General features: G+C 59.1%; 51 protein-coding genes and 2 pseudogenes (2 of these 53 only partly in view). 24 read left to right on the top strand and 29 right to left on the bottom strand.

The annotated features are described in order from the left end of the window. Nucleotides 1-149, bottom strand: partial view of a LacI family DNA-binding transcriptional regulator gene (locus tag AK821_RS06880; protein ID WP_064388993.1) — the beginning only. Its footprint begins 889 nt before the window's first position; 149 of the gene's 1,038 nt are visible here — the first part of the coding sequence; its start codon is at nucleotides 147-149; the stop codon falls past the left edge of the window. Nucleotides 150-355: 206 nt separating this feature from the next. Between AK821_RS06880 and AK821_RS06875 the strand changes: the two genes are divergently transcribed. The 3 genes from AK821_RS06875 to mgrA all read left to right on the top strand — a co-directional run bounded on the left by AK821_RS06875 (nucleotide 356) and on the right by mgrA (nucleotide 5,050). Next, nucleotides 356-2,581, top strand: coding sequence for a TonB-dependent receptor (locus AK821_RS06875; RefSeq protein WP_064389088.1), 2,226 nt, complete (start codon nucleotides 356-358; stop codon nucleotides 2,579-2,581). A 2-nt stretch (nucleotides 2,582-2,583) separates the two neighbouring features. Continuing rightward, nucleotides 2,584-3,903 (top strand): LLM class flavin-dependent oxidoreductase, encoded by a 1,320-nt coding sequence (locus AK821_RS06870; RefSeq protein ID WP_064388992.1) that lies wholly within the window; start codon nucleotides 2,584-2,586, stop codon nucleotides 3,901-3,903. A gap of 109 nt (nucleotides 3,904-4,012) precedes the next feature. Further along, nucleotides 4,013-5,050 (top strand): L-glyceraldehyde 3-phosphate reductase, encoded by a 1,038-nt coding sequence (mgrA, locus tag AK821_RS06865; protein WP_064388991.1) that lies wholly within the window; start codon nucleotides 4,013-4,015, stop codon nucleotides 5,048-5,050. 214 nt (nucleotides 5,051-5,264) lie between these two features. Here mgrA and tauD read toward each other — a convergent pair whose 3' ends face one another. The 7 genes from tauD to AK821_RS06830 form a co-directional block, all read right to left on the bottom strand. Next, nucleotides 5,265-6,107 (bottom strand): taurine dioxygenase, encoded by an 843-nt coding sequence (gene tauD, locus AK821_RS06860; RefSeq protein WP_038359808.1) that lies wholly within the window; start codon nucleotides 6,105-6,107, stop codon nucleotides 5,265-5,267. A gap of 143 nt (nucleotides 6,108-6,250) precedes the next feature. After that, nucleotides 6,251-7,090, bottom strand: coding sequence for a taurine ABC transporter permease TauC (gene tauC, locus AK821_RS06855; RefSeq protein WP_064388990.1), 840 nt, complete (start codon nucleotides 7,088-7,090; stop codon nucleotides 6,251-6,253). Next, nucleotides 7,087-7,866: a taurine ABC transporter ATP-binding subunit gene (gene tauB / locus AK821_RS06850; protein ID WP_064388989.1), complete on the bottom strand. Its 780-nt coding sequence runs from the start codon at nucleotides 7,864-7,866 to the stop codon at nucleotides 7,087-7,089. The genes tauC and tauB overlap by 4 nt, the downstream gene beginning before the upstream one ends. A gap of 16 nt (nucleotides 7,867-7,882) precedes the next feature. Further along, nucleotides 7,883-8,860: a taurine ABC transporter substrate-binding protein gene (gene tauA / locus AK821_RS06845; protein WP_064388988.1), complete on the bottom strand. Its 978-nt coding sequence runs from the start codon at nucleotides 8,858-8,860 to the stop codon at nucleotides 7,883-7,885. Nucleotides 8,861-9,204: 344 nt separating this feature from the next. Then, nucleotides 9,205-10,788 (bottom strand): glutamate--cysteine ligase, encoded by a 1,584-nt coding sequence (gshA, locus tag AK821_RS06840; protein WP_064388987.1) that lies wholly within the window; start codon nucleotides 10,786-10,788, stop codon nucleotides 9,205-9,207. Between the two features lie 247 nt (nucleotides 10,789-11,035). Then, nucleotides 11,036-11,419 carry a PaaI family thioesterase gene (locus tag AK821_RS06835; protein ID WP_053116527.1) on the bottom strand — a complete coding sequence of 128 codons (384 nt, stop codon included), beginning with the start codon at nucleotides 11,417-11,419 and terminating at the stop codon, nucleotides 11,036-11,038. Continuing rightward, nucleotides 11,419-13,743 carry a Tex family protein gene (locus AK821_RS06830; RefSeq protein ID WP_064388986.1) on the bottom strand — a complete coding sequence of 775 codons (2,325 nt, stop codon included), beginning with the start codon at nucleotides 13,741-13,743 and terminating at the stop codon, nucleotides 11,419-11,421. The genes AK821_RS06835 and AK821_RS06830 overlap by 1 nt, the downstream gene beginning before the upstream one ends. A gap of 359 nt (nucleotides 13,744-14,102) precedes the next feature. Between AK821_RS06830 and ompR the strand changes: the two genes are divergently transcribed. Beyond that, nucleotides 14,103-14,843 (top strand): osmolarity response regulator transcription factor OmpR, encoded by a 741-nt coding sequence (gene ompR, locus AK821_RS06825; protein WP_064388985.1) that lies wholly within the window; start codon nucleotides 14,103-14,105, stop codon nucleotides 14,841-14,843. A gap of 113 nt (nucleotides 14,844-14,956) precedes the next feature. Further along, on the top strand, nucleotides 14,957-16,270 hold the full coding sequence (locus AK821_RS06820) for an ATP-binding protein (RefSeq protein ID WP_064388984.1): 1,314 nt from the start codon (nucleotides 14,957-14,959) through the stop codon (nucleotides 16,268-16,270). Nucleotides 16,271-16,488: 218 nt separating this feature from the next. Here the strand turns inward: AK821_RS06820 and rimK are convergent, their stop codons facing one another. The 3 genes from rimK to rimA are packed head-to-tail and all read right to left on the bottom strand — an operon-like array spanning nucleotide 16,489 to nucleotide 18,666. Beyond that, nucleotides 16,489-17,394 (bottom strand): 30S ribosomal protein S6--L-glutamate ligase, encoded by a 906-nt coding sequence (gene rimK, locus AK821_RS06815; RefSeq protein ID WP_007949201.1) that lies wholly within the window; start codon nucleotides 17,392-17,394, stop codon nucleotides 16,489-16,491. Further along, nucleotides 17,391-17,870, bottom strand: coding sequence for a retropepsin-like aspartic endopeptidase RimB (gene rimB, locus AK821_RS06810; RefSeq protein WP_007917936.1), 480 nt, complete (start codon nucleotides 17,868-17,870; stop codon nucleotides 17,391-17,393). Before rimB ends, rimK begins: the two co-directional genes overlap by 4 nt. Nucleotides 17,871-17,886: 16 nt before the next feature. Further along, nucleotides 17,887-18,666 carry a S6 modification regulatory phosphodiesterase RimA gene (gene rimA, locus AK821_RS06805; protein WP_064388983.1) on the bottom strand — a complete coding sequence of 260 codons (780 nt, stop codon included), beginning with the start codon at nucleotides 18,664-18,666 and terminating at the stop codon, nucleotides 17,887-17,889. Between the two features lie 116 nt (nucleotides 18,667-18,782). Here rimA and AK821_RS06800 point away from each other — a divergent pair, with 116 nt between their 5' ends. After that, complete coding sequence (locus AK821_RS06800) at nucleotides 18,783-19,190, top strand: RNA-binding S4 domain-containing protein (RefSeq protein WP_064388982.1); 408 nt, start codon at nucleotides 18,783-18,785, stop codon at nucleotides 19,188-19,190. A gap of 121 nt (nucleotides 19,191-19,311) precedes the next feature. On the opposite strand, the gene AK821_RS06795 is transcribed toward AK821_RS06800, so the two are convergent. Then, nucleotides 19,312-20,112 (bottom strand): phosphatase PAP2 family protein, encoded by an 801-nt coding sequence (locus AK821_RS06795; RefSeq protein WP_064388981.1) that lies wholly within the window; start codon nucleotides 20,110-20,112, stop codon nucleotides 19,312-19,314. A gap of 105 nt (nucleotides 20,113-20,217) precedes the next feature. Between AK821_RS06795 and hslO the strand changes: the two genes are divergently transcribed. Next, nucleotides 20,218-21,120 carry an Hsp33 family molecular chaperone HslO gene (gene hslO, locus AK821_RS06790; RefSeq protein ID WP_064388980.1) on the top strand — a complete coding sequence of 301 codons (903 nt, stop codon included), beginning with the start codon at nucleotides 20,218-20,220 and terminating at the stop codon, nucleotides 21,118-21,120. Nucleotides 21,121-21,301: 181 nt separating this feature from the next. Further along, nucleotides 21,302-22,843, top strand: coding sequence for a phosphoenolpyruvate carboxykinase (locus AK821_RS06785; RefSeq protein WP_064388979.1), 1,542 nt, complete (start codon nucleotides 21,302-21,304; stop codon nucleotides 22,841-22,843). Nucleotides 22,844-22,907: 64 nt separating this feature from the next. Here AK821_RS06785 and AK821_RS31350 read toward each other — a convergent pair. The 6 genes and pseudogenes from AK821_RS31350 to AK821_RS06755 all read right to left on the bottom strand — a co-directional run bounded on the left by AK821_RS31350 (nucleotide 22,908) and on the right by AK821_RS06755 (nucleotide 26,499). Then, nucleotides 22,908-23,384 (bottom strand): annotated as a pseudogene (locus tag AK821_RS31350) (helix-turn-helix domain-containing protein). A gap of 102 nt (nucleotides 23,385-23,486) precedes the next feature. Continuing rightward, complete coding sequence (locus tag AK821_RS06775) at nucleotides 23,487-23,759, bottom strand: type II toxin-antitoxin system RelE/ParE family toxin (RefSeq protein WP_064388978.1); 273 nt, start codon at nucleotides 23,757-23,759, stop codon at nucleotides 23,487-23,489. Continuing rightward, on the bottom strand, nucleotides 23,759-24,202 hold the full coding sequence (locus AK821_RS06770; protein ID WP_064388977.1) for an antitoxin PaaA2 family protein: 444 nt from the start codon (nucleotides 24,200-24,202) through the stop codon (nucleotides 23,759-23,761). The genes AK821_RS06775 and AK821_RS06770 overlap by 1 nt, the downstream gene beginning before the upstream one ends. Nucleotides 24,203-24,357: 155 nt before the next feature. Further along, nucleotides 24,358-24,656, bottom strand: a pseudogene (locus tag AK821_RS06765) (hypothetical protein). A gap of 335 nt (nucleotides 24,657-24,991) precedes the next feature. After that, a complete protein-coding gene (locus AK821_RS06760) occupies nucleotides 24,992-26,134 on the bottom strand; it encodes a hypothetical protein (protein ID WP_064388976.1) in 1,143 nt (380 codons plus the stop codon). A 104-nt stretch (nucleotides 26,135-26,238) separates the two neighbouring features. Next, nucleotides 26,239-26,499, bottom strand: a complete 261-nt coding sequence (locus tag AK821_RS06755; RefSeq protein ID WP_064388975.1) for a hypothetical protein — start codon at nucleotides 26,497-26,499, stop codon at nucleotides 26,239-26,241. Between the two features lie 301 nt (nucleotides 26,500-26,800). Between AK821_RS06755 and AK821_RS06750 the strand changes: the two genes are divergently transcribed. The 4 genes from AK821_RS06750 to AK821_RS06735 all read left to right on the top strand — a co-directional run bounded on the left by AK821_RS06750 (nucleotide 26,801) and on the right by AK821_RS06735 (nucleotide 31,495). Continuing rightward, complete coding sequence (locus tag AK821_RS06750; protein WP_064388974.1) at nucleotides 26,801-27,304, top strand: hypothetical protein; 504 nt, start codon at nucleotides 26,801-26,803, stop codon at nucleotides 27,302-27,304. Nucleotides 27,305-27,468: 164 nt separating this feature from the next. Further along, complete coding sequence (locus AK821_RS06745) at nucleotides 27,469-29,397, top strand: RecQ family ATP-dependent DNA helicase (RefSeq protein WP_064388973.1); 1,929 nt, start codon at nucleotides 27,469-27,471, stop codon at nucleotides 29,395-29,397. 213 nt (nucleotides 29,398-29,610) lie between these two features. Beyond that, a complete protein-coding gene (locus tag AK821_RS06740) occupies nucleotides 29,611-30,837 on the top strand; it encodes a 3-hydroxyacyl-CoA dehydrogenase (protein ID WP_064388972.1) in 1,227 nt (408 codons plus the stop codon). 232 nt (nucleotides 30,838-31,069) lie between these two features. Then, entirely contained in the window at nucleotides 31,070-31,495 is a 426-nt protein-coding gene (locus tag AK821_RS06735; protein ID WP_064388971.1) for an acyl-CoA thioesterase, read from the top strand. A gap of 55 nt (nucleotides 31,496-31,550) precedes the next feature. Here AK821_RS06735 and AK821_RS06730 read toward each other — a convergent pair whose 3' ends face one another. The 4 genes from AK821_RS06730 to AK821_RS06715 all read right to left on the bottom strand — a co-directional run bounded on the left by AK821_RS06730 (nucleotide 31,551) and on the right by AK821_RS06715 (nucleotide 36,540). Next, on the bottom strand, nucleotides 31,551-32,030 hold the full coding sequence (locus AK821_RS06730; protein ID WP_064388970.1) for a glycine zipper domain-containing protein: 480 nt from the start codon (nucleotides 32,028-32,030) through the stop codon (nucleotides 31,551-31,553). A 345-nt stretch (nucleotides 32,031-32,375) separates the two neighbouring features. Beyond that, the gene (locus tag AK821_RS06725) at nucleotides 32,376-34,724 is read right to left on the bottom strand and encodes an FdhF/YdeP family oxidoreductase (protein WP_064388969.1); all 2,349 of its coding nucleotides are present in this window, start codon (nucleotides 34,722-34,724) and stop codon (nucleotides 32,376-32,378) included. Continuing rightward, a complete protein-coding gene (fdhD, locus tag AK821_RS06720) occupies nucleotides 34,721-35,560 on the bottom strand; it encodes a formate dehydrogenase accessory sulfurtransferase FdhD (RefSeq protein ID WP_064388968.1) in 840 nt (279 codons plus the stop codon). The genes AK821_RS06725 and fdhD overlap by 4 nt, the downstream gene beginning before the upstream one ends. A gap of 92 nt (nucleotides 35,561-35,652) precedes the next feature. Beyond that, entirely contained in the window at nucleotides 35,653-36,540 is an 888-nt protein-coding gene (locus tag AK821_RS06715) for a LysR family transcriptional regulator (RefSeq protein ID WP_064388967.1), read from the bottom strand. A gap of 137 nt (nucleotides 36,541-36,677) precedes the next feature. On the opposite strand from AK821_RS06715, the gene lysM reads away from it, so the two are divergent. Beyond that, nucleotides 36,678-37,118, top strand: coding sequence for a peptidoglycan-binding protein LysM (gene lysM, locus AK821_RS06710; protein ID WP_064388966.1), 441 nt, complete (start codon nucleotides 36,678-36,680; stop codon nucleotides 37,116-37,118). A gap of 100 nt (nucleotides 37,119-37,218) precedes the next feature. Here lysM and yrfG read toward each other — a convergent pair whose 3' ends face one another. Beyond that, nucleotides 37,219-37,881: a GMP/IMP nucleotidase gene (gene yrfG / locus AK821_RS06705; RefSeq protein WP_064388965.1), complete on the bottom strand. Its 663-nt coding sequence runs from the start codon at nucleotides 37,879-37,881 to the stop codon at nucleotides 37,219-37,221. A gap of 88 nt (nucleotides 37,882-37,969) precedes the next feature. Here yrfG and nudE point away from each other — a divergent pair, with 88 nt between their 5' ends. Both nudE and cysQ read left to right on the top strand, forming a co-directional pair. Further along, a complete protein-coding gene (nudE, locus tag AK821_RS06700) occupies nucleotides 37,970-38,536 on the top strand; it encodes an ADP compounds hydrolase NudE (protein ID WP_064388964.1) in 567 nt (188 codons plus the stop codon). Between the two features lie 11 nt (nucleotides 38,537-38,547). Beyond that, nucleotides 38,548-39,375 (top strand): 3'(2'),5'-bisphosphate nucleotidase CysQ, encoded by an 828-nt coding sequence (gene cysQ, locus AK821_RS06695; protein WP_064389087.1) that lies wholly within the window; start codon nucleotides 38,548-38,550, stop codon nucleotides 39,373-39,375. A 206-nt stretch (nucleotides 39,376-39,581) separates the two neighbouring features. Here the strand turns inward: cysQ and AK821_RS06690 are convergent, their stop codons facing one another. From AK821_RS06690 to rfbC, 4 genes are read right to left on the bottom strand one after another with little or no spacing between them, the layout of a single operon-like run. Continuing rightward, the gene (locus AK821_RS06690; protein ID WP_064388963.1) at nucleotides 39,582-40,037 is read right to left on the bottom strand and encodes a thioesterase domain-containing protein; all 456 of its coding nucleotides are present in this window, start codon (nucleotides 40,035-40,037) and stop codon (nucleotides 39,582-39,584) included. Next, complete coding sequence (locus tag AK821_RS06685; RefSeq protein WP_064388962.1) at nucleotides 40,034-41,419, bottom strand: sigma-54-dependent transcriptional regulator; 1,386 nt, start codon at nucleotides 41,417-41,419, stop codon at nucleotides 40,034-40,036. Before AK821_RS06685 ends, AK821_RS06690 begins: the two co-directional genes overlap by 4 nt. After that, the gene (locus AK821_RS06680) at nucleotides 41,416-43,224 is read right to left on the bottom strand and encodes a sensor histidine kinase (RefSeq protein WP_064388961.1); all 1,809 of its coding nucleotides are present in this window, start codon (nucleotides 43,222-43,224) and stop codon (nucleotides 41,416-41,418) included. The genes AK821_RS06685 and AK821_RS06680 overlap by 4 nt, the downstream gene beginning before the upstream one ends. A gap of 39 nt (nucleotides 43,225-43,263) precedes the next feature. Continuing rightward, nucleotides 43,264-43,809 carry a dTDP-4-dehydrorhamnose 3,5-epimerase gene (rfbC, locus tag AK821_RS06675; RefSeq protein ID WP_064388960.1) on the bottom strand — a complete coding sequence of 182 codons (546 nt, stop codon included), beginning with the start codon at nucleotides 43,807-43,809 and terminating at the stop codon, nucleotides 43,264-43,266. A 168-nt stretch (nucleotides 43,810-43,977) separates the two neighbouring features. Between rfbC and AK821_RS06670 the strand changes: the two genes are divergently transcribed. The 3 genes from AK821_RS06670 (at nucleotide 43,978) to AK821_RS06660 (ending at nucleotide 48,713) form a co-directional block, all read left to right on the top strand. Further along, nucleotides 43,978-46,890, top strand: a complete 2,913-nt coding sequence (locus AK821_RS06670) for an aminotransferase (RefSeq protein ID WP_064388959.1) — start codon at nucleotides 43,978-43,980, stop codon at nucleotides 46,888-46,890. Between the two features lie 257 nt (nucleotides 46,891-47,147). After that, nucleotides 47,148-48,254: an agmatine deiminase gene (gene aguA / locus AK821_RS06665; RefSeq protein WP_064388958.1), complete on the top strand. Its 1,107-nt coding sequence runs from the start codon at nucleotides 47,148-47,150 to the stop codon at nucleotides 48,252-48,254. 246 nt (nucleotides 48,255-48,500) lie between these two features. Continuing rightward, nucleotides 48,501-48,713 (top strand): hypothetical protein, encoded by a 213-nt coding sequence (locus AK821_RS06660; RefSeq protein ID WP_064388957.1) that lies wholly within the window; start codon nucleotides 48,501-48,503, stop codon nucleotides 48,711-48,713. A 186-nt stretch (nucleotides 48,714-48,899) separates the two neighbouring features. Here AK821_RS06660 and AK821_RS06655 read toward each other — a convergent pair whose 3' ends face one another. Continuing rightward, nucleotides 48,900-50,993: a TonB-dependent receptor gene (locus AK821_RS06655; RefSeq protein ID WP_064388956.1), complete on the bottom strand. Its 2,094-nt coding sequence runs from the start codon at nucleotides 50,991-50,993 to the stop codon at nucleotides 48,900-48,902. 256 nt (nucleotides 50,994-51,249) lie between these two features. Here AK821_RS06655 and AK821_RS06650 point away from each other — a divergent pair, with 256 nt between their 5' ends. From AK821_RS06650 to AK821_RS29355, 6 genes are all read left to right on the top strand, one after another. After that, nucleotides 51,250-51,918 (top strand): DsbA family protein, encoded by a 669-nt coding sequence (locus AK821_RS06650; RefSeq protein ID WP_064388955.1) that lies wholly within the window; start codon nucleotides 51,250-51,252, stop codon nucleotides 51,916-51,918. 297 nt (nucleotides 51,919-52,215) lie between these two features. Further along, the gene (locus AK821_RS06645) at nucleotides 52,216-53,502 is read left to right on the top strand and encodes an OprD family porin (RefSeq protein WP_064388954.1); all 1,287 of its coding nucleotides are present in this window, start codon (nucleotides 52,216-52,218) and stop codon (nucleotides 53,500-53,502) included. Nucleotides 53,503-53,734: 232 nt separating this feature from the next. Further along, complete coding sequence (locus AK821_RS06640; protein ID WP_064388953.1) at nucleotides 53,735-54,481, top strand: 2OG-Fe dioxygenase family protein; 747 nt, start codon at nucleotides 53,735-53,737, stop codon at nucleotides 54,479-54,481. Between the two features lie 79 nt (nucleotides 54,482-54,560). Further along, nucleotides 54,561-54,938: a GNAT family N-acetyltransferase gene (locus AK821_RS06635; protein ID WP_064388952.1), complete on the top strand. Its 378-nt coding sequence runs from the start codon at nucleotides 54,561-54,563 to the stop codon at nucleotides 54,936-54,938. Continuing rightward, entirely contained in the window at nucleotides 54,935-55,651 is a 717-nt protein-coding gene (locus tag AK821_RS06630) for an AzlC family ABC transporter permease (RefSeq protein ID WP_064388951.1), read from the top strand. Before AK821_RS06635 ends, AK821_RS06630 begins: the two co-directional genes overlap by 4 nt. Continuing rightward, complete coding sequence (locus AK821_RS29355) at nucleotides 55,630-55,947, top strand: AzlD domain-containing protein (RefSeq protein ID WP_007909127.1); 318 nt, start codon at nucleotides 55,630-55,632, stop codon at nucleotides 55,945-55,947. The genes AK821_RS06630 and AK821_RS29355 overlap by 22 nt, the downstream gene beginning before the upstream one ends. Here the strand turns inward: AK821_RS29355 and AK821_RS06625 are convergent. Next, nucleotides 55,864-56,253: the 3' portion of a LysR family transcriptional regulator gene (locus tag AK821_RS06625; protein ID WP_064388950.1), read on the bottom strand. The gene runs 537 nt beyond the window's last position; the window shows 390 of its 927 coding nt (coding positions 538-927); the start codon falls outside the window, past its right edge; it ends in the stop codon at nucleotides 55,864-55,866. The two genes, AK821_RS29355 and AK821_RS06625, sit on opposite strands and share 84 nt — an antisense overlap.

Below are 56,253 nucleotides of genomic sequence, written 5' to 3'. Positions count from 1 at the left end.
GCAATCCGCTCGCGGCGTTCGGGCGAAACCTGTTCGGGCTGATTGAAATACCGCGACACGGTGATCGCTGACACCCCTGCCTCGCGGGCGACCGCATTGAGGGTCACGCGTCCGGCGCCACGGCGCTTGCGGGGCTTTTCTTCGCTCATGGTTCGATCCTTGTTAAAAACCAAATCGCATATAAAACTAATTTTTCAGTATTGGACGGTCTATGTGAGGTTGGCCAATATTAGCGATGTTAGCGCTAACAAAGCGCGTTGTCTGCTACTCGCTCGAGCGAATGCCCAAGACACCGATTCAGGCGCTGTCGTCGCAGAACGGCAGCGGATCAGGGCCAATTTCGAGCGGGCAGAACATGCACAACATTCCTGGGGCGACACATAAACTGGCGCAATCGATTCGCGCCGCTGGCTGGTTACTGACGGGGTTGGCGGCGCTGCCGTTGCCCAATGCATTCGCTGCTGAGAGCAGCGATCAGGAGCCGACGCTGAAGTCGGTAACCGTCACCGCGACCCGTCGCGAAGAGTCGCTGCAAAAAGTGCCGGTGGCGGTCTCGGTGATTGACGGCGAACAGCTTGAGCGCGACAACCGCAACGGCGTGGCGAGCATCGTCCAGCAAGTGCCATCGTTGAACTTCCGCACTGGCGCTTCGAACAAGGACACCTCGTTGTTCGTACGCGGCGTCGGTACGATTTCCACCTCGCCGGGCGTCGAGCCGACCGTGGCAACTGTGATCGACGGCGTGGTGTATGCGCGTCCGGGTCAGGCAACCATGGATCTGCTCGATCTGGAACGCGTCGAAGTATTGCGCGGCCCGCAAGGCACGTTGTTTGGCAAAAACGCCTCGGCCGGCGTGCTCAACATCACCAGCAAGGCACCCACCGCCGAGACCCACGGTTACATCGATCAGTCGTACTACAGCGGCAACGAAAGTCGCACCCGTTTCGGCATCGGCGGCAGCCTGATTCCGGACACGTTGAAAGGCTCGATCAGCACGCTGTTCGGCAGCTACGACGGCAACGTCGACAACCAACACAACGGTCAGGAGGTCAACGGTTACAACCATCGCGGCGTGCGCGGCAAACTCGAATTCACCCCGAATGACGACGTCACCTTCACCCTGATCGCCGACTACATGCAGTCCCACGACGACGGCCCCAATGGCGTGGTCAGCAAGTCGTTGACCCCGGCCTTCGCCAATGCGCTGAGCCCGGCTTACGCCTCCAGCCACAACCGCGACATCAACACCGACACCCGCTCACACGTTGAGGACACCAACAAAGGCCTGTCCGGCCAGCTCGACTGGCAACTGGGCGATTACACCCTGACGTCGATTACCGCGTGGCGTGGTTGGGACAATACTCAGTATCAGGACGGCGACCGTCTCGGCACGGTAACCGCAGCGTTCCCGGGCACGGCGGACAAGGGCGATCTTGCCTTCGATCAATACTCGCAAGAGCTGCGTCTGGCCTCGCCGAAGGGCGAATTTCTCGAATACGTCGGCGGCCTGTTCTACATGCACGGCAAGGACGAAGAGACCTATCAGCGCACGTTGACAACGACCACGCGCACCGATCGCGGCATCGCTGATTACAGCACCACCAGCGACAGTTATGCCGTGTTTGGCGAGAGCACGCTGAACTTCACGTCCGACTTTCGCGGCATCGCCGGCCTGCGCTACACCCACGATGATCTCGAATACGATCACCGCCGCGTTTCGACTTCGGCGACTACGGTCAGCGGCATTCAACCGGCCACCAGCAGCTCAGGCTCGGTCGACGAAGACGGCTGGTCCGGTCGTCTCGGTGTGCAGTACGACTTGAGCGATGCCGTCACCACTTACCTGACCTACTCGCGCGGCTACAAAGGCCCGGCCTACAACGTGTTCTTCAACATGCAGCCGCGCGACACCGAAGCGCTTAAGCCCGAGACGTCCAACACTTGGGAGGCGGGGATCAAAGCCACGTCGTGGAACAATCGCCTGACCACCAACCTCGCGGTGTTCCACAGCGAGTACGACAACTACCAGGCGAATTTCTTCGACACCGTCGCCGGCCAGGTTGTGACGCGTCTGATCAACGCCGGCAGCGTCAGCACCGAAGGCGTCGAGCTCGATTACGCCTTGCAGGCGACCCAGCAATTGAAACTGTCCGGCGCACTGGCTTACACCCGCGCCCGCATCGACGAATTCGCCTGCCCGGCGGGCGCGGCGGCGTCGTGCAACGTCAACGGCAAACCGCTGCCGTTCAGCCCGGACTGGAAAAGCTACGTGCGCGCTGACTACACCATCCCGCTGGATAACGGACTGGATATCGAACTCGGCACCGACTACAGCTGGCAGAGCGAAGTGCAGTACGACATCAGCCAGAACGTCGACACCAAACAGGGTGCTTACGGCATCTGGAACGCCAGCATCGCACTGGCCGATTACACCAACGGCTGGCGGGTCGCGCTGCTGGGCAAAAACCTGGCCGACAAATCCTATTCGCCGGTCCTCGCCAGCGGTGGCAACTACATCTACCGCGCCGTGCCACGGGATGACGAGCGCTACTTCGGCGTGCAACTGCGCAAGGATTTCTGACGATGAGCAGACAGTTGAAACTCGGCGCATTTCTCATGGCCACCGGGCACCACGTGGCGGCGTGGCGTCATCCGGATGTGCCGGCGAATGCGGGTCTGGATTTCGCCCATTACAAGCGGTTGGCGCAGATCGCCGAGGCAGCGAAGTTCGATGCGCTGTTTGTTGCCGACAGCGTCGCCGCGCCGACCCAGGACATCGCCAGCCGCATGGCGCGCTCGGATCACTTTGAACCGCTGACCTTGCTCTCGGCCCTCAGTGCCGTGACCGAGCACATCGGCCTGATCGCCACGGCGACCACCAGTTACAACGAGCCGTATCACGTGGCGCGTAAATTCGCTTCGCTCGATCATCTCTCGGGTGGTCGTGCGGGGTGGAATCTGGTGACGTCGGACAATGCTGCCGAGGCGCTGAATTTCGGCCGCGACGAGCATATAGGCCACGCCGAACGCTACAGCCGTGCGCGCGAATTTCATCAGGTAGTCACCGGGCTTTGGGACAGTTGGGAGGACGATGCCTTCATTCGCGACAAGGCCAGCGGGGCGTATTACGACCCTGCGAAGTTGCACGTACTGAATCACGTCGGCGAGCACTTTCGGGTCAAAGGCCCGCTGAACGTTGCGCGCTCGCCGCAGGGGCATCCGGTAATTGTCCAGGCCGGCTCTTCGGAAACCGGGCGCGAACTGGCGGCGCAGACGGCTGAAGTGGTGTTCACCGCTCAGACCTCCTTAGCCAATGCACAGGCGTTTTACGCCGACCTCAAAGGACGTTTGCCCAAGTACGGTCGCAGCGCCGATTCGCTGAAAATCATGCCCGGGGTTTTTGTCGTGGTCGGCGGCACCGAAGCCGAGGCGCAGGAAAAATATGAAACGTTTCAGCAATTAGTCGAACCCGAGGTTGGCGTCGCCTTGCTTGGGCGTATGCTGGGCAACTTCGATTTATCGAAGTATCCGCTGGACGGCCCGTTGCCCGAATTGCCGCTGACGGAAAGCGGCCAGCAGAGCCGGCAGAAATTGCTGACGGAATTGGCGGGGCGGGAGAGCCTGAGCCTTGCTGAACTCGGTCGCAAGATTGCTGGCGGGCGAGGGCATTACAGCCTGGTCGGTACGCCTGAGCAGATTGCTGATCGTTTGCAGGAATGGTTCGAACAGGGCGCGGCGGACGGCTTCAACGTGCTGGTGCCGCACTTGCCGGGCGGGCTCGAAGACTTCGCCAACGGCGTGGTGCCGGAACTGCAACGGCGTGGGTTGTTCAGAACGGAATACGAGGGCCGCACGTTGCGCCAGAACCTTGGCCTCGCCCGACCCGGCAATAGATTTGTGTAACACCCTTCGCGAGCAAGCTCGCTCCCACAGGAGACTGCATTCCAATGTGGGAGCGAGCTTGCTCGCGATGAAGTCGACACCCATTTCAAGACAGACAAGAGAGGATTCGATGACTTACACCGCTGCCGAAAATCGCTATGACTCCATCCCTTACCGCCGCGTCGGGCGCAGCGGTCTGGTGTTGCCGGCGCTTTCGCTCGGCCTGTGGCACAACTTCGGTGACAGCACGCCGATCGACACCCAACGCGCCTTGCTGCGCACCGCGTTCGACTTAGGCATCAACCACTTCGACCTGGCCAACAACTACGGCCCGCCGTACGGCAGCGCCGAGACCAATTTCGGTCGTCTGCTGCGCGAAGACTTCAAGCAGTACCGCGACGAACTGATCATCTCCAGCAAGGCCGGTTGGGACATGTGGCCCGGCCCTTACGGTCAGGGCGGCGGTTCGCGCAAATACGTGCTGGCCAGCCTCGACCAGAGCCTGCAACGTCTCGGCCTGGACTACGTGGATATCTTCTATTCGCACCGCTTCGACCCGGACACCCCGCTGGAAGAAACCGCCAGCGCCCTCGCCACTGCCGTACAACAGGGCAAGGCGTTGTACATCGGTATCTCGTCGTATTCCGGGGTGAAAACCCGCGAGATCGCTGCGCTGCTAAAAGAGTGGAAAGTGCCGTTGCTGATTCATCAGCCGGCCTACAACTTGCTCAATCGCTGGGTGGAAAAAGACCTGCTCGATACCACCGATGAACTCGGCACAGGCGTGATCGCGTTCACCCCGTTGGCGCAAGGTCTGCTCACTGACAAATACCTCAACGGCGTGCCGGCGGATGCGCGGGTCAATCGTCCGGGCGGTGGTTCGTTGCAGGCTTCGCACTTGTCCGAGGCCAACATTGCTCACGTGCGCGCGCTGAATGAAATCGCCAAGCGTCGGGGTCAGAGCCTGGCGCAGCTGGCGCTGGCGTGGACGCTGCGGGATCCGCGAGTGACATCGGCGCTGATTGGTGCGAGCCGGCCGGAGCAGATTATCGAGAACGTAGGGGCGTTGGAGAATTTGAGCTTCAGTGCTGAGGAGCTGGCGGAGATTGACCGGTTTGCGCAGGAAGGCGGGATCAATCTTTGGGAGAAGCCTTCGACGGCAGAATAAGCGACCCTCACCCCAGCCCTCCCGAAACGTCGGACCGCCCAGAGGGAGAGGGAGCCGACCGAGTTGTCTTGCGTCATACATCGACCTGAAATACCGAGTCGATTATGGATTCAGCAAAGCAATATCAGGTCGGCGTACCTCTAAAGCATCCCCCCATTCAGTCCCCTCTCCCTCCGGGAGAGGGTTAGGGTGAGGGGCTTTTGCTGTTCAGGGCTCAGCGAAAAAACGGCACATCTCCCAACACCGTCGCCCGCTGCATCACCCGTCGCGCCGGCCGATAGTCATCCACCGCGTAATGCTGCGTCACGCGGTTATCCCAGAACGCAATATCGTCCTGCTGCCAGCGCCAGCGAATGGTGAACTCCGGCCGTGTTGCATGGGCGAACAGAAACTTCAGAATCGCCTCGCTCTCGGTTTCCGACAGCTCATTGATCTTCGAGGTGAAGCCTTCGTTGACGAACAACGAGCGCCGGCCACTGACCGGGTGTGTACGAATCACCGGGTGCGACAGCGGTGGATTCTTGCGTCGGGCCTCTTCCCACTGCGCCAACGCTTCAGGCGTATTGCCGTAGCGCTCCAGCGGAAACGAGCGAGTGAAATCGTGAGTCGCGGTCAGCCCTTCGAGCAAGCCTTTGAGCGGCGCCGATAGCGCTTCGTACGCGGCAATGCCGCTGGCCCACAGGGTGTCGCCACCGAACTCCGGCAGCAACTTGGCGCTGAGCACCGCGCCCATCGCCGGCGTCGGCAGAAAGGTCACGTCGGTGTGCCAGATCGCGTTGTCGCGCACGTCGGTAACAGCGGTGTCGAGGATCAGCACTTCCGGTTGTTCCGGCACGTTCGGGTAGATCGGATGGATGTGCAGGTCGCCAAAGTAAGCTGCAAAACGCGCCTGTTGCGGCGGCTCGATTGGCTGGTTGCGGAAGAACAGCACCTGATATTTGAGCAGTGCCTGCTCGATCGCGTCGCGGTGTTCCAGGCTCAATGGCTGGCTGATGTCGACACCGCTGATCTGTGCGCCGAGGGCTGAGCTTAATGGGGTTATGTTGAGGCTGCTCATGGTCTTTCTCTTCAATTGCGGTCATCACCCTATGTAGGAGCTGCCGAAGGCTGCGATCTTTTGATCTTGATCTTTTTAAAAACAAGATCAAAAGATCGCAGCCTTCGGCAGCTCCTACACGGGGATTCAAAAAACGGGATGTGTCAGTGGGCCTGGCCGTGCCATGGCACCAGTTTGCGCTGCAGGGCGCGCAGGCCCATTTCCATGGCGAAGGCGATCAGAGCGATGACCAGAATCCCCAGCACCACCACGTCGGTGACCAGGAACTGCGCGGCCGACTGCACCATGAAGCCCAAGCCACTGGTGGCCGCGATCAGCTCCGCCGCGACCAATGTCGACCAACCCACCCCCAGACCAATGCGCACGCCAGTGAGAATGTCCGGCAGAGCGCTCGGCAAAATCACATGGCGAATCAGTTGTACGCGAGTCGCGCCCAACGACTGCGCCGCGCGCAATTTCGCTGGATCAACCGTACGCACGCCGGTGGCGGTAGCAATGGCAATCGGCGCGAAAATCGCCAGATAAATCAGCAGCACTTTCGACAACTCGCCGATGCCGCACCAGATCACGATCAGCGGCAAATAGGCCAGCGGTGGGATAGGGCGGTAGAACTCGATCAGCGGATCGAGCACGCCACGGGCAATGCGGTTGGCGCCGATGGCAATGCCCACCGGCACTGCGGTCAGGATCGCAAAACCGAGGCCCAGACCGATGCGACTCAGGCTTGCGCCGAGGTGCTGCCACAACGTCGAATCCATGTAGCCCGTGGTTGCCAGCAACCAGCCCTTTTGCAACACGGCGGACGGTGGCGGCAGGAACAGCGGCTCGATCAAACCGGTGGCGGTCACCGCCCACCAGATCGCCAACAATGCAAACAGCGTCAGCAAGCTGATCCAGCGTGTGCTGAGGCTGCGGCGAACGGGTATCGCCGCCGGTGCGCTGGCGGGTTTTACCGCTGCCGAGGAAACGTCGTAACTGCTCATGCGCGCTCCTGCCGTTGCGAGAACACTTTGCTCAGCACGTGTTCGCGGGTTTCGATGAAACGCGGATCGGATTTGATCGCACGGGCGGACTCGCCAGCGGCGTAACGCTGACCGAAATCCAGATGCAGGCGCTCAACGATCTGCCCCGGATTCGGCGCGAGCAGAATCAGGTCAGTGGCGAGGAACACCGCTTCTTCAATGTCATGGGTAATCAGGAAAACCGGCTTGGCGGTACGTTGCCAGACTTGCAGCAACAACTCCTGCATCTGTTCGCGGGTGAACGCGTCGAGGGCGCCGAAAGGTTCATCCATCAGCAATACACGCGGGTCAGCGGCGAGGGCGCGGGCGAGACCGACACGTTGTTTCTGGCCACCGGAGAGTTGCCAGATACGGCGACTTTCGAAACCGGATAGATCAACCAGTGCGAGCATTTCGCGGGCGATCTTTTCGCGTTTGTCCTTAGAGACACCGGCCAGCTCCAGACCGAACGCGACGTTGGCCAACACGTCCTGCCAAGGCAGCAACGCGTCGTCCTGGAACACCACGCCCCGTTCGGCGCTCGGGCCTTTGACCGGTACGCCGTCGAGGGTGATGCGCCCGGCGCTCGGTTCGACGAAACCGGCAATCAGGTTCAACAGCGAAGTCTTGCCACTGCCGGACGGGCCGAGGGCGACCAGCAATTGCTGAGGCCCGAGGGTCAGAGAAATATCCGCCAGCACCGGTGTCGGGCTGCCCGGGTACTGTGCGCTGATGCGCTCCAGCTGTAGCAAGGCCATCGCGGTTAACTCCCGATCAGTTGGTGATGTATTTGGCGCTGACGTACGGCGCGTAGTCCGGCAGAACGGCTTCGACCTTGCCCTGCTCCTTGAGGAACGCTGCGGTGTCGGTGATGGCTTTGGTGGTCGGTGCGCCGAGGGTGACAACCTGGTCAGCCGCCAGCGGGTAGACGTTGCCCTGCAGCAGCAATGGGATGTCGCTGGCCTTGGCACCGGAGAGTTTCACCAGTTTGTCGACGTTGGATTGATCGGCAAGCCAGGTTTTCGGGTCTTTGCGGTAGTCGGCGTAGGCGTCGAGGGTGACCTTGGCGAACGCGGTGACGATTTCCGGGTGCTTCTCGGCGAAGTCCTTGCGCACGATCCACGCATCAAAAGTCGGCGCGCCAAACTTGGCCAGCTCGCCGGAAGTGATCAGCACTTTGCCGTTTTCCTTGGCCACGCCCAACGCCGGATCCCACACGTAGGTGGCGTCGATGTCACCGCGTTTCCACGCGGCGATGATCGCTGGCGGCGCGAGGTTGAGCACGGTGACTTTCGATGGGTCGATGTTCCAGTGCTTGAGCGCGGCCAACAGGCTGTAGTGACCGGTCGATACGAACGGCACGGCGATTTTCTTGCCGACCAGATCCTGCGGGGTCTTGATGCCTGAGCCGTCGCGCGCAACCAGTGCTTCGGCGGCGCCGATCTGGGTGGCGATGAGGAAGGTTTCGACCGGGACTTTGCGGGTGATTGCGGCGGTCAGCGGGCTGGAACCGAGGTAGCCGATCTGCACGTCACCGGAAGCAATGGCGGCAATGATGTCGGCGCCATTGTCGAACTTGCGCCAGGCGATATCGGCCTTGGTGGCTTTTTCGTAAGCGCCGTCGGCCTGGGCGACTTTCGCCGGGTCAACGGTGGTTTGGTAGGCGACAGTGAGGTCGGCGGCCTGAGCCAGAAAACTTGCAGCAGCCAGAGAGGCCACGGCGAGCAGGCGAAGCGGGAAATTCAGTTTCATTGAAGAGCTCCATATCAGGCGACCGAGCGTCGGCGTGAAAGGAGACTAAATGATCTAAGAATCAGTAAATAAATAACTTTTTAGAATGAGCTTATGAGCGGAAAAATCTAACCGCGGGGAGGTTGTGGGCGGTTTGGATTTATTGGTTCGACTTTAGATTTTTTCCCCCTCACCCCAGCCCTCTCCCCCAAGGGGGCGAGGGGGGAAGGGGGCCGATCGGGGGATGCTTCAGACTTGAGTTCGGCTGGGTATTTCAGGTCGGTGTACTTCGCATCAACACCGCGGTCAGTCCCCTCTCCCTCTGGGCGGTCCGACGTTTCGGGAGGGCTAGGGTGAGGGGGCTTTTAGTTGCTGATCGCGAGAATGCTCGCCTGATACGACCCGACAAACACATCAAAATCCCCCACCTCGTTCTGCTCCAGCTCAGCCTGCGCTGCCAAAGAAGTACGCGCCAACTCCTCAAACTTCGCCTGCTCATCCGCCGCCAGAGGCTCGCTACGGAAAAACTCGGCATGCGCCTGGCTCTGACGCAGGGAGAACTGCGCAAAGCTTTCCTTGTGCTCGGCCATCGCTGCCAAAACTTGCGCAGACGGCGTCAGGGACGGGTCGCTGACCTTGGCCAGTTGCGCATCCAGCGCCTTGCTGTGGGCATCGCCGCCATGGCTCTGATCGAGCAGCGCTGCCAGTGGCGCGATTTGCTCCAGCAACTCGGCAGCCCAGGTCTTCATCTCGACCGATTCACCGTCACGCTGCAATTGCAGGCCCGGACGACGACCTTCCTTGACCACGCTGAGGAAGTTCGACGTCGCATTGCCGCACGAGGTGTTGGTCAGCAACGGGCTGTCGTTCAACGCGCAATACAGCAGAAACGCGTCGAGGAAGCGCGACTCGGTCAGGTCAATGCCCATCGGCAGGAACGGGTTGATGTCCAGGCAACGCACTTCAACGTACTGAATGCCACGCGCCACCAGCGCCTGAATCGGCCGTTCGCCGGTGTAGGTCACGCGTTTCGGGCGGATGTTGGAGTAGTACTCGTTTTCGATCTGCAGGATGTTGGTGTTGAGCTGCACCCACTCACCATCCTTGTGCGTGCCGACTTCAACGTACGGCGCGTACGGCGTGGCGACGGCTTTGCGCAGGCTGTCGGTGTAGCTCGCCAGATCGTTGTAGCACGGCGTCAGACCGGCCTGGGCGTTGCTCTGGTAACCGAGGTCGCTCATGCGCAGGCTGGTGGCGTACGGCAGATACAAGGTGTCCGGGTCGAGCTGTTCCAGCTGATGCGAACGACCACGCAGGAATCCGGCGTCGAGCGCTGGCGAGGCACCGAACAGGTACATCAGCAGCCAGCTGTAGCGACGGAAATTGCGGATCAGCGCGATGTAGGAAAACGACTGAAAATCGCGATCAGTGCCGACAAAGCCTTCGGTTTCGCGCAGCAACGGCCAGAGCTGTTCCGGCAGGGAGAAGTTGTAGTGAATCCCGGCAATGCACTGCATGGTTTTGCCGTAACGCAGGGCCAGGCCCTTGCGATAGACGTACTTGAGCTGACCGATGTTGGAGGTGCCGTAATAGGCGATCGGGATGTCTTCCTCGGCCGGCAACGGGCACGGCATCGATGGACTCCACAGGTACTCGTTGCCGAGTTTGCTGTAGGCAAAACGATGAATCTTGTCCAGGCTCGCCAGCGTATCGGCCGGATCCGGCAGGGCGGGCGTGATGAATTCCAGCAGCGACTCGGAGTAGTCGGTGGTGATTTGTTCGTTGGTCAGCGCGGAACCCAAGGCTTCGGGGTGCGGCGTTTGCGCCAGGCGACCTTCACTGGTCACGCGCAGGCATTCACGTTCGATACCGTGCAGGCACTGCTCGAGCAGAGAGAGGTTAGCGCGCTCGCCGAGCAGAGCCAGGCGGCGGTTGAGAAGTTCGCTCAATTTGGATTCCTTCACGCGTCAGTCGCCCCAATATGGGGGTGGGCAGGACGGTCTACAAGGGTGAAGTTGAAACTGGCGTTTTCGCCTGGTTTTTCTAGCCGGTCAGCCACACACATACCCTGTAGGAGCTGCCGAAGGCTGCGATCTTTTGATTTTGTTTTTCAATAGCAAGATCAAAAGATCGCAGCCTTCGGCAGCTCCTACAGGATTCATTGCGCCGAAATTAACTCAAAATGATGACCGGTAGCTACAGGACAGCGAACGTGCCTTGTGCTTTTGCGACCAGTTTGTCGCCCTGCATCACGTCGGCTTCAACCACCAACGTGCGGCGGCCCGGGTGGATGACCCGCGCCGTGCACATGACCTCGCCGTCGGAAACGGCGCGGATATAGTTGATCTTGCACTCGATGGTCGCGCTCTGCTGATCGAAACCGTGGGTGCTGGAACAGGCCAGCCCCATGGCGATGTCGACCAGACTGAACAGCGCGCCACCGTGCAATTTGCCGCCGCGGTTGCGCAGTTCCGGTTCCAGCACCAGGGCGACTTGCGCCACCCCGGTTTCCAGGCTGTGCAGGCGGCAGCCCAACAGCTTGAAAAACGCGCTCTCGACGAGCCCGGCCGGAATCTCCATCAGCGTTTCTTCAACTGCTTGGCGTTGGCGAACAGCGAGGCCATCGCGTTGTTCACTGGCGCGGCGGTGGCGGTTTCCTTGCGTGGCGCATTGTTCGAAGGCTGGCGTTGCGCCGAGCCCGGACGCGAGCCACGGGCGCCGTCGATCTTCTCGCCCGGGGTGTCACCCATGCGCATCGACAGACCGACGCGTTTGCGCGGGATATCGACTTCCATGACCTTCACTTTCACCACGTCACCGGCCTTTACCGCTTCACGTGGATCCTTGATGAATTTCTCCGAGAGCGCCGAGATGTGCACCAGACCGTCCTGATGCACGCCGATGTCGACGAATGCACCGAACGCGGTCACGTTGGTCACCACGCCTTCGAGGATCATCCCCAGTTGCAGGTCTTTCAGATCTTCGACGCCTTCCTGGAACTCTGCAGTCTTGAACTCCGGACGCGGGTCGCGGCCCGGTTTTTCCAGTTCCTGGATGATGTCGGTCACGGTCGGCAGACCGAAGGTCTCGTCGGTGAATTTCTTCGGATCCAGACGCTTGAGGAACCCGGCATCGCCGATCAGCGAACGGATGTCGCGATCGGTTTCAGCGGCAATGCGCTGCACCAGCGGATAGGCTTCCGGGTGAACGGCCGACGAATCCAGCGGGTTGTCGCCGTTCATCACGCGCAAGAAACCGGCAGCCTGTTCGAAGGTTTTTTCGCCCAGACGTGCGACTTTCTTCAGTGCTGCACGGGTTTTGAACGCGCCATGCTCGTCGCGGTGCGCGACGATGTTTTGCGCCAGCGTCGCGTTGAGGCCGGAGATGCGGGCCAGCAGCGCTACGGATGCGGTGTTCACATCAACGCCAACGGCGTTCACGCAGTCCTCGACCACAGCATCCAGACCACGCGCCAGTTTCAGCTGCGAAACGTCGTGCTGGTACTGGCCGACACCGATGGATTTCGGATCGATTTTCACCAGTTCAGCCAGGGGATCCTGCAAGCGGCGAGCGATGGACACCGCGCCCCGGATCGACACATCCAGATCCGGGAATTCCTTGGCCGCCAGTTCCGACGCCGAGTACACCGATGCGCCGGCTTCAGAGACCATGACTTTGGTCATCTTCATCGCTGGATATTTTTTGATCAGCTCGATTGCCAGTTTGTCGGTCTCGCGGCTGGCGGTGCCGTTGCCGATGGCGATCAGGTCAACCGAATGCTTGGCGCACAGGGCGGCCAGAATGGCGATGGTCTGATCCCACTTGTTGTGCGGCACGTGCGGGTAAACCGTGGCGTGATCGAGCAGTTTGCCGGTCGAGTCGACCACAGCAACCTTGCAGCCAGTACGCAGGCCCGGGTCGAGACCCAGGGTTGCGCGCGGGCCAGCCGGGGCGGCCAGCAGCAAGTCGTGCAGGTTGTGGGCGAACACGTTGATCGCTTCGGTTTCGGCGCCGTCGCGCAGTTCGCCGAGCAGGTCGGTTTCCAGGTGCGTGTAGAGCTTGACCTTCCACGTCCAGCGCACCACTTCGCCGAGCCATTTGTCGGCCGGGCGGTTCTGGTTCTGGATGTTGAATTGCTGGCCGATCATGCCTTCGCATGGGTGCATGGTGCCCGGCAGCTCGTCGCCGACTTTCAGCGCTGAGCTGAGAATGCCTTCGTTGCGGCCACGGAAAATGGCAAGCGCGCGGTGCGACGGCATGCTTTTCAGCGGTTCGTCGTGTTCGAAGTAGTCGCGGAACTTGGCGCCTTCTTCTTCCTTGCCAGCGATGACGCGAGCACTGAGGGTCGCTTCCTGCTTCAGGTAGTTGCGCAGTTTTTCCAGCAGGCTGGCGTCTTCGGCGAAACGTTCCATGAGGATGTATTTCGCGCCTTCCAGCGCAGCTTTCACATCGGCTACGCCTTTTTCGGCGTCAACGAAGCGTGCGGCTTCGGTTTCCGGGGCCAGGTTCGGGTCGTTGAACAGGCCGTCGGCCAAGTCGCCGAGGCCGGCTTCCAGGGCGATCTGGCCCTTGGTGCGGCGCTTCTGCTTGTACGGCAGGTACAAGTCTTCGAGGCGGGTCTTGGTATCGGCAAGCTTGATGTCGCGCTCGAGAGCCGGGGTGAGTTTGCCTTGCTCTTCGATGCTGGCGAGGATGCTGATGCGCCGTTCGTCGAGTTCTCGCAGGTAGCGCAGACGTTCTTCCAGATGACGCAACTGGGTGTCATCAAGGCTGCCGGTGACTTCTTTCCGGTAACGGGCGATGAAGGGAACGGTAGAGCCTTCATCGAGTAGCGCGACGGCCGCTTCGACCTGTTGTGGGCGTACACCGAGTTCCTCGGCAATGCGGCTGTTGATGCTGTCCATAAAACCACCTGACATATTGTGAAAGCAGGCTCTCAGGCACGCAAATAAAGGCCCGGAGTCTGGTTGGGCGGCTAGAAAATTGCCGCTGCCTGGGTCAAAAGGCAGCCCATTGACCCGTGAAATCGAACAATTACTGCAAAATTCCGGGAAAAAGTGCCGGCCATTTACGGTAACGATTCAGACGTTGCCTGGCACAAAACGCCGCGCATTATAACCAGCGTTCTGTCATTCGGGGGCGTTGCAGTCTGTAGGCATAAACCCCGGTTTTCTGGCAGTGAAGGAAAAATCTGCTAACAATGCACACGGTGCGTATAACGGCAGCTACGCCATAATGCGCGCCGAGCTAAAAGGAGCATCCAATGAGCAGCACTGCACAAACTGCTGAAGGCGAAAAAATTCTCATCGTTGACGACGATCCGGGCCTTAGCAGCCTGCTGGAACGTTTTTTCGTCAGCAAGGGCTACCGTGCCCGTACCGTACCGAACACCGAACAGATGGATCGTCTGCTGTCGCGTGAAGTTTTCAATCTGGTCGTCCTCGACCTGATGCTGCCCGGCGAAGACGGTCTGACCGCTTGCCGCCGCTTGCGTGGCGCGAACAATCAGATCCCGATCATCATGCTCACCGCCAAAGGCGATGAGTTGAGCCGTATCAAGGGCCTGGAACTGGGCGCCGACGACTATCTGGCCAAGCCGTTCAACCCGGACGAGCTGATGGCCCGGGTCAAAGCCGTCCTGCGTCGTCAGGCTGCACCGGTGCCGGGCGCGCCGGGCAGCGAAGACGAAAACGTCACCTTTGGTGATTACGTGTTGTCGCTGGCCACCCGCGAACTGAAACGCGGCGACGAAGTGCACATGCTCACCACCGGTGAGTTTGCGGTACTCAAGGCCCTGGTGATGAACGCGCGTCAGCCGCTGACCCGCGACAAACTGATGAACCTGGCCCGTGGCCGCGAGTGGGATGCCCTCGAGCGTTCCATCGATGTGCAGATTTCCCGTCTGCGCCGCATGATCGAGCCGGATCCGTCAAAACCGCGCTATATCCAGACCGTCTGGGGCGTGGGCTACGTGTTCGTACCCGATGGTGCCGCCACCAAGTGATCGGTGATTTGTAGGAGCGGGTCTGCAGGTTTTGGTCGAATGGCCATGCCCGCAGACTCGCAATCCGCAATATGCGAGCATTGCTCGCTCCTGCAAGTGTGTAGCGGTTAAAGATGAAAACCCCCGTCTGGTTCCCCCAAAGCTTTTTCTCTCGCACCCTCTGGCTGGTGCTCATCGTCGTGCTGTTTTCCAAGGCGCTGACCCTGGTTTATCTGTTGATGAACGAAGACGTGCTGGTGGACCGCCAATACAGCCACGGCGTCGCCCTGACGCTGCGTGCCTATTGGGCGGCCGACGAAGAAAACCGCGCGAAGATCGCCGATGCTGCGACCCTGATCCGGGTGGTCGGTGCCGGTGTGCCGGAAGGCGAACAGCATTGGCCGTACAGCGAAATCTACCAGCGCCAGATGCAGGCGGAGCTTGGCGCCGACACCGAAGTGCGTTTGCGCATGCACTCACCGCCGGCGTTGTGGGTTCGTGCGCCGAGCCTGGGTGATGGCTGGCTGAAAGTGCCGCTGTATCCGCATCCGTTGCGTGGCCAGAAAATCTGGAACGTACTGGGCTGGTTCCTCGCCATCGGCTTGCTGTCGACGGCGTCGGCGTGGATTTTCGTCAGTCAGCTAAACCAGCCATTGAAGCGTCTGGTCTATGCCGCCCGGCAACTCGGCCAGGGCCGCAGTGTGCGTCTGCCGATCAGCGATACGCCGAGCGAGATGACCGAGGTTTACCGTGCCTTCAACCAGATGGCCGAAGACGTCGAGCAGGCCGGACGCGAGCGTGAGTTGATGCTGGCCGGCGTGTCCCATGACTTGCGCACACCGTTGACGCGCTTGCGATTATCGCTGGAGCTGATGGGCGACCACACCGATCTGACTGACGACATGGTGCGTGACATCGAGGACATGGACGCGATTCTCGACCAGTTCCTTGCGTTCATTCGTGATGGTCGTGACGAGTCGGTGGAAGAGGTCGATCTCAGCGATCTGGTGCGTGAAGTCGCCGCGCCGTACAACCAGAACGAAGAGAAAGTGCGCTTGCGCCTTGAGCCGATCCAGCCGTTTCCGCTGCGTCGGGTATCGATGAAACGCCTGCTCAATAACCTGATTGGCAACGCCTTGAACCATGCCGGCGGTAACGTTGAAGTCGCGGCGTATGTGTCCGGTGACGTCAGCGCGCCGTATGTGGTGTTGAGCGTGATGGACCGGGGGGCGGGGATTGATCCTTCGGAGCTTGAGGCGATTTTCAACCCGTTTACACGAGGCGATCGTGCACGGGGCGGGAAGGGTACTGGCTTGGGTTTGGCGATCGTGAAGCGGATTGCTTCGATGCACGGCGGCAATGTTGAATTGCGTAACCGGTCCGGGGGAGGGCTGGAGGCGCGGGTGAGATTGCCGCTGGGGTTGATGTTACCAAGAGACGCCGTCTAACCCCCTAAAGCCCCTCATCGGAACGCCGCCCGCCCAGCCCTCTCCCGGAGGGAGAGGGAGCTGACCGAGGTGTCTGGGGTCATACGTCGACCTGAAAGACTGGGGCGATTGTGGATTCGGCACAGCAGGATCAGGTCGGCGTATCTCTTCTGCATCCCCCAATCAGTCCCCTCTCCCTTTGGGAGAGGGTTAGGGTGAGGGGTTTCTTGCTCTTCGCTCTAGCCCTTGCCTTTGGTGCGGGTCATATTCGGCCCGCCATTCTTCTCAAGATGCTCAATGATGATCCCCGCCACATTCTTCCCCGTGGTGGTCTCGATCCCTTCCAGCCCCGGCGACGAGTTCACTTCCATCACCAACGGCCCGTGATTGGAGCGCAGGATATCCACACCCGCCACCGCCAGGCCCATGACTTTGGCGGCGCGCAATGCGGTCATGCGTTCTTCCGGGGTGATCTTGATCAGGCTGGCGCTGCCGCCGCGATGCAGATTTGAACGGAACTCGCCCGGTTTGGCCTGACGTTTCATGGCGGCGATGACTTTGTCGCCGACCACGAAGCAGCGAATATCCGCGCCGCCCGCTTCCTTGATGTATTCCTGAACCATGATGTTCTGCTTCAGGCCCATGAACGCCTCGATCACCGATTCGGCTGCCGTCGCGGTTTCGCACAACACCACACCGATGCCTTGGGTGCCTTCCAGCACTTTGATCACCAGCGGTGCGCCGTTGACCATGTCGATCAGGTCGGGAATGTCGTCGGGCGAGTGGGCAAACCCGGTCACCGGCAGACCAATGCCTCGACGCGACAGCAGTTGCAGCGAGCGCAATTTGTCTCGCGAACGGGCAATCGCCACCGATTCGTTGAGCGGGAACACCCCCATCATTTCGAACTGGCGCAACACCGCGCAGCCGTAGAACGTCACCGACGCGCCGATCCGCGGAATCACCGCATCAAAGCCTTCCAGCGGTTTGCCGCGATAGTGAATCTGCGGCTTGTGGCTGGCGATGTTCATGTAGGCGCGCAAAGTGTCGATCACTACCATTTCATGCCCGCGCTCGGTTCCGGCTTCGACCAGACGGCGGGTGGAATACAGACGCGGGTTCCGCGACAGCACAGCGATCTTCATGCAACACCTGTGGAGGAGGTAGATACCGGGAACACCGGCTTGTCTTGTACATATTTGATGCCCGGATTGACCACCAACTGGCCATCGATCAGGGCTTTGGAACCGAGCAACAGGCGATAACGCATGGACTTGCGGCAGGCGAGGGTGAACTCGACCGGCCAGACCCGATCACCGAGGGCCAGGGTGGTGCTGATCACGTAGCGCACCTGCGCATGACCGTTGGAGCTTTTAATGGTTTTGCGCGTCACCAGTGGTGCTTCACAGCGGCGGTGACGCAACTGCACCACCGTGCCCAGGTGCGCGGTGAAGCGCACCCACTTCTCGCCGTCGCGTTCGAACGGTTCGATGTCGGTGGCATGCAGGCTCGAGGTGCTGGCACCGGTGTCGATTTTCGCCCGCAGGCCCGCGACTCCCAAATCCGGAAGCGCCACCCACTCGCGCAGACCGACAACGGTCAAATGGTCAAATGTCTTCAATGGAAAAAACCAACGATTAACGCTTCCAGGCTTCAGGTGAAACCTGGGCCAACGCTTTGAATGCAGGTCTGGCGAACCAGTAGCCTTGCATCAGAAATATTCCACAGTCCGCCAGGAAGTCCCGTTCACCGGCGCTCTCGATGCCTTCGGCAATGACTGTAACGTCCAACTCCGCACAGATTGTGACAATCCCCCGGACGATCGCCTGACGAACACGGTCTTGATCGACATTGCGGATCAGCGCCATGTCGAGTTTGATCAGGTCCGGTTGGAAATCAGCCAGCAGATTGAGCCCCGAATAACCGGCACCGAAATCGTCGATGGCGGTCTTGAAGCCGAATTCGCGGTATTCACGCAGAATATTGGTCAAATGGCGATAGTTATCTACGTGCTCGCTTTCCAGCGTTTCGAAAATCAGTCGATTGATCGGGAAATTGTGTTTTTTTGCCGCCTCCAACGTACTGCGAATGCATAACTCTGGACGATAGACGGCATTGGGCATGAAGTTGATCGACAAATGTGTCGGCATATTTAGATTAGCCGCGCCTTCGATGGCGCGGGTCCGGCAGAGCTGGTCGAAACGGTAGCGATTATCTTCTGTAACCTGATCCAACACGGTGAACGCGCCTTCACCGGCCACACCACGGACGAGCGCCTCGTGGGCAAAAACCGACTGATCGCGCAGATCGACGATCGGTTGGTAGGCGAAGGAAAACTCGAAGCCCAGCGGCTCGCTTTGCTGGCAGCCCTGGCAACCGGCCTTGGGTGAAGTTAATGAAGATGGGAATTTTGTCACTCGATCACTCCATGCCGATGAACCGGCCAAGATCACAGTTTATCTGGACGACCGAGTTCTTGCGCCCGACAGAATCGGTAGTACAGTTCCGACTACTGGCCGAACGAGGAATTCAAATGGCACAAAAAAGCGACGAGGACGACAAGGTCCGTCTCGACAAGTGGCTATGGGCTGCGCGTTTTTACAAAACCCGCGCGTTGGCCAAAGCGGCGATCGAGAGTGGCAAGGTGCATTGTCGAGGCGAGCGCTGCAAGCCTGGTAAAGAGCCACGTATTGGCGATGAGTTCGAAATTCGTATGGGGTTCGAAGTGCGTACGGTGAAGGTCGAGGCGTTGTCGATCGTGCGCCGCGGCGCACCGGAGGCGCAGACGTTGTACGCGGAGACTGCTGAGAGTGTTGCCAAACGTGAGGCGGCTGCAGCGATGCGCAAGGCGGGCGCTTTGGGTATGAGCACCGATGGCAAGCCGAGCAAGAAGCAGCGGCGGGATTTATTCAAGTTTCGCGGCAGCAGTAACGACGAATAATCGCGTTGTTGGTGCTGGCCTCTTCGCGAGCAGGCTCGCTCCCACAGGAGATTGCATTCCAATGTGGGAGCGAGCCTGCTCGCGAATCGAGGGCGCAGCCCTCGCCGAAGACAGCTCGGTATCAGGCGCTACGCACCACACTCATCCGCGCAACCAGCGGCAACTTGCCCAGTAACGCAAAGATCGGCGCCGTCACCTTCAGCCAGAAGTTCGAGGCGTGATAAGCAAACGGCGTGTAATAACCCCAGCCCAACGCCCACACCGCCAGCAACACGCCACCGATGTAATCGTCCTGACCCCAGTGCGCCCCCGCTACCAGCCGCGGCAACATGAACAACACTGCCAGGCCCCACACGGTCAAAAACTGTCCGACTGTGCGGCTGAACACGCCCATGAACAGTGCCCAGATCAGCAGCACCGAAGCATGGTCACCGGGAAAGCTCTGGCCGGAACGGTCCTTCAGCTCCCAGGTTTTTTCCAGATTCGGGAAGTAATCGCTGATGTGCACGGCGCCTTCCAGCACCATCGACGGACTGCTGTGCTGCCAATCCATGTAGTCGGCGAATTTGGAAAACAGTGCGCGAATCACCACCATCAACAACAGAATCGACAGAAACCCGAAAAAAGCCCGGCGCACATCAATCGCCTTGAACACCCAGTCGCCCTTGATCAGCAGCGTCAGCAGAATCAAGCCGACGACGATGTCGAACGGACGCAGACTTGCAATTGCCCAGATGTGGAGCCATATGGGGTTGCTGGCCAGTGGTGCATTGAGCGAGCGGAACAGCCACTCGTCGAAAATCACACACAGCGAGTTGCCCGTAGGCCATAACCAGAAAGCCAGTAGCGCTAATGGCACTACGTTGCACAGAACCAGCCGGCCGAGGTTCCACCTTGATTGGAACAAACCCGGATTGTTCATAAAATGCCTCCAATGGCTGAACAGTCAGCACCAAAAAGTGTGCCGAGAAGCGCAAATTTTCACGTCTTGTAACCATTTTGTCACCACATTCAGATACCCAGACCTATGACCGACCTACCGGATACCGATTTCACTCAACGCTTCATCTTCGATGACAGCGACACTCGCGGCGAACTGGTGGCGCTTGAGCGCAGCTACGCCGAGGTTCTTGCCAAGCACCCGTACCCGGAGCCGGTTGCGCAATTGCTGGGCGAGTTGATGGCGGCTGCCTCTTTGCTGGTTGGCACCCTGAAGTTCGACGGACTGCTGATTCTGCAGGCGCGTTCCGAAGGACCGATCCCGATGCTGATGATCGAGTGCTCCAGCGAGCGCGACATCCGTGGTCTGGCGCGTTATCACGCGGATCAGATCGCGCCGGACGCGACCCTCGCCGACCTTATGCCGAACGGCGTTCTGGCCTTGACCATCGACCCCACGGTTGGCCAGCGCTACCAGGGCATTGTCGATCTCGACGGCGAAACGTTGTCCGACTGTTTCACCAATTATTTCGTCATGTCGCAGCAGGTCGGCACGCGCTTCAAGCTCTACGCCGATGGCCGTCGCGCCCGTGGTCTGCTGCTCCAGCAATTGCCGGCGGACCGTTTGAAGGACGAAGAAGATCGCGCCGCCAGCTGGCAGCACATCACCGCACTGGCCAGCACGCTGACTGCCGATGAACTGCTCAGCCTGGACAACGAAACCGTCCTGCATCGCCTTTACCACGAAGAGCAGGTGCGTCTGTTCGATGTGCAGAATCTGCGCTTCCGTTGCAGTTGCTCGCGGGAACGCTCGGGCAATGCGCTGGTCAGTCTGGGTCTGGAAGATGCGCAAGCCTTGGTTGCCGAACAGGGTGGCACCGTCGAGATCGATTGCCAGTTCTGCAACGAGCGATACCTGTTCGATGCAGCCGATATCGCTCAATTATTCGCCGGTGCAGGTGTCGACACGCCATCCGATACCCGGCACTAAAACGGTTCAGCGCAGGTAAATTCACTGCTCAAACGCGCAATTACGCCGTTACGACGGGAGGGCCCTACTCTTTTTGGGCTTTTCTGGCATAATCCGGCCCACTTTTTTCGCGGTAGTAGTGCACGACTTTCTACTACAAAACGTTTGGAGCACACTCGGCCACTGGCCGACGGGGAACCTCATGACGCAAGCCAATAACGCCGTGTACACCGATCTGAGTGTTGATGATCTGGTAAAAGAAGCCCTGAATCGCGGTGAGGGCGAGCTTGCCGATACCGGCGCTCTGGTAGTCCGCACCGGTCATCGCACCGGCCGTTCGCCAGTCGATCGTTTCATCGTTGAAGAGCCTTCCACTCAGGCTGCTATCGCCTGGGGCCCGATCAACCGCAAGTTCCCGGCCGACAAGTTCGATGCCCTGTGGGACCGCGTAGAAGCATTCAACAACGCGCAAGAGCACTTCGTTTCCCACGTGCATGTAGGCGCGGCCGAAGATCACTACCTGGCCGTGAAAATGACCACCCAGACTGCCTGGCAGAATCTGTTCGGTCGTTGCCTGTTCATCAATCCGGCCCAGTACAACCCGGCTGGCCGTGAAGAGTGGCAAGTGCTCAATGTCGCCAACTTCGAGTGCGTGCCTGAGCGTGACGGCACCAACTCCGACGGTTGCGTGATCCTCAACTTCGCGCAGAAGAAAGTGCTGATCGCTGGCATGCGTTACGCCGGTGAAATGAAGAAAGCCATGTTCTCCGTGCAGAACTTCCTGCTGCCGGCTGCTGACGTGCTGCCAATGCACTGCGCTGCCAACATCGGCGAAGAAGGCGACGTGACCCTGTTCTTCGGTCTGTCTGGCACCGGTAAAACCACCCTGTCGGCCGACGAAAGCCGTTACCTGATCGGTGACGACGAACACGGCTGGGGCGAAGGCGTGGTGTTCAACATCGAAGGCGGTTGCTATGCCAAGTGCATCGATCTGTCCGAGAAGAATGAGCCGGTTATCTGGAAAGCCATCAAGCACGGTGCAGTACTGGAAAACGTCGTTATCGACGATGCCAAGCACGCCGACTACGCCGATGTCAGCCTGACCCAGAACAGCCGCGCCGCTTACCCGCTGGAGCACGTTGCCAAGCGTTCCGAGCACAACCTCGGTGGCGAGCCAAACGCGGTGATCTTCCTGACCTGCGACCTGACCGGCGTCCTGCCGCCAGTGTCGATTCTCAACGAAGAACAAGCGGCCTACCACTTCCTGTCCGGCTACACCGCTCTGGTGGGCTCGACTGAAATGGGTTCGGGCAGCGGCATCAAGTCGACCTTCTCCACCTGCTTCGGCGCACCGTTCTTCCCGCGCCCGGCTGGCGAATACGCAGAGCTGCTGATCAAGCGCATCCGCGGTTTCGGCTCCAAGGTTTACCTGGTCAACACAGGCTGGACTGGCGGCGGCTACGGCGTTGGCAAACGCTTCAACATCCCGACCACCCGTGCGGTGATCGCAGCGATCCAGAGCGGCGCGCTGATCGGTGCTGCCACCGAGCACCTCGACACCATCAACCTCGACGTGCCCCTGGCCGTACCGGGCGTTGAAACCAACCTGCTCAACCCACGCAATACCTGGGCTGACAAGGCTGCGTACGACGAGGCTGCCAAAGCATTGGCCGGTCTGTTCATCGAGAACTTCAAGAAGTTCGAAGTGAGCGACGCGATCAAGGCTGCTGGGCCGAAGTTGTAAGATTGGTTTGGTGTGAATGAAAAAGCCGCCCTTTGGGGCGGCTTTTTTGTGGGCGTTTTTCCTGTTATGCGTCTTGTTTTAGCGTTTTCTTCAGTAACGAAGACAGTGAGTGAGTACAGTGGGAAGTTCTTGAGACGCTCTTCACTAACATTTGCGGCTTCGACAACATTTGTTTGTGACGTCGGAGTTTTTCCTGCTTTTGGTACTCCGTGCGTTGGTTTACTCGCCGGACCTTTGCTAGCGGGATTCTTTGAATAGAGAAGACTTGCGTCTTGCTGGCGATAACCCGGTTCATCTGTTGCACCCAATCGAATCATGTCTTGCTCTAGACCCAGAACGTGCATCACTGACAAGTAGCTCCGATTGTTACACCCGAGCCTCCGGATTCCAGGGAGCGCAGCGTCATGACAGACATCCCGGCGCGCTCGGCGACTTGTTTCGCGGTGAGTCTGCGCCTGAGTCGAGCTAGTTTCAGGCGCTCACCGAGATCGTTCAGAAGATGTGCAAGTTTTGGAAGCAGAGCCGCAGTTTTTCTAGCCATAACGCTATTATTCCTTCACTTGGGTAGTGGTAACGCCAGAATAATTGCACTTGTCTGGTCGATCCAGAGACTGGGTTTGCCCTTTCTGATCTTCGTGATCCGTCATGGCCATTGCTGACGGGCATGCATTATTCGCAGCACCTCCACACATTTATCTTTGATTGTGTAGACGATGACGTAGTTGGACGCTGCGACGATTTCTCTTGTGCCTTCAACGATGCCCTTTCTGTATAAGGTCGGCCGCTGTCGGGCGACTTCCCCTTTTGATTCGAACATATCGTCGAGATCAGCCGCCGCTTCAGGGTTGTCCTCACTGATGTGCTCCATGATTCTGTCTCGGTCATCAAGCGCCTGTTGGCGCCAGACCAACCTCATCAACGCACTCGTTGACGCAGGGCATCGCGCTTGGCAGCAAATATTCGTCGAGCGTCCTGATCGCTCACGCTAGGTCTTGGATCATCAATGCTGGTTTGCACCTGCCGCTTGAACCACTCGTCATACGCCGCCGCCTCATGAGCTTGCTTCATTGCTTCGGCGCGATCAGGACGTGCGTAGGTTTTCATTTGCAGCGGGTCATAGCTGGATGCATCCACATCGAAGTGAGTGATACCCAGTTCTTGCAAATAGGCCACTAATGTTTCAAGGCGTTTGAACAGACGCACTTGACCGCTGCGCTGTGCTGCGAGCGAACTTTCTTTGCTTCCTTGCTGAATTTGAATCGACCAGCCACCCGGCTTGGCGACGATATGTGTGCTGCTTACCGAACCGTTTTGAATCAGGTGCGTCAGGGTGCTGTGATCGATGGTTTCAGTGGTCATGACGACGAGCTCTTGACTGAACAATGGCTCCCATCGTACGCAATCAATAGTAGTTTGCAAAATTTAGCTCCTGTGCTGGACACCGCGTGTCCAGCATCCATGTTTTTTGGTCAGGCAGGCGCTAGTTATTTGGGGCGCACCTGCTGAGATTGTTTTTAGGCTGGGGCTTTCCAATTGAGCATTTGCTGCTGCGCAACTTGCAGCAGATCGCAGCCATCCTGCGTCAGCAGATAGAGAGCGTGGGTGATGTGGGGATGTCTTCGACGTCGGCTTGTTTGAAGTTGAGGCAGTAGAGGGTGCGTAGCAGGTCGCTTGAAGCACGCAAGCGCTGGACGGTGCATTCGAGGATGTCTTGCGGGTTGTCTTCTGAGTCGATGATCAGTGGCGTTGTGTCGGTGAGGTTTGATTCGAGGGGGCGGTAGCGATCGGTGGTGAATTGATTCCATGTTTTCATTTTCGATCCTCAATTGCTTCTGAGTGAAGCCACCACATCGTGACCAAGCGACAGGAGGCGACTGTGTTCGGGTTGGTCAACCGGTGAGGATCGTGCACACACCCGAGGGTGTCACAAACACAGTCACCATAAACTGCAGGCAATTAAGTGCCCGCGGCATACAGCGCATGCGTATATACGATCCAATCGGGTGACCAAGCCCGAGCCACTGATTGGTCAGCGACAGTCACGACTATAGGCTCACACCCTCAAGCCTCGATAGGCGACAAAGACTCTATCCTGTAGGAACCGGACGAAGATTTTGCCGGACGTCGCTATCGTCTGATCAACACCTTTCAACGCAAATGCGCATACGCCGAAATATCCAGCACACTCGTCGCCAGCCCGGTCGCCGGCGAGTAAATCGCACCTTTCACCGTCGAGAACGGCACGCCTTTGCTGCCCAGCGAAACGTAGCGCTCGCCCTTGTCCAGTTCGGTAAAGTAGGTGTAGGAAAGTTTGTGCATCAGTTTGTATTTCGCTTCATCACGAACAACGTTGGCGGTGAGCGTTTTCAGGTCGGCATCGCTCAGGTTAAGCGTTTTCGTCAGAGACACGCCCCAACGCTTGAGACATGTTTCGGCGAGATGGCGGACGATCCGGCCAGGATCGACGAGCGCTTTCATGTCGCTGCTGTTGGTCGGTACGCCGCCGCCGGCGGTAGCATTGCCGGCCAGGGTGGCGTGACGGCCGGCCATTGGATAGACAGAGGTTTTGGTGCCCGTGGCGGTTTGCGGGATCACGCAACTGAAGCCTTTGGAGCGCTCGTCGCGGGCGTAGAAACCAACGTATTCCTTGACGTTGCTGGCCAGCTTGACCCGCTCATCCTGAAAGTTGCCAATTCCCGGTACCGGATCAATGGCAAAAATGTTTACCGGGATGTTTTTCAGTGCGCTGTCCTTGAACATTGCGTTGGCCAACATATGGCAACTAATGCCGCCGCGGCTCCAGCCGACCAGATTAACCTTTGTCGGAATGATGCCGTCTTTACGGAAAGTCTTGATGATTTGTTCCTGTAACTTCTGCTGGGTAACGCTACGGTCGCCGTAGTTATATTTACGCCAGAACCAGGAACCTTTGATCTCTACATCTTCAATAGGAATACCGGCAGCCTTCAGGCGGTTGTATTCCGCCTCGGTCAGTTGCTGGCGCTGCCAGTCGCACTTGCCTTTGATGATGTTCATGGCGTGCATTACGTTTTCCTCCCAGCCTGTGCCAAACAGGGTGCCGGTCAGGCCGTATTCCTTGGTTTTGGTAAACAGGTCGTCGGCTTGCAAGTTGCCGCTGCCAGGGCCGTCGACCACGATAAACTCCGCAAACTCGTGGCCGGTATGATTCGAAGCGAGGGTCGAAACGATCTCGCCGTCCCAGAAGTTCTCATGATTATTGTCGAACTTGTTGGAGCCGGTGCCACAAAAAAAGATGGTTAAAACTGTCATGGTGTTGCCCTTGGTTAATGTAAGAGCAGCAACTTAGTGTTGATAAGGTTAATAAATAAAGCGATGTGTTGTTTCCGGGTTTGTAGTTTTGAAGTTTGTCTCGCTCAGGATGGTGTTTGTTTGGCAACTTCGAGCAAGTCGCAGCCATCTTTGATCAATAAATAAAGTGCGTTGACGATGTTGGGTATGTCTTTTACGTCAGATTGTTTGAAACACAAACAATAGAGCGTTTCCAGCAAATCACTGGCGGCGCGCAGACGCTGGTCTGCAGCATCGAGCAAGTCTCCGTGGCTGGCGTGCGTGTCGATGACCAATACAGGGTTTTCGCTGTAGCAAGTCTTGAGAGGGCGATAGCGGTTGATCATGGTGAGGCGGGGCCTTTGCAAAGGGCTCGTTCGGGCCGGCAGGGTATTTCAGCCGCGCCGGCCACTATAGAAGAGCGTTACGCAGCCGAACAAGACCGCCGAAGTGGACAGAATTCGTAGGGGTTTTTCCGTGGTGCGGGCATTTGCCCTACGCGTATTCAGGGGTTTTTTCAGGCAAAACCCCTACGCGAAAAATTTCCTACGGGTTTGTCAGGCGCTTCGCAGTAAACCTCTGTATGGTGCGCGCCAGAATCTGTGGGACGTTTCCAAACGTCCGATACACGCTTAAAGGGAATTAGGTATGCAATGGCTACGAATGGCCTCGATTGTGTTGCTGTGGGTCAGTGGTTGCCGCATGACGTTAGCGGCCGAAGCCGGCAACGTGCTGGTGCTCAATCATCTCGACCGCACCGGTTGGCCAGAAACGCTCGCCAGCCAGACGAATCTCGACACCGCCTCTCGCGCTGAAGTGTTGATGTTCGGCAAAGCCTTGCTGGCAAGCGAAGCGCTGGACGAGTCCGGGCTTGAGCAACGTTTGGGCGTCTCGCACGTTCAGCTCAAGTCAATCCGGCAAGTGCGCGACAATCTGTGGGATCGCTTGCTCGCGACCTATCGCCACGCCAGTCAGGACTGTGACGGGCAACCATTTTGTCCGCGGGTGCGCAGTGTTGCCGATCTGCGTCAGTTGTCGGCGGCATTTACCGGCGATATCAGTCCGGCGCATGCGTTGTGGGCGAGCAGAAGCCTGGATGTGCATGAGCGCGTGCTCGACGAGCAACTGCGGGTGGCCGTGCTGCAACCGTGAGTCTTGTGTCGGGTTGACCGGCCTCTTTGCGAGCAGGCTCGCTGCCACCAGGGTTGGTGGATCCGCTGTATCATTGCGAATCGATTTGGCCCTGACCTTTTCTCGACTCGCTGCGATCGCCCGCTAGGCTGTTGGCATTACAGCAGTCAACGGAGTGACAGCGAATGCACAACACCCTGGAACAGGTTTTTGGTTATCCACAGTTTCGGCCTGGGCAAGAGGCCGCGATCAGCGCTGTATTGGCCGGGCGTTCGGCGGCGGCGATTTTTCCGACAGGTTCCGGAAAATCGATTTGCTACCAATTGCCGGCGCTGTTGCTGCCGCACCTGACGCTGGTGGTTTCGCCATTGCTGGCGTTGATGCAGGACCAGTTGGCATTCCTGCAACGTCATGGAATCCCGGCGGGCAGCATCGATTCGGCACAGAGCCGCGAAGACGCCAATGACGCCATGGCTCGTGCCCGTTCGGGTGAGCTGAAGATCCTGATGATCTCTGTCGAGCGTTTGAAAAACGAGCGCTTCCGTAACTTTCTGCAGCAAGTACCGATCTCGTTGCTGGTGGTAGACGAGGCGCATTGCATCTCGGAGTGGGGCCACAATTTCCGCCCCGACTACCTCAAACTGCCGGACTATCAGCGCCAGTTCAACATCCCGCAGACCTTGCTGCTGACGGCCACCGCCACGCCGAAAGTGATCGCCGACATGCAGGCCAAATTCGCCATCGCCCCTGACGATGTGGTAACCACCGGTTTCTATCGGCCCAACCTCAATCTGCTGGTGGAACCGGTACGTGGCCAGGACAAGCGTCGGCGTCTGGTCGAGTGGATGACCGAGCGGCCGGGGCAACCAAGCATCGTCTACGTGACCTTGCAGAAAACCGCAGAGCATATCGCCGAACATCTCGAGCGCAACGGCATTCAGGCCGAGGCTTATCACGCAGGCCTTCCCCACGACAAACGCGAAGCGATCCAGAAACGCTTCATGGCCGGGCAATCCAATTGCATCGTCGCGACCATCGCTTTTGGCATGGGCATCGACAAAAGTGACATCCGCAATGTCGTGCACTTCGACCTGCCCAAATCCATCGAAAACTACAGCCAGGAAATCGGTCGCGCCGGGCGTGACGGGCAGCCGTCGGACTGTCTGGTGCTGGCCAATCGCGACAGCCTCAACGTGCTGGAAAACTTCGTTTACGGCGACACGCCGGAACGCGAAGGCATTCGCTATGTGCTCGACGAATTGAAAGCCTCGGTGCCGGAAGGGCAGTGGGAGTTCTTGCTCGGACCGCTGGCGGATCAAAGCAATATTCGTTCGTTGCCGCTGAAGACATTGCTGGTGCAACTGGAACTGCACGGCTTGATTGCGCCGCGCTATGCGTATTACGCCGAGTACCGTTTCAAATACCTGCTGGAGCCTGAGGCAATCCTTGAGCGATTCGAGGGCGAGCGCAGGGCTTTCGTCGCGGCGATCATTCAGACCTCAAGCCGCGCACGCACCTGGGCCACGGTGAATTTCGACGCGATGTACGCGCAGTATTCGGCGGAGCGCAACCGGGTGGTGACGGCGCTGGATTACTTTCAGGAGAAGGGTTGGGTCGAGCTTGAAAGCAAGCAGATGACTGAGGTCTACAGCCTGCTCAATAGTGACTTTGACAGCGATGCCCTGAGCGCTGAGCTGCATGACTATTTCACCCGACATGAGCGGGCCGAAGTGGCGCGCATCCACGCGATGCTTGAAGTGTTCGCCAGCGAACGCTGCCTGGGTTATCGCCTGGCGGAGTATTTTGGTGATCACAATGCGCCCGAACAGTGTGGGCATTGTTCGGTGTGTCACGGGCAGGTTGCGCGGTTGCCGGCACCACCGGAGTTGCCAGCGCTTGTGGATAAAAACTTTGCGGCGTTGTGTGGCGATTTTATCCACAGGCATGAGCAGCACACCGGGGTCATCCCGACGGCGGAGCGGCTGACGCGGTTCTTGTGCGGCATCAGCGTGCCTTTGTTCACCAAGCTCAAGGCGCGCGCTATTCCCGGGTTTGCTGCCTTGGAGGAATATCCCTACGCCGAAGTCCGCAGCTGGGCGCAAGAGCACCTCTGATCGCTGTAGGAGCTGCCGAAGGCTGCGATCTTTTGCTCTTGAAAAAATCAGCATCAAAAGATCGCAGCCTTCGGCAGCTCCTACGTCAAGTGTCATCAAGGCGGGGGCTCCATCCATCCGCTGAATGTCGATCATCACGGTAATAAACTTCAAAAACCATGGCGGGCTGACTATGGTTGGGATCTGTCTTCGGATCGCCAACAAGAGAACAACATGAGCCAGACATCTTTCGATATTCAGCAGGCTGCCGTGATCGGTGCGGGCACCATGGGCCGTGGCATTGTCATGTGCCTGGCCAATGCCGGCGTGACGGTGCAGTGGGTAGATAACAACCCACAGATGCTTGAACAGGCACTCGCGACTGTCGCCGACACCTATGCACACAACGTGCGGCAGGGGCGGATTGATCAGGCCGAGGCTGATGCGCGCGTTGCCCGGGTCAGTGCGGCGGCGGATTACGCGGCGATTCGTAATGTCGATCTGGTGATCGAAGCGGTGTACGAGAATCTTGAGCTCAAGCAGAAAATCTTCCGCGAACTGGATGGTTTGTTGAAGCCTGAAGCGCTGTTGGCGAGCAATACCTCAGCACTGGATATCGATGCGATTGCCGCGGCGACAAAGCGCCCGACTCAGGTGCTCGGCCTGCATTTCTTCAGCCCGGCGCACATCATGAAACTGCTGGAAATCGTCCGGGGTGCTCAGACTTCACCGGCCGCGCTGGAAGCGGCGCTGGCGCTGGGCAAACGCATGGGCAAAGTCAGCGTGGTATCCGGCAACTGCCACGGCTTTATCGGCAACCGCATGCTGCATCCGTATGTGCTGGAGGCGCGCAAGATGTTGCTTGAAGGCGCTTATCCACAGCAGGTCGATGCGGCGTTGCAGGGGTTCGGTTTCGCCATGGGGCCGTTCCGCATGTACGACGTGGTCGGCATCGATCTGGAATGGCGCGCGCGCGAACTGGCCGGCAAGGGCCAGAATGCGCCAGAGGTGCAGGTGGATAACCGTCTGTGCGAAATGGGCCGTTTTGGGCAAAAGTCTGGTAACGGTTATTACCATTACGAGCCCGGCAGCCGTCAGGCCGAGCATGATCCTGAGGTCGATGCGCTGGTGTTGCAGGTCAGCGAAGGGTTGGGCTTCCAGCGTCGTGAGATCGGTGCGGAGGAGATTCTCGAGCGCTCCCTGCTGGCATTGGTCAACGAAGGCGCGAAGATCCTCCAGGAAGGCATTGCCGAGTCTGCGCATGACATTGACCTGGTATACCTGAACGGCTACGGCTTCCCGGCGGACAAGGGCGGGCCGATGGCCTGGGCGGATCAGCAAGGGCTGGTGGATATTCATCAGCGCTTGCTGGCGCTGGAGACGCGACAGGGCGATCAGTGGAAACCGGCGCGGTTGATTGGTGAGTTGGCGGCGCAAGGGAAGGGGTTTGCTCAAATGTGATGTCGCCGCCAGAATCGATCCCCCCACCCCAGCCCTCCCGAAACGTCGGACCGCCCCCAAAGGGGGCGAGGGGAAAGGGAGCCGATCTGCGTAGGTTTCAACATTTGAGTCCGACTCGGAGGATCAGGTCGGTGTATTTCGAGAGAACACCTCGGTCAGTCCCCTCACCTCTGGGAGAGGGCTAGGGTGAGGGCAAGCGCCCTCACTGAAAAACAGGAGAACCAGCCCAGCCATGTCCACCCCTCAGCGCACCGACTACCCACACTTCCAGCCCATCACCACGCGCTGGCACGACAACGACGCCTACGGTCACGTCAACAACGTTACCTATTACAGCTTCTTCGACACGGCCGTGAACACTTACCTGATTCAGGTCGGTGGTCTGGATATTCATGACGGCGACGTGGTGGGTTTCGTGGTCAGTTCGGCCTGTGACTACTTCGCCTCGATCGCCTTTCCGGATCTGATCGAGATCGGTCTGCGGGTCGGCAAGCTGGGCAACAGTTCGGTGCAATACGAATTGGCGGTGTTCAAGGTCGGTGAAAACGAGGCCTGTGCGGCCGGGCGCTTCGTGCATGTATTCGTTGATCGGGCAAGCAATCAGCCGGTGCCGATCCCTGTCAGGTTACGCGAGGCGCTGGAACGCCTGGTGGTTTGAAAAAAACAAAAAAAATCGCAGCCCTCGGGCTGCGATTTTTATTCAAGCACTCGCCTTAGTGATGGCGATAGTACTTGTGGTGCTTGCGGTGGCCATAGGCATGACCGCGACCACGGTGATCATCGCGATAGTAGCGACGGTCACGACCGCGATCGTAATGACGATCGTCGTCATCGCTCTTGTTGCCCATGTAGTTACCCAGCGCGCCACCGGCGCCGCCACCTGCGGCGGAGCCGATCAGGCTGCCGGTGGTGCCGCCCATGCTGCGGCCAACCACGTTACCGCCGGCCGCGCCCAACGCACCACCGATGGCGGCTTCGCCACGGCTGCGTTTGTCGGCGCCGACCGCACTACCACCCGCGCCGCCCAAGGCTGCGCCGATGGTGGAACCTGTATTGCCGCCTAAGGACTGACCGACGACCGAGCCAAGAACCCCGCCCAATGCGCCGCCCACACCTGCTTCGGTGGTGCCGCCTGCGGAAGCAAAACCACTGACCAGGCCAAGGGACAACAAGAGAATCGAGGAGAACTTCATAGATGAGCCTCAAAGGGATGACGGCGCCGATCCTGAGGCTGTGTAACAAGCGTGACAATCGAAATCCGACGAATAACACGACTTGTATACAATTTTGCAAGTTGCTGTTTTATCAGCGGAACTTAACCGTTTTTCGCCGGTCTTTAGCTACTTCGGACAGGCCGTTTTTGTGAAAAAACGGCCTTTTTTGTGGGCGTTGAAAAGAGACAAATGCAGAGAAGTTCGTTGCATCTAAAACCGCTATCGCGAGCAGGCTCACTCTTACAGTGACCGCGTTCCTACAGGTAAAACACGATCAACTGTAGGAGTGAGCCTGCTCGCGATGGCAATCGGACTGACACCGAGTTAAGCCGACTTGGCCATGATCAACCCGGTTTCACTCGCCGCTTCCAGCCGAATCGCAATGAACTTCGACGTTGGCGTATGGCTGCCATCCCCAGTGCTCTCCAGCGGCACCAACGGATTCACTTCCGGGTAATAAGCCGCCGCTTGGCCCGCTGGAATATCAAACGCCAGCAAGGTGAAGCCCTTCACCCGACGCTCACGACCATCGTCCCATATCGAAACAATGTCAGCCTTCTGCCCCGGACGGAAGCCCAGACGAATGATGTCGGCCTCATTGGCGAACAACACGTCACGCTGTCCCTTGACCCCGCGATAACGGTCGTCGAGACCATAAATCGTCGTGTTGTACTGATCGTGGGAACGCATCGATTGCAGGATCAGATCCGGCAGTTGTCCGGTCGCGCGGGTGCGTTCGTGCACCAGATCCTTGGGCAACATGTTCGCGCGGAAGTTGGCCCGGCCCGACGGCGTGTTCCACTTGCGTGCGCCGGCGCTGTTGCCGAGGTAGAAACCGCCCGGGTTTTTGATCTTCTCGTTGAACTCTTTGAAATTCGGAATGGTGTCGGCGATCAGTTCGCGAATGCGTCCGTAATCGGCCACCAGCCAGTTCCAGTCCACCGGTTTGCTGCCCAAAGTGGCGGCAGCGATGCCGGCGATGATCGACGGCTCCGAACGCATCTGGTTCGACAGTGGCTGCAACTGACCATTGGAGGCGTGAACCATGCTGAACGAGTCCTCGACGGTGACCGCTTGTGGGCCTTCGGTCTGGATGTCGATGTCGGTGCGACCGAGGCACGGCAGGATCAGCGCGTCTTTACCGTGGGCCAGGTGGCTGCGGTTGAGTTTGGTGCTGATCTGCACGGTCAGGTCGCAATTGCTCAGGGCTTCGAACGTACGCGGGCTGTCCGGCGTGGCTTGGGCGAAGTTGCCGCCCAGACCGATAAAGACTTTGGCGCGTCCCTCGGCCATCGCATGGATCGCCTCGACCACGTTATGGCCATTATGACGCGGCACTTTGAACTGGAAGCGGCGCTCCAGCGAATCGAGGAACGCCACCGGCGGACGCTCGTTGATGCCCATCGTGCGGTCGCCCTGTACGTTACTGTGACCGCGCACCGGGCACAGACCTGCACCCGGTTTGCCGATATTGCCGCGCAGCAGCATCAGGTTGGCGATTTCCTGAATGGTCGGCACCGAATGCCGATGCTGGGTGATGCCCATCGCCCAGCACATGATCACGTTCTTGCCTTTGGCGTACATGCGTGCGGCTTGTTCGATCTCGACCAGGGTCAGGCCCGATTGCGCGACGATCTGCTCCCACGGTGTGTCATCGACCACACCGAGATACTCCAGCACGTTGGCGCTGTGGGCATTGAGGAAGTCGTGATCGAACACGGCAGGTTCGCCGGCCTTCTGCGCGTCGCGCTCCCACTGCAGGAGAAACTTGGCCATGCCGCGCAGCAGCGCCATGTCGCCACCGAGGGCTGGACGGAAATACGCAGTGTTGGTCGGCTTGTCGCCGTTGGTGAGCATTTCAATCGGGTGCTGCGGGTGCTGGAAACGTTCCAGGCCACGCTCTTTCAACGGGTTGATGCACACCACTTGCGCGCCGCGTTTCACCGCTTCACGCAGTGGTTCGAGCATGCGCGGGTGGTTGGTGCCCGGGTTCTGGCCCCAAACGAAAATCGCATCGGCATGTTCGAAATCGTCGAAGGTCACGGTGCCTTTGCCGACGCCGACACTTTGCGCCAACGCCACACCGCTGGCCTCGTGGCACATGTTCGAGCAGTCAGGAAAGTTGTTGGTGCCGTAAGCGCGCACGAACAGCTGATACAGGTACGCCGCCTCGTTGCTGGCGCGACCCGAGGTGTAGAACTCGGCCAGATCCGGGCTCGGCAGACTTTGCAGGTGTTTGGCGATCAGCGCGTAGGCGTCGTCCCAGGTAATCGGTTTGTAGCGATCGGTTTCGGCGTCGTAAACCATCGGCTCGGTCAGACGACCCTGATATTCTAGCCAGTAGTCGCTCTGCTCCAGCAACGAAGTGACGCTGTGCTTGGCGAAGAACTTGGCATCGACGCGACGCTTGGTCGCTTCCCAGTTCACCGCTTTCGCGCCGTTCTCGCAGAACTTGACCATGCCGCTTTCCGGCGAATCTCCCCACGCGCAGCCCGGGCAGTCGAATCCGCCGTTCTGGTTGGTCTTGAGCATCATGCGCAGGTTTTTCAGGGCGTTGTCGCTGGTCAACCAGGCCTGAGCCACACTGATCAGAGCACCCCAGCCGCCGGCGGCACCTTTGTAAGGCTTGTAACGCGGGACAGGTTTCTGGTCGGCTTGATGATGTTGGCTCACGCTTGATTCTCCATCGCGGGGCTGTACACCCGCGGCGCACTTTTCTGCGGCAGGTGGATGAGATTGAGGTTGTGTCGACGGGCCCATTGCACGGCAAGGCCGGTAGGTGCGGACAGGCTGACCAGGGTCTGGATGCCGGCACGCAAGACTTTCTGGATCAATTCGAGGCTGCAACGGCTGGTGACAATCGCCAGTCCGCCTGCTGTGGATATCTTTTGCCGGATGAGGCCGCCGATCAGTTTGTCGAGGGCGTTGTGTCGGCCGATGTCTTCGCGCCCAAGCAGCAATTCGCCGCTGGCATTCATGAACACCGCCGCGTGCACCGCGCCGCAGTGCTGACCTAAAGGTTGAAACGCGCCGATGCGCTGGCGCAAACCGTCCAGCCATTCAATCGGCGGCAACGGCGCGCCGGCCAAAACCTGGAGATCGGGCAGCGCCTGCTCAACGGCTTCAACGCCGCACAGTCCGCAACCACTGGTGCCCGCCAGTTGCCGGCGCTGTTGCTTGAGGTTCCAGAATGCGCGGTTGGCGATGGTCACTTGCGCGTATTGCGCAGACCCGGCGCCGGTCAGTTGCAGGTCGTAGATGTCTGTCGCGTCTTCGATGATGCCGCTGCCGAGGCTGAAGCCGACGATGAAGTCTTCAAGGTCGGTCGGTGTCACCAGCATCACTGCTTGGCTGATGCCGTTGTACGCGATCGCCAACGCGACTTCTTCGGCCAGCGCGGTGCTGGCCGATTCCTCGCGGGGCAAATCGCTGTAACTGTAGGTCTGACTGGCGGCAGGCGCGGGCGTTTCAAGTGCAGGCGCCGCGCAGGCTGGGCGCTTGGCGTTCATGGCATCACCGACGGTTTGATCAACGTTAAGACTAGGCGCGGCAACTTGTCGCGTCTAATTGCTACTGTCGATCTATCGATAGATGCCGTCGATCAAGCGTCGCCTGGCGATTGCTGATACAGCGCGAAACAGGCCTCGGCCAGCGCCGAGCGTGGCGCTCCGCGACGCATGATCAGGCCCAGCGGGGCGAGGGTTTGAGCGTTTTCGATGGGTTGCAGGCGCAGGTGATCGGTGAGCTTTTCCAGGCCACCGTCGAGCGGCATGATCGCGCAGCAAAAACCGCCGTGCACGGCTTGTAACAATTGATGGACGGCATCGGTTTGCAGCAAGGGTTGCGGCGTCAGGCCGCGGCTGTGGAAGTTGTGGTCGATGGACTGGCGAAAGTGCATGCCGCTGGTGAGCATGCCCAGCGGCAGTTCGATCAGCGATTGCCAGCTCAACGGTGTGTCGCCAAACGTGAAAGTGCGCTGGTCGTAGAGCAGGCCCATGCGGGTTTCATTGAAGGCGAGGGATTCGAAGCGCTCGTTATCCAGACGATCCAGGTAGGACACGCCGAGATCGATGCGGTTGTTCGCCAAATGTTCGAGGATCTGTTCGGAACTCAGCGCCGACATTTCAAAGCGCAAATTCGGGTGGGCGCTGTGCAGGCGTTGCATCAACGGCAGTGGATCGAAACTCGACAGGGGCACCACGCCCAGTCGCAGCGTGCCGATCAGGTTGCCGCGACAGGCTGCCGCTTCTGCATGCAACCCGTCGTAAGCCGCCATCACCGAGCGTGCCCACGCCAGCACCCGCTCGCCCGGTGCGGTGAAGCCTTCGAAGCGCTGGCCACGGTTGACCAGTGGCAGATCGAGTTCTTCTTCGAGGTTACGCAGGCGCATCGACAGGGTTGGCTGGGTGATGTGGCAACGCGCGGCGGCCTGGCCGAAGTGGCGGGTTTCGTCGAGGGCGATGAGGAATTTCAGCTGCTTGATGTCCATCTTCGCTCCGGGGATTGGCGGGGTGGGCGATTCTAACTCGGCCGTGCCGGCAGGGTCATTGGTCGGCTTGGAACCGGGTTTGTCTGCGGTGGTCTAGGCTTGGACGACTGACCCTTTATTCCATGGAGAGAACCACGATGAGTCTTTTAAGTTTTGTAAAAGAAGCCGGTGAAAAGCTGCTCGATCTGCTGACCCCGGGTAACGCCAATGCCAGTGAGCAGTTGAAGGAACACATCAGCAAGGTCGGCCTGGGCAATCCGAATGTGCAGGCAACGGTGGACGGCGACAAAGTGACCGTTACCGGTGAAGTCGCGAGTCAGGAAGAGAAAGAGAAGATTTTGCTGGCTGTGGGCAACATTGCCGGGGTTGGCAGCGTGGATGATCAGATTACGGTGAGCGGACCGGTTGTGACGGCTGCACAGTTTGTTGTGGTCAAGTCGGGCGACACCCTCAGCGCGATTTCTCTGCGTGTGTACGGTGACGCCAACAAGTATCAAAAAATCTTCGACGCCAACAAACCGATGCTCAAGGACGTCAACAAAATCTACCCAGGCCAGACACTGCGTATCCCTGAATAACCCGCAAGCCCTGTAGGAGCTGCCGCAGGCTGCGATCTTTTGATTTTGATTTTTCCAAACAAGATCAAAAGATCGCAGCCTTCGGCAGCTCCTGCAAAGTTCAAAGACCAGCGATCAGATGGCGGTAATCCTCGACGGCCGCAAACTCAGCCGTGTCCTTCGGCCCCTTGCGGCTGTCCGGCTCTTTCACCGCCAGCAAATGCGCCACGCCAAAATCCCGCGCACTGCGCAGAATCGGCAAGGTGTCGTCGATGAACAGGCTACGCGCCGGATCAAAGCCGATGTCTGCCTGCAAGGCATCCCAGAACTGCGGGTTCTCCTTGGGATAACCATAATCGTGCGAGCTGATCAGCCGTTCGAAATACGGTGCCAGTTCAATCCGTTCAAGTTTCAGCGACAGTGAATCACGATGGGCATTGGTGATCATGATCACCCGTTTTCCTGCCCGTTTGATCGCCTCCAGAAACGTATCGGCATCCGGTCGCAGGGCGATCAGATGGGCGGTTTCCTGTTTCAGTTCGCGCACCGACAGCTTCAGTTCGGCACTCCAGAAATCCAGGCAGTACCACTGCAACTGGCCGGCGTGGCGCTCAAACAGCGGCTGCAATTCCATCTCCGCCATGGCTCGGCTGACCCCGTGCAGTTCCGCGTAGCGCTGGGGCAGGTGTTCCAGCCAGAAGTGGTTGTCGAAGTGCAGATCCAGCAGCGTGCCGTCCATGTCGAGCAGAACGGTATCGATGGCGGACCACGGTAATGAAGGCATGGCAACGTCTCGAACAGTAGAAAGATATCCGACATAAACAATCGGGAAAGCCGCGTTATAGTAGCGCGTTCACGCCAAGGAGCTTTGCATGCGCCAGAAACCCACCGTACTCGCCCGCGAGATCGTCGCCACCAGTCGCCTGTTCTGCGTTGAAGAACTCAAACTGCGGTTCTCCAATGGCGTGGAGCGCACATACGAGCGTTTGGTCGGCAAAGGTGCGGGCTATGGCGCGGTGATGATTGTGGCGATGCTGGACAGCGAGCACGCGGTGCTGGTCGAGGAATATTGCGGCGGCACTGATCAATATGAATTGTCCTTGCCCAAAGGTTTGATCGAGCCGGGCGAGGATGTATTGGCGGCGGCTGAGCGTGAGCTCAAGGAAGAAGCCGGTTTCGGTGCCCGACAACTGGAGCATCTGACCGAGCTGTCGCTGTCGCCCGGTTACATGAGCCAGAAGATCCAGGTGGTGCTGGCCACTGATCTGTACGAAGAGCGGCTGGAGGGTGACGAGCCTGAGCCGATGCGGGTCGACAAGGTCAACCTGCGTGATTTATCGGCGCTGGCGCAGAATCCGCAATTCTCCGAAGGGCGGGCGCTGGCGGCGTTGTACCTGACCCGTGACTTGCTGACGCAACGCGGATTCTTTCAGTCATGAGTGAGATGTCGATGATGTATCCCCATCCGTTGATGGCGCCAGTGGTCGAGCTGGCCTTGCAGGCGGGCGAAGCCATTTTGCCGTTCTGGCGTGCGGGCGTTGAAGTGATGGCCAAGTCCGATGACTCGCCGGTGACGGCAGCGGATCTGGCTGCACATCATCTGATCGTCGCCGGGCTGACGGCGTTGGATCCGAGCATTCCAGTGTTGTCCGAAGAGGACGCCAACATTGCGCAAAGCGTACGCGCCGGTTGGCAGCGCTGGTGGCTGGTGGACCCGCTGGACGGCACCAAGGAGTTCATCAGCGGCAGTGAAGAGTTCACCGTTAACATCGCGCTGATTGAAAACGGTCGGGTGGTGTTCGGTGTGGTGTCGATGCCGACCAACGGTCGTTACTACGTCGGAGGCGCCGGGCTCGGCGCCTGGCGTTGCGACCAGGGCGGCACGCCGATTGCGATTCAGGTGCGTGATGTACCGGGGCCGGGCGAAGCGTTCACCGTTGTCGCCAGCCGTCGCCACTCCAGTCCTGAACAGGAGCGCTTGCTGGCCGGGTTGAGTGCGAGTCTGGGTGAACTGCAATTGGCCAATATCGGCAGTTCGTTGAAGTTTTGCCTGTTGGCTGAGGGGGCGGCGGATTGCTATCCGCGACTGGCGCCGACTTCGCAGTGGGACACGGCGGCGGCGCAGGGTGTGCTGGAAGGGGCGGGTGGTGAGGTGCTGGATCTGCGCGGGGAAGCGTTCTGTTATCCAGCGCGGGAATCGCTGTTGAACGAGTTCTTTTTGGCGCTGCCGGCGAAGGCGGCCTGGCGTTCCAGATTGTTGGAGTTGGCTAGGGGTTAAGTGGGCTGATCCGTAATCCCCCTCACCCCAGCCCTCTCCTCCAGGAGAGGGCGCTGATCGAGTTGTCTTGCGTCATGCATCGACCTGAAAGATCGAGTCGATTATGGATTCAGCAAAGCGCTTTCAGGTCGATGCATTTCTGAAGCATCCCCCAATCCGTTCCCTCTCCCTCGGGGAGAGGGCTAGGGTGAGGGGGCTGTTGATCTTCAACGGTGCAAAACGTATTGCCCGGTAAATGTCACGGCGTCTTCTTCGCTGCCCTGATTGACGATGTGCGTGTGTAGCGTCAATCGCGCCCGTCCATAACGCTGATACATCGCCAGAAATTTCTTCCAGACCTTCGCATCAGGCACCGGGCAAATCGCTGTGGCATCGCCAGTAACTGGCAGCGGGTAACTGATCTGGCCCTCCTGAATCACGATGTGCCCGTCCTCGATCCCTTCTTCCTTCAGGCGCAAATGCAGCCAGCCCCAACCAGCGAGCACCGCGCCGCAGTAAAGACTGCCGCCGAACATGGTGCTCTTGTGATTGACGTTGCGATCCAGCGGCAAGTGCAGGCTAAGCTGTTGCTCACGCCAGTCGAGCACCTTGAGGCCCATGTCTCGGGTCAGGGGGATATCGTGATGCAGGACGGACTCCAGATAGCGACTGTCAGTGCTCATTCGTTTTCCTCGCCATGGCTGTTGTCGCCGAAGTTCAAGCCATGCTTGCGCAGTTTGTCGTGCAGGGTCTTGCGCGGGATGCCCAGGGCTTCGGCGAGGCTGCGCACCGAGCTGTGCGAGCGCGCCAGCTCTGCGGCGATCAGCGATTTTTCGAAATGTTCGACTTGCTCGCTGAGCCCGCCGTTGATGACCTCGACGGAGCTGCCGCCGCTGCCTTCGACGCCACTGTTATCCAGCGCCAATTCCAGGCCAAGAGCGAAGCGCTCGGCGGCGTTTTGCAATTCGCGCACATTGCCTGGCCAGGCGTGGCGCAACAGCAGTGCGCGTTGTGCCGGTTGCAGCTCGTGGGGCGGCAAACCGTGGCGGGCACTGGCTTCGTCGGCGTAATGCTGGAATAGCATCAGCGCATCTTCGCCGCGTTCACGCAGCGGCGGAATGCGCAGTGGCGCGACGTTGAGACGGTAATACAAGTCGGCGCGGAAACGCCCCTGATCGGCGGCCTGGCGCAGGTCTTCCTTGGTCGCGGCGATGACACGAATGTCCAGCGGGATCAGTTGATTGCCGCCCAGCCGTTCGACCACGCGCTCCTGCAGCATGCGCAGCAATTTCACCTGCACGTCCATGCTCATGCTTTCGATTTCATCGAGAAACAATGTGCCGCCATTGGCAAATTCGAATTTGCCGATCCGGCGTTTCTGCGCGCCGGTGAACGCACCGGGCTCATGGCCGAACAGCTCGCTTTCCACCACTGACTCGGCCAGTGCACCGGCGTTGATCGCCACAAACGGACCGTTACGGCGACTGGATAAGTCGTGCAACGCGCGGGCGACCACTTCTTTGCCTGCGCCGGTCTCACCCAGGATCAGCACATCGGCCTTGGTTGCGGCCAGCGCGCCGATCTGTTCGCGCAGGCGCAGCATCGGTGTCGAATGGCCGACCAGCCGCGCGCTCAGTTCATTGCGGTCACTCAAGGCCAGACGCAGGCTGCGGTTATCCAAAACCAACCGACGCAGGGCCAGCGCACGACGCACGCTGTCGAGCAGTGCATCGCTGGCGAAGGGTTTTTCGAGAAAGTCATAAGCGCCGGCACGCATGGCCTGCACCGCCAGCGGCACGTCGCCGTGGCCGGTGATCAGCAGCACCGGTAACTCGGGATCCTGGGCATGCAACTCACTCAGCAACTCCAGGCCATCCATGCCCGGCATGCGGATGTCGCTGACCACTACACCTGGCCAGTCACGCTCAAGTTGTGCGGCCAGACCCTTGGCCTCGGAGAGCGGCAATATTTTCAGGCCGGCCAGATCCAGTGTCTGGCCGAGGGCCTGACGCAGATGCGGATCGTCGTCGATCAACACCACCTGAATGCGATTGTCGATGGTCATGCACTTCGATCCTCGGACGGTTGCAAACTGACCCCGGGAGCACCGGCGCGCAGCCGCAGGGTAATCAGGGCGCCGCCTTGCTTGTGGTTGGCGAACGACAGTTCTCCCCCGAAGGCGCGCATCAGGGTTTCACAAATGGCCAGCCCCAGACCAAGGCCTTGCGTGCGCGTCTTGGTGGTGTAAAAGGGCTCGCTGGCGCGGCCGAGGGCTTCCATGCAGAACCCCGGGCCGTTGTCGCGAATGTACAGATAGACGCCCTCGGCGGTGGATTCGGCACTCAGCCAGAGTTTGCGCGGCGGGCCTTTCTCGGTGAGCGCGTCGAGGGCATTGGCCAGCAGATTGCCGAGCACCTGACGCAGGCGGGTTTCGCCAGCTTCGACCCACAGCGTGGCGGCAGGCAGGTCGCGAATCAGCTCGACTTCCATGCTGCGCCGACGTTTGGCCAGCAGCGCCAGGGCATCGTCCAGTGCCGGTTGCAAGGCGACGCTTTCCGGGGCGTGGCGATCGCGGCGGGCGAAGGCACGCAGGTGCGCGATGATCGAGGCCATGCGCCCGGTGAGTTCGCTGATCAACTTGAGATTGCCGCGCGCATCGTCGGTGCGCTGATGATCGAGCAATACTTCGGCGTTCTCGGCGTAACTGCGGATCGCGGCCAGCGGCTGATTGAGTTCGTGGCTGATGCTCGCGGACATGGTCCCCAGAGCCGACAGTTTGCCGGCCTGAACCAGATCATCCTGAGCGCGGACGAGTTCTTGCTGAGCCTGCTCGCGCTCCAGCACTTCCTGTTTCAGGCGGCGGTTGAGGCCTTCAAGATCGCTGGTGCGTTCGGCAACCCGGCCTTCCAGTTCGCGGCGCGCTTTGGCTTCAAACGCGATGCGTTCCAGATAATGGCGACGGCGCTGCATCATCAGGCCGAGTAACAGCATCACCACCAGCAACGCCGCGCCGCCAATGGCGACCACCGTGCGCACCGGGCGATCGATCAGAGTGCGCGGGGCGAGGATGCTGACGCTCCAGCCGGTCTCGGCGATGTCGTGGGTCTGGATCAGCCACGCAGTGGGGCTGAGTTTCAGTGGCCGTGGTTCGCGGGTTGGATAAGGCTGGATCGCGGTGATGGCCGAGCGTTCGCTAGCGCTTAACACACGGGTCGAGCGAAAGCGCCATTCCGGGCGCGAGGTGAGAATGACCACACCGTTGTGGTCGGTCACCAGCAGTTGTTCCGGCGTTTTACCCCACAGGCTTTCGGTGTGGTCGAGGTCGACCTTGATCACCAGCACGCCAATGATCTTTTCGCCATTGCGCACGGCGGCGGCGAAGAAGTAACCGCGTTTGGCCGATGTGGTGCCGAGCCCGAAAAAGCGCCCGAGGCGTCCGGCCATGGCCTCACTGAAGTACGGACGGAAAGAGAAGTTACGGCCGACGAAACTGTCGTGTTTGTCCCAGTTCGATGCGGCCAGCGTTTGCCCGCTGGTGTCCATCAGGTACATGACTTCGGCGCCGGTCTGCGCGGCGATGTTCTTCAGCAGGCGATTGGCGTTGCCTTGGGTGACGCCGTCGTCTGGCGCGCCGAGTACTGCACGCAGGGCCGGCAGGTCGCCAAGGATCTGTGGCAGCACCTCGTAGCGGTGCAGGGTGCCCAGCAGGTTGGCAACGTAGAGGTCGAGGGTCTGGCGATTCTGCCCGGCCAGTTCGCTGCGGTAATAGCGCTCGGCCAGATGTTCCAGCGGCCATAGCAGCGGCGCCAGACACAGGGCCAGCAGGGCGAGACTGCGCCAGCGAGGCCTGCGAGGAAGGGATGGTTTCATAAGCATGCGCCTGTAGGGACAGGCGCATTATGCCTAGGCTCAGGCGAAGACGTCAGCGTCCTTGAACAGCGCAGCAGCCTGATCTTTGGCGGACAGCTTCGGTGCGTCGTCCAGTTGCCAGTCGATACCCAGATCCGGATCGTCCCAGCGAATGGCGCGCTCGGCCGACGGCGTGTAGTAATCAGTGGTCTTGTAGAGGAATTCAGCGAATTCGCTCAGTACCACGAAACCGTGGGCGAAACCTTCCGGTACCCACAGTTGACGGTGGTTTTGCGCCGACAGGCGCACCGCCACCCATTTGCCGAAATGCGGCGAGCTGCGACGAATGTCCACGGCCACATCGAGCACTTCGCCGGCAGTCACGCGGACCAGTTTGCCCTGAGTGTTTTCGAGTTGGTAATGCAGGCCACGCAATACGCCTTTTTGCGAGCGCGAATGGTTGTCCTGCACGAACTGCGTATCCAGGCCGGTCGCGTCCTGGAACGCCTTGGCATTGAAACTCTCGTAGAAGAAACCGCGCTCGTCACCAAAAACCTTGGGTTCAATGATCAGAACACCGGGCAGATCGGTGGTGATTACATTCATGAGGATTTCCAGAGATAAGTGTGAATAGCCGACATTCTTGCGCAAAGTGCCGGAGGGCGCGAGTGTTCGAATGTAAATAGCGGCAACCCGTGCGAAGACGGTTAGGGGTTGCGCATCCTTTGAAGCAATGGCGATATAGGCGCCTAATAAAATTTCAGGGGTCGTTTCATGCCGCTCGCCACGTTGATTCATCGCGCCAGTTTGCCCAGCCCGCAGGTCTCCCCAGGGCAGGCGCTGCAATGGCTGGCAGAACATTACGGGCTCAGCGGCACGTTGCAGGCGCTTGGCAGCCAGCAGGACCTCAATTACCGCGTCGACACTGCCCGCGGGCGCTTTGTGCTGAAGATCTGCCGCGGCGATTACGCCCTGGTGGAACTGCAAGCGCAGCACGCCGGGCTCCGATATCTGGCTGAGCACTCCGATGTGCCCGTGCCTGGGGTGATTGCGGCCAACAATGGTCAGGACCTGCTGTCGCTGGAAGCGGGCGGTGAAACAGTCCACGTGCGCCTGCTCGATTACATCGAAGGCCAGCCGCTGACCGATCTCGATCATCTGGGCCAGGACGTGGTGGCCGGGTTTGGTCGTCTTTGCGGCGAGATGGATCTGGCACTGGCCGGTTTCGATCATCCGGGTCTTGAGCGCACGTTGCAGTGGGATGCTCGTCATGCCAGTGCGTTGATCAGCCATTTGTTGCCGGTGATCAAGGACGAACGGCAACGCTCGTTGATCGCCGATAGCGCCGAACAGGCCGAGCGTCGCTTGCGGCCATTGCTGGACAAGCTGCCGGTACAGGCGATCCACATGGACATTACCGACGACAACGCCGTTTGGGCACGTGATGCCCAACGCCATTGGCAACTGCAGGGTGTGATCGATTTCGGCGATCTGGTGCGCACCTGGCGTATCAGCGATCTGTCGGTCACCTGCGCGGCGTTGCTGCATCATGCCGGTGGCGATCCATTTGTCATCCTGCCGGCGGTGCAGGCTTATCACGCGGTCAACCCTCTGCAACACGAAGAATTGCAGGCTCTATGGCCATTGATCGTCGCACGGGCCGCGGTATTGGTGCTCAGTGGCGAGCAGCAGGTCGGCATTGATCCGAACAATACGTACAGCCGCGACAACCTCGGCCACGAGTGGGAAATATTCCGCGTCGCTGCGTCGGTGCCCATGGCGCTGATGGAAGCGGCAATTCTCACTGCTGTCGGTCAGACCTTGCCTGCGATCAACGGCGAAGGTTTTGCGCCGCTGTTACCGAGTCTGGTCGGACGTGAGTTCGCGCTGATCGATCTCGGCGTACTGAGTCCGCATTTCGAGGCTGGCAACTGGGAGCAGGAGGGCATTGATCAGCGTCTGTTGACGGAAGCCGCAGCGGCACATGGTTTGGCGGCCAGTCGCTATGGTCAGTATCGGTTGTCACGTACCCGGCCCGACTGCGCCGATGAGCCGGAGACTTTTCCACTGCATGTCGAATTGCGCGTGCCTGGCGGCACCGCCGTGGAGGCGCCGTTTGCCGGTGTGCTGCATCTGGCGGCGGACGGCGCGTTGCAACTGGATGGGCCTGAGCTGAGCGTTTGTCTGCGCGGCGTGACGCCTTCGCTGCACAGTGGCGCAGCGCTGGTCAAAGGTCAGGTGCTGGGCGCAGTCAGCGGACCACTGATCGTGCAATTGAGCCGAGGCGCGCAACTGCATGCGCCGCTGTTCTGCACGCCGTCCCGGGCGCCTGCGTGGCAGGCCTTGTGTCCTTCTCCGGCAGCTCTGCTGGGGCTGGCCTGTGATGCTGAACCGGAACTGGATGCGAAGGCCCTGCTGGAACGTCGCGACGCCAGCTTCGCCCGCACGCAAAAACATTATTACGTCGATCCGCCGCGCATCGAACGTGGCTGGCGCAATCACCTGATCGACATGCAGGGCCGTTCCTACCTCGACATGCTCAACAACGTCGCGGTGCTCGGTCACGGTCACCCGCGCATGGCCGCCGTCGCCGCCCGCCAATGGTCGTTGCTCAACACCAACTCGCGGTTCAACTATGCCGCAGTCGCCGAGTTCTCCGAGCGCTTGCTGAAACTGGCGCCGGAGGGCATGGATCGGGTGTTCCTGGTCAACAGTGGCAGCGAGGCCAATGACTTGGCGATCCGCTTGGCCTGGGCTTATAGCGGTGGTCGCGACATGGTCAGCGTGCTTGAGGCCTATCACGGCTGGACGATCGGCGCCGATGCCGTCTCGACCTCGATTGCCGATAACCCGAAGGCGCTGGAAAGCCGCCCGGACTGGGTGCATCCAGTGACCGCGCCGAATATTTATCGCGGGCAATTCCGTGGCCTCGATTCCGCACCTGGCTACGTGCGCAGTGTTGAACATCAATTGCAAAAAATCGCCGAACAGCAACGCCAACTGGCGGGCTTCATCTGTGAACCGGTGTACGGCAATGCCGGTGGTATTTCCCTGCCACCGAATTATCTGAAACAGGTCTACGCGCTGGTGCGTGCACAGGGCGGCGTGTGCATTGCCGATGAAGTGCAGGTTGGCTACGGGCGCATGGGCAGATTTTTCTGGGGATTCGAGGACCAGGGCGTGGTGCCGGACATCATCACCATGGCCAAAGGCATGGGCAACGGCCAACCGCTTGGCGCGGTGATCACGCGTCGGGAAATCGCCGAAGCGCTGGAGGCTGAAGGTTACTTCTTCTCCTCGGCGGGCGGCAGTCCGGTGAGCTGCCAGATCGGCATGGCGGTGCTCGACGTCATGGCGGAAGAAAAACTCTGGGAGAACGCGCAAGTGGTCGGCGGCCATTTCAAGGCGCGGCTCGAAGCGTTGATCGATAAACATCCGCTGGTGGGCGCGGTGCATGGTTCCGGCTTCTATCTGGGACTGGAATTGATCCGCAACCGCGAGACACTCGAACCGGCGAGCGAGGAAACCGCGCTGCTGTGTGATCGCCTGCGTGAACTGGGAATCTTCATGCAGCCGACCGGCGATGACCTGAACATACTGAAGATCAAGCCACCGATGGTGACGTCGCGGCGCAGTGTCGATTTCTTTGTCGATATGCTCGATCGAGTGCTGGAAGAGGGTCTCTAGTCATCCGCATCTCCCATGTAGGAGCGAGCCTGCTCGCGAAAGCGTCGGTTCAGTCAGCACTGCTGTTGAATGAAAAACCGCTTCGCGAGCAGGCTCGCTCCCACATTTGGATTTGTGCGCATAGTTCGATTTGTATCGGGTTAAATTAAGTGTTTTTAGACGGAATACATTTTTTACGATTTTAAATACGATATTTATCGGTTATAAAGTCGCCATCGCTTTGAAAGCCTTCGACGGTTCCCAGGAGTCCAGATCCCATGACCACTTTGAAAAGTACCCCACGCGATGACGGTTTCTACATGCCGGCCGAGTGGGCGCCGCAGACTCAAACCTGGATGATCTGGCCTGAACGCCCGGACAACTGGCGTCTGGGCGGCAAACCGGCGCAAGCCGCACACGCAGCCGTGGCCAAAGCCATCGCGCGTTTTGAACCGGTGACCGTGGCCGTGTCCGCCGGCCAATACGAAAACGCCCGCGCGCGCCTCGACGTGCCGAATATTCGCGTGGTCGAGATGTCCAGTGATGACGCCTGGGTACGCGACAGCGGCCCGACTTTCGTCATCAACAATAACGGTGAAGTGCGCGGTGTGAACTGGGACTTCAATGCCTGGGGCGGTTTTGACGGCGGTCTGTATTCGCCGTGGAACCGTGATTCGCAGGTTGGCGGCAAGATCCTCGAGATCGAGCGCAGCCCGCGTTACCGCACTGAAGGTTTTGTGCTTGAGGGCGGTTCGATTCATGTCGATGGCGAAGGCACGCTGATCACCACCGAGGAATGCCTGCTCAACCGCAATCGCAACCCGCATCTGGGCCGCGAAGAAATCGAAGCGGTACTGAGCGCCAATCTGGCTGTGGATAAAATCATCTGGCTGCCCGATGGTTTATTCAACGACGAAACCGACGGTCATGTGGATAACTTCTGCTGCTACGTACGCCCGGGCGAAGTGCTGCTGGCGTGGACCGACGACCCGCAGGATCCGAACTACCCACGCTGCCAGGCCGCGATGAGCGTGCTGCAAAGCAGCACCGATGCCAAGGGGCGCCCGTTCACGGTGCACAAGATGCCGATTCCGGGGCCGCTGTACGCGACCGAAGAAGAGTGCGCCGGCGTCGATCCGGTCGACGGCACGCAGGAGCGTAATCCGTCCGTGCGTCTGGCCGGCTCCTACGTGAACTTTCTGATCGTCAACGGCGGCATCATCGCGCCAAGCTTCGACGATCCGATGGACGCCCCGGCCAAGGAAATTCTGCAGCAACTGTTCCCACAGCACGAAGTGGTGATGGTGCCGGGCCGCGAACTGTTACTGGGTGGCGGCAATATCCACTGCCTTACCCAGCAGCAACCCGCGCCGCACAAAGAGTGAGTTGAGTTGTAACAGCTTGAGTTGATTAACAAATCAGCCAGGCAATGATTAGCTCGCTATGCATCAGCTGAGGCCCGCAGTCCGACAGGACGGCGGGCTTCTTTGTATCCGCTTGTCGACAACTAAGAAATATTGGCATAGCTCTTGTATTCATCACCTGTGCACTAGGGAGGGAGGAGAACTTCAACAGTTCTGTCATAAACCTTGGATAACGTAGCCGCTCACGAACGGGGAGAGAGCGCTGAAATGAACGCCGAAGTGAACGTAGTCAGCGAGCGGACGTTGCATCCCATGGCCGTTAACGGCGAATCGCTCCAGATTGTCGCGCACTGGTTGAAGTCCAATGGAACGCGTCAGATCAGGGAACCTGATCCGCGCCGGATGATGATCGAGCGTTACCCCGCTGACCTGTTCAGCGAGGCCGAACTGGAAGCGTTATGGGCTGTGATGGAAGGATAAGAACAACAACAGGGATTGATGAAAGCGCTGCCGGGATGGCGGCGCTTTTTTATGCACGACTGTTTTGTGAACACCCATTCAATGTGGGAGCGAGCCTGCTCGCGAATGCGGTGGATCAGTTAACAACGATGTCGACTGACCCGACGCTTTCGCGAGCAGGCTCGCTCCCGCAGGATTTGTGTGAAATCAGAAACTGTAGGTGCCGGTCATCACAACGCTGCGCGGCGCGCCTGGCTGGATCTGATATTGGCTGGTCGCCGACGCGAAGTACTCGCGATCGGTGATGTTGTTCAACGCTGCACGCAAATCCCAATCCTTCATGCGGTATCCCACCAGCGCATCCCAGCGGCCATAACCTGGCAACACGGTGGTGTTGGCATTGTCGGCATAACGCTGACCGACCAGGGTCAGACCGGTTTCGCCGTACCAGCCCATTTCCGGTTTCCAGGTCAGGAACAGGCTGCCGTTGCGTTTGGCGACGTTGTTGATGCGTTTGCCTTCCAGGCCGTTGTTGTCCTTCTCAATGGTTGCATCCTGTACGCCGATGCCACCGCGCATGTACCAGTTGCCGACGATGTTGCCGGTCGCGGTCAACTCGATCCCGCGAGAGCGTTGCAGGCCCGACAATACGGTCAGGGTCGGGTCATTAGGATCGGTGGTGCGGCGGTTGTAGAGTTCCAGGTCGTAGATCGCCAGCGTGGTGCTCAAGCGATCATCCAGCCAGTCGCTCTTCACGCCGATTTCTTTCTGCTTGGTCAACTCGGGGCTCAGGTCGTTGCTGTTGCCGGCCGCACCCGGAGTGATGCCGATCAGACCGCCGCCGACGGGTGAGAAGGTTTTCGACCACGAGGCGTAGAACGAGTGATTGTGCAGTGGCGTCCAGACCAGACCGACACGCGGGCTGGTGCTATGGCTGTCACGGTCTTCGGAGATGTTGCGCAGCTTGTTGGTCGATTCGATATCGAAGGTGTCGTAGCGCAGACCGCCGAGCAATTGCCATTGATCGTTCAGGCGCAGTTGATCCTGCACATACACCGCGCGGCTTTCGACTTCCGTGTGGCTGTTGCTGGAGACTTGCATGCTGCCGGTATGGCGCAGGTTGCGGTCGGGGCTGTAGAGGTCGAGCGACGGCACGGGACGTGCGCCAGGGGTTCTGCCGGTAGCGGCGTTATACAAGGTCGGATCGCGACGCTGGCTGCCGGTTTCAACGCCAGTGAGCAGGCGATGCTCAAGACCAAACGTATCGAAACTGCCTTCCAGTTCCAGGTTGTTGTAAATGTTGCGGGTGGTCAGATCCTGCTGCCAGTGCTGACGTGCGACCTTGTTGGTTCTGCTGTCGAAACCGGTCAGGTAAGTGTTATCGAAATCACTGTCGAGCTTGAACACACCGAGGGTCTGGCGCAGTTGCCAGTTGTCGTTGATTTCGTAAGTGAGTTTCGAGCGCAGCGACTGCGACTTGTCGTCGATAAAGTCGTGGTCGTTGCCATAAGTGGTGTCGCGACCGACATCCGCCGGACGCCCGTTGACGCCGGGAATGCCGCGATCCGGGGTGCGGTTGTAACGGCTGTATTCGTACTGCACCAGCCAGTTCAGATCCGGCGTCAATTGCCAACTCATCGACGGTGCGAACAGTTGGCGATTGCCACTGACGCCGTCGCGAAAGCTGTTTTCATCCATGTTGCCCATGTTCAGGCGCAGGCTGAGGTTGTCGCTCGGGTCGGTGCTTAGGTCAGCGTAAAGGCTGCGCAAATCTTCGCTGCCACCTTGGGCCTCAATGGTCGAGCGGCGGCCGAATTCCGGCATCTTGCTGACGCGGTTAACGATCCCGCCCTGGCTGCCACGGCCATAAAGGACAGCTGCGGGGCCTTTGAGGACTTCGACGCGTTCGATGTTGTGCAAGTCGCGCTTGTATTGGCTGTCGTCGCGGATACCGTCCAGATAGAAATCGTTGCTCGCATCGAAGCCACGGATGCGCAGGCTGTCGAAGCGAGTGTCGGCGCTGCTGCTGACGTTGGGCATACCGCTCAAAGCGTCGCCGATATCGTTGGTGCCATAGCTGGCGACGTTCGAGGTTTTGATCGAGTCTATGGCTTGCGGCACGTAACGCACCGGGGTCGAGGTGCGGGTCGCGGTGTTGCTGACGTTTACGCGTGGATCATCGGCTTGCGCTTCGGCGCTGATCGCAGTGGCGGGAAGTTCGGTCGCGGAGTAGGCAAAACCGCTGGATAGAAAAGCAGAAAGCCCAAGAGTGACGGGCGTAAGACTGAACGGGGCAGGCATTGAAAAGCGCATCCGAAAGGGTGAAGGAATTCGAGTGCGCGAATGGTAATGCTTTGCATTTACTTCCGTTAATAATTCGCTAAAAGTTCTTGTGTCGGATTGTTTCAACTTATGTCTGAGTGGACACAGTCAGGCCGCTCGGACCATTCGACCGATTCAGGAAACAGACTGAAAGCCATATCAGCGTTTTTCCGCAACGCCGCGAGCACTAGTCTGTCGGCATCGCTTTTTCCCAGGTTCCTGCCGGAGTTTTCCAATGATCCTTCACTACATTTACGATCCGTTGTGCGGCTGGTGCTATGGCGCAAAACCGCTGATGCACGCCGCGCAGCAGGTGCTGCCGGTAGTCGCCCACGGCGGCGGGATGATGAGCGGCGCCAATCGTCAGAGTGTTTCGCCGCAATTGCGCAATTACGTCATGCCTCACGACCGGCGCATTGCCGAATACACCGGACAGCCTTTCGGCGAGGCGTACTTCGACGGCTTGCTGCGCGATCACTCAGCGGTTTTCGATTCGACGCCGCCAATTGCCGCCGTGATGGCGGCCGAGTCAATTAACGCAGGCGGGCTACAGATGCTGGGGCGGTTGCAGACTGCGCACTATGTAGAAGGGCGGCGAATTGCCGATTCAACTGTACTGTTGGAACTGGCCATGCAGCTGGGTTATGCACAGGAAAACTTCCACATCGTGTTTGAAGCTGTTGATAGCCAGGCGCACATAAAAGCCACTCGCCAGTTGCTGGCGCAACTGGGCGGTCAGGGTTTTCCAACCTTCGCCTTGGAGGACAACGGTCAATTCAAGTTACTCGATATCAGTCCATGGCTGGGCAAGCCGCAAGTCTTCGCTGATTGGTTGAAACAGTCGATCAAGGTCGATGAGACACACGAAAAGCCTGTGCTGTGTCGTTTGGACGGATGCGTTTAACACCACCGAATTCACTGGAAGTGCGCATTTCCGTGCAAGGACTCAGCGAAAAATTTACGTTTCTTAGACGTTTTTTACCTATTTAAAGACGATTCTTGAAATTGACACATAGTTGAGGGCGCGGCTACGATTCGGGCCAACGCCTGTGGCCAACCGCCATGACTCAAAATTAAGGAGCAGGCCCGCCATCACGTTATCGTGGGCGGGCCTTTTTGTTTCGGGGTGAAAAGAAGAGTGCAAAAGCGCCGTTTCAGCCGTTCGACACAGCGCGTTTCAACCCGTAATAAGGAAAACAAAATGTTGAACAAGCGGATCAGTCTGATCGCATTGGGGATGTTGAGCGCCACTCAGGCCATGGCTAACGACCAGGCCGAATCCAAGGGTTTTGTTGAAGACAGCAGCCTCAAAGTGCTGCTGCGCAATGCCTACATCAATCGTGACTACAAAGACGGCAACGCCGACAAATCCGAATGGGGCCAAGCGGCCATCGGTACGTTCTCGTCCGGTTTCACTCAAGGCACCATCGGTGTCGGTGTTGACGCCTTCGGTCTGTACGCACTGAACCTGGAGCGTAGCGAAGATCGCAGCGGTGCTGGCGGTATCGACTTCTTCAAGCGTGGTGACAGCGGCAAGCCGGCTAACGACCTGTCCAAGGGCGGCGCGGCGGTCAAATTCCGTCTGTCCAGCACCACCCTGACTTACGGTGACCAGATGCCGGCGCTGCCGGTGCTGAACTACGACAATTCGCGACTGCTGCCGGAAAGCTACACCGGTACCTTGATCACTTCTAAAGAGATCAAAGGCCTGGAGCTGAACGCCGGTCGTTTCACCGCCGAGTCGCGCAAGAGCGCTGAAGGCCGTGACAGCGGTGGTCTGAAGTCGATCAACGTGTTGGGCGGTAGCTACCAGTTCACCGAACACTTCAAAGGCGCGCTGTACGCTTCCGACGTTGAAGACGTGTTGAAGAAGCAATACGTGAACGCCAACTACGTGTTCCCGATCGACAAGGATCAGTCCCTGACCCTGGACTTCAACGGCTACCGCACCAAGCTGGACAACTCCTATGTCCGCGAAAGCGGTGCTACCGGTGATGACAACAAGATCTGGAGCCTGGCAGCGACTTTCGCCACCGGCCCGCACTCGTTCACCGTGGCGCACCAGCGCTCTACCGGTGACAGCAACCTGGGCTATGCCTACGGCGGTTACCAGAAAGAACAAGGTCGTGTCGGCGACGGTGGCAACACCATCTACCTGGCCAACTCGTACTGGTCCGACTTCAACGCTGAAGACGAACGCAGCTGGCAGCTGGGCTACGGCCTGGACTTCGGCGCATTCGGCGTACCGGGCCTGAGCTACAACTTCGCTTACGTGCGTGGCGACAATATCACCACCTCCACCAGCGAAGGCGGTACCGAGCGCGAGATCTTCAACCAGTTCAAATACGTCGTGCAGTCTGGCCCGGCCAAAGACCTGAGCGTGAAACTGCGCAGCTCGATCCTGCGTGTTTCGCAGAAATCCAGCGAGTACAACGTCAGCGGTAACGAACTGCGTGTGTTCGTGGATTACCCGATCAACATCTTCTGATGATCGATCAAGTGTAAGAAACTTGAGAAAAACCCCGACTGGTTCGGGGTTTTTTTTCGACGGGTTTTCGATGAAAACCGGAAAAAACCCGTGTTTTTGTCATGTGAAAGTTGTTTTAAGGTGGCTGCAAACGCCGTTTCAAACAGGGCTTTAAATGCCTGAAATTCTTTCTCATGGACGCAAATTCTCCACCTAATAGATTAGGCCGCTCAATGCAGCGGAGAATTTGGTAATGATCGTTTTGAACAGAGAAGTGGGCGAATCGCTACGGCGCGACAAATTTGTCAACGTCCAGGGTGGTGACTTCAATCTCTACGGTCATTTCGCCGACTTCGTCAGACTGACCAAAAGTTGGGAAAACATGGAGCCTGACAGTTACTACGGTCAGGCCGAAGCCGGCATGCGTTACCGTCGTTACAGCGACTTTGAGTACAACCCGAAAACCCGCGAGCTGACGCAACTTGAGCATCGCGCGTACGTGCAATCGAAAGAGAACAACGCCTACGTTGGCGGTCTGGTACGACACTTCCAGGACTTCTCCGATGAAGTGATCACTTCACCGGTGATGCGCAGCCTGATCGACACCGATTTCGAAGTGTACAAAAGCGTGCTGCCGGAAGAGCTGCACGATGAAATCTGGCAATGCCAGATCCATCAGATCCGCATCGAGATCAAACCGGGCAAGCAACTGGAAATCACCCCGGAAGGGATTCACTGTGACGGTTACCCGTTCAGCGGTGTGCACTTCTGGGGCCGCAACAATGTCGAGGGTGCGGAGAGTCGTCTGTACGACATCCATGAGCATCAACTGGCGTCGACCACTTATCAGGAAATTCTCGACACCACCTACTTCCTTGATCGCGATATGCGCCACTACGTGACCCCGGCGCGTAATACGAACACCCATGCCATGGCGTACCGGCAGATTCTGGCGATTTCCTTCTCGCGGCCCGGGACCGCTTTCGACATTGTTCGCTAATCAGATCACCCCAATCGATGGCGTCGAGTGCTCGACGCCGGTGGTGCTGCGACGCGCCACGGCCAAGGACGCGCAGCGCATGGAGCGCTTCTTCCGCCAGTTCGACGAAGTGTCCTTCTGCGAATGGCAGGACGCCAAGTGCTTGCGCGGCGTGTTGATCCAGAAAACCACCACGTCGTATCTCGCCTTCGACATCGCTGGCGAAATCGTCGGTGCGGTACTGGGCGGCATGCTCGGCAGTCGCGGCACGATCAATCATCTGGCCGTCAGCCCGCGCTATCGCAGCCAGGGCGTCGGACAACGTCTGGTTGAAGCGGCATCGTCCGACATGAAACGGGTCGGCGTGTTGCGGATGTTCCTGTTCGTCGATGATGCTAACCTCGCGGGCAAGCGTTTTTGGACTGCCCAGGGTTTTTGCGAGCCCCATGGCGAACGGACATTTGAGAGGGATCTATGAATGAAACGTCCGGCAGTGCGCCGTTGATGGCTGCCCAACAGCCATCGCGCACGTTTGCCGAAGCCAGCCCGGTGGTCGCCGGATATTTCACGGTGTCATTCGTGTTCGGGCTGATGGCCGTCAACGCGGGTCTGCCGATGTGGCTGCCGGTGGCGATGTGCTTGTTCGTGTATGCCGGCGCATCGCAATTCGCCGCGTTGGCGCTGATCTCAAGTGGAGCGTCGCTGACCACCATCGTGTTGACCACGTTCCTGATCAACGCGCGACACATGCTGATGTCGGTATACATGGCCAAGGCCCTGCGTACATTGGGGCTGAGCCGTATGGAGCGCTGGGCTTACGCCGGTGGCCTGACCGATGAATCCTTCGCTTTCCACAGTGTGAAACTCGGCACCGGCGCACCGGTCAACGTGCGTTATCTGATCGGCTTCAACCTGTTCTGCCACACCTCATGGGTGCTCGGTGGTTTGCTCGGCGCGGTCTGCGCGCAATATGCCGCGCACCTGATCAAATATCAGCTTGATTACGCCCTCACCGCAATGATGCTCTACGTGCTGGTGTCGCTGTGCAACACCCGCAACAAGCTCATCGCTGCCGCCGCTGCCGTGCTGTGCATGGGCGCGCTGAGTCTGGTCGGTAGCTCGCCGTTCAATGTGTTTATTGCCACGTTTGTGGGCTGCGGAGTGGGTGTATGCCTGACCAAACGTTCCTGATTCTGGTGGTCGCGCTGATGATGGCCGTGACCTTCCTGCCGCGCGCCTTGCCCCTGCAAGTCAATACCGAGCACTGGCCGCCGTTTATCGCGCGGGCGCTGGAATACTTGCCGGTGGCGATCGTCGCTGCGATCAGCCTGACTCCCTTGTTGATCAAGGATCAGCACATACAGCTCGATCGCCCGGAATTCTATGCTGCGATTCCGACGTTGTTATGTGCGTATTTCAGCAAAAACCTCTTTCTCAGTGTGGCGGTTGGGACGGCTGCGTACATTGCGCTCGGCTCGTTCATGTAGTGGCAGATCGACGACATCATTCAACGCCTGGTTCGACAGCTCCGGATTGTTCACCGCCAGGCGCACTTCGAGGAAATCCTCGAAACCAGGGAAAATCGTCAGGCCGTTCTTCTGCGCGGCCTCACGCGAGACCATGCCGACCGCGTCCATCTGCGTGATCAACGACAACGTCAGCGTTTCACTGCACGAATAGACCATGCGCTGACCGTTCTCGTGATTGCCCAGCCCGGCGTCGAGAAAACGCAAAAAGCTGTGGGAATACGGACAATCTTCCGCAGGACGCACCTGAAACTTGTTGCCCAGCAA

Origin of the sequence: Pseudomonas sp. RIT-PI-r, from assembly GCF_001297015.1 — a bacterium.
GTDB lineage: Bacteria > Pseudomonadota > Gammaproteobacteria > Pseudomonadales > Pseudomonadaceae > Aquipseudomonas.
Note: the sequence above shows the minus strand (reverse complement) of the source record. Positions and strands in the feature narration are given on the sequence as shown.

What these genes read in the sequence shown, in the direction of transcription:
- AK821_RS06875 (WP_064389088.1), top strand. Translation starts at nt 356, where the DNA reads ATGCACAACATTCCTGGGGCGACACATAAACTGGCGCAATCGATTCGC.
- AK821_RS06870 (WP_064388992.1), top strand. Translation starts at nt 2,584, where the DNA reads ATGAGCAGACAGTTGAAACTCGGCGCATTTCTCATGGCCACCGGGCAC.
- mgrA (WP_064388991.1), top strand. Translation starts at nt 4,013, where the DNA reads ATGACTTACACCGCTGCCGAAAATCGCTATGACTCCATCCCTTACCGC.
- tauD (WP_038359808.1), bottom strand. Translation starts at nt 6,107, where the DNA reads ATGAGCAGCCTCAACATAACCCCATTAAGCTCAGCCCTCGGCGCACAG.
- tauC (WP_064388990.1), bottom strand. Translation starts at nt 7,090, where the DNA reads ATGAGCAGTTACGACGTTTCCTCGGCAGCGGTAAAACCCGCCAGCGCA.
- tauB (WP_064388989.1), bottom strand. Translation starts at nt 7,866, where the DNA reads ATGGCCTTGCTACAGCTGGAGCGCATCAGCGCACAGTACCCGGGCAGC.
- tauA (WP_064388988.1), bottom strand. Translation starts at nt 8,860, where the DNA reads ATGAAACTGAATTTCCCGCTTCGCCTGCTCGCCGTGGCCTCTCTGGCT.
- AK821_RS06835 (WP_053116527.1), bottom strand. Translation starts at nt 11,419, where the DNA reads ATGGAGATTCCGGCCGGGCTCGTCGAGAGCGCGTTTTTCAAGCTGTTG.
- AK821_RS06830 (WP_064388986.1), bottom strand. Translation starts at nt 13,743, where the DNA reads ATGGACAGCATCAACAGCCGCATTGCCGAGGAACTCGGTGTACGCCCA.
- ompR (WP_064388985.1), top strand. Translation starts at nt 14,103, where the DNA reads ATGAGCAGCACTGCACAAACTGCTGAAGGCGAAAAAATTCTCATCGTT.
- AK821_RS06820 (WP_064388984.1), top strand. Translation starts at nt 14,957, where the DNA reads ATGAAAACCCCCGTCTGGTTCCCCCAAAGCTTTTTCTCTCGCACCCTC.
- rimK (WP_007949201.1), bottom strand. Translation starts at nt 17,394, where the DNA reads ATGAAGATCGCTGTGCTGTCGCGGAACCCGCGTCTGTATTCCACCCGC.
- AK821_RS06800 (WP_064388982.1), top strand. Translation starts at nt 18,783, where the DNA reads ATGGCACAAAAAAGCGACGAGGACGACAAGGTCCGTCTCGACAAGTGG.
- AK821_RS06795 (WP_064388981.1), bottom strand. Translation starts at nt 20,112, where the DNA reads ATGAACAATCCGGGTTTGTTCCAATCAAGGTGGAACCTCGGCCGGCTG.
- hslO (WP_064388980.1), top strand. Translation starts at nt 20,218, where the DNA reads ATGACCGACCTACCGGATACCGATTTCACTCAACGCTTCATCTTCGAT.
- AK821_RS06785 (WP_064388979.1), top strand. Translation starts at nt 21,302, where the DNA reads ATGACGCAAGCCAATAACGCCGTGTACACCGATCTGAGTGTTGATGAT.
- AK821_RS06775 (WP_064388978.1), bottom strand. Translation starts at nt 23,759, where the DNA reads ATGAGGTTGGTCTGGCGCCAACAGGCGCTTGATGACCGAGACAGAATC.
- AK821_RS06770 (WP_064388977.1), bottom strand. Translation starts at nt 24,202, where the DNA reads ATGACCACTGAAACCATCGATCACAGCACCCTGACGCACCTGATTCAA.
- AK821_RS06760 (WP_064388976.1), bottom strand. Translation starts at nt 26,134, where the DNA reads ATGACAGTTTTAACCATCTTTTTTTGTGGCACCGGCTCCAACAAGTTC.
- AK821_RS06755 (WP_064388975.1), bottom strand. Translation starts at nt 26,499, where the DNA reads ATGATCAACCGCTATCGCCCTCTCAAGACTTGCTACAGCGAAAACCCT.
- AK821_RS06750 (WP_064388974.1), top strand. Translation starts at nt 26,801, where the DNA reads ATGCAATGGCTACGAATGGCCTCGATTGTGTTGCTGTGGGTCAGTGGT.
- AK821_RS06745 (WP_064388973.1), top strand. Translation starts at nt 27,469, where the DNA reads ATGCACAACACCCTGGAACAGGTTTTTGGTTATCCACAGTTTCGGCCT.
- AK821_RS06740 (WP_064388972.1), top strand. Translation starts at nt 29,611, where the DNA reads ATGAGCCAGACATCTTTCGATATTCAGCAGGCTGCCGTGATCGGTGCG.
- AK821_RS06735 (WP_064388971.1), top strand. Translation starts at nt 31,070, where the DNA reads ATGTCCACCCCTCAGCGCACCGACTACCCACACTTCCAGCCCATCACC.
- AK821_RS06730 (WP_064388970.1), bottom strand. Translation starts at nt 32,030, where the DNA reads ATGAAGTTCTCCTCGATTCTCTTGTTGTCCCTTGGCCTGGTCAGTGGT.
- fdhD (WP_064388968.1), bottom strand. Translation starts at nt 35,560, where the DNA reads ATGAACGCCAAGCGCCCAGCCTGCGCGGCGCCTGCACTTGAAACGCCC.
- AK821_RS06715 (WP_064388967.1), bottom strand. Translation starts at nt 36,540, where the DNA reads ATGGACATCAAGCAGCTGAAATTCCTCATCGCCCTCGACGAAACCCGC.
- lysM (WP_064388966.1), top strand. Translation starts at nt 36,678, where the DNA reads ATGAGTCTTTTAAGTTTTGTAAAAGAAGCCGGTGAAAAGCTGCTCGAT.
- yrfG (WP_064388965.1), bottom strand. Translation starts at nt 37,881, where the DNA reads ATGCCTTCATTACCGTGGTCCGCCATCGATACCGTTCTGCTCGACATG.
- nudE (WP_064388964.1), top strand. Translation starts at nt 37,970, where the DNA reads ATGCGCCAGAAACCCACCGTACTCGCCCGCGAGATCGTCGCCACCAGT.
- cysQ (WP_064389087.1), top strand. Translation starts at nt 38,548, where the DNA reads ATGATGTATCCCCATCCGTTGATGGCGCCAGTGGTCGAGCTGGCCTTG.
- AK821_RS06690 (WP_064388963.1), bottom strand. Translation starts at nt 40,037, where the DNA reads ATGAGCACTGACAGTCGCTATCTGGAGTCCGTCCTGCATCACGATATC.
- AK821_RS06685 (WP_064388962.1), bottom strand. Translation starts at nt 41,419, where the DNA reads ATGACCATCGACAATCGCATTCAGGTGGTGTTGATCGACGACGATCCG.
- AK821_RS06680 (WP_064388961.1), bottom strand. Translation starts at nt 43,224, where the DNA reads ATGAAACCATCCCTTCCTCGCAGGCCTCGCTGGCGCAGTCTCGCCCTG.
- rfbC (WP_064388960.1), bottom strand. Translation starts at nt 43,809, where the DNA reads ATGAATGTAATCACCACCGATCTGCCCGGTGTTCTGATCATTGAACCC.
- AK821_RS06670 (WP_064388959.1), top strand. Translation starts at nt 43,978, where the DNA reads ATGCCGCTCGCCACGTTGATTCATCGCGCCAGTTTGCCCAGCCCGCAG.
- aguA (WP_064388958.1), top strand. Translation starts at nt 47,148, where the DNA reads ATGACCACTTTGAAAAGTACCCCACGCGATGACGGTTTCTACATGCCG.
- AK821_RS06660 (WP_064388957.1), top strand. Translation starts at nt 48,501, where the DNA reads ATGAACGCCGAAGTGAACGTAGTCAGCGAGCGGACGTTGCATCCCATG.
- AK821_RS06655 (WP_064388956.1), bottom strand. Translation starts at nt 50,993, where the DNA reads ATGCCTGCCCCGTTCAGTCTTACGCCCGTCACTCTTGGGCTTTCTGCT.
- AK821_RS06650 (WP_064388955.1), top strand. Translation starts at nt 51,250, where the DNA reads ATGATCCTTCACTACATTTACGATCCGTTGTGCGGCTGGTGCTATGGC.
- AK821_RS06645 (WP_064388954.1), top strand. Translation starts at nt 52,216, where the DNA reads ATGTTGAACAAGCGGATCAGTCTGATCGCATTGGGGATGTTGAGCGCC.
- AK821_RS06640 (WP_064388953.1), top strand. Translation starts at nt 53,735, where the DNA reads ATGATCGTTTTGAACAGAGAAGTGGGCGAATCGCTACGGCGCGACAAA.
- AK821_RS06635 (WP_064388952.1), top strand. Translation starts at nt 54,561, where the DNA reads ATGGAGCGCTTCTTCCGCCAGTTCGACGAAGTGTCCTTCTGCGAATGG.
- AK821_RS06630 (WP_064388951.1), top strand. Translation starts at nt 54,935, where the DNA reads ATGAATGAAACGTCCGGCAGTGCGCCGTTGATGGCTGCCCAACAGCCA.
- AK821_RS29355 (WP_007909127.1), top strand. Translation starts at nt 55,630, where the DNA reads ATGCCTGACCAAACGTTCCTGATTCTGGTGGTCGCGCTGATGATGGCC.